Raw genomic sequence first — 57,671 nt, forward strand, 5'->3', positions numbered from 1 at the left:
CCAGCCATGGGCGATCGGCGCTCTGATGATATCAATACCCAAGAGAACGCGGCGCTTGCCAATCAAAGAGCGCTTAAGTTATCTGACTGGCGACACGCCCCAGATGCCATTGAAAAACTTGCGCTCAGCATTTTTGATCAAGCCCCTAGCAGCACCCTTGCGCCTGCGCTACAGCTGCTTGATGAACACGTGCATGATTCACTGTCAGGATTTTATTTGGCGGGCTACGTTACCAAAGAAGAAAAATCTGAGCGCCTGCTAGAAATGCAGAAAAAACCGCCCAAACCAGGCCACCCCTATGATGAAAAAGTTTACCAAAACACACAGGCAGATCCAGAAGTCAGCCAGCGATTAAAAGATAAGCAGGCCCTCAAAAAAGACAGCGAGCGCGTATTTACACCAGAAGAACAAGATAAGCTTAAAACGGATCAAATGTTCCCTGTATTAACCGATGCAAATGCCCCTGAATTACGCAATGGCATTATCACCACCCAATCTTGGACACGCAGAGAAGGCGGTGGCTATCTAAAAGAGCGGGTGATTTTTCCAGACTAGCGCTTGCCATTAAGCAAAAATACGCCGTCCACTCAAACACCCAAAGCACGAACATGCCTTTTGTGAAGAAATAGCCTTGGTGCGTCATATAGTGGCTAAAGATGTTTCAGCCAACGCCATAGCCTTAAGCCCTTAGCGCGGTGGCTGCGGTATTTTTACTCGCATCAATTTGCTTTTTTTAAGCTGAGTCACGGGATTCCCCGCCTCAGAAAACAAGAAAGAGTAATCGCTAGCCAGCGTGGCGTCCGTTCCTGCGATAGTCGCCCCCGTGTGGCAACTCAGGCAATTGATGTTCTGGTGATAGGTTTCCAAAACGGTATTCGCCACGGGTTGCTGAGCGACGGGTGGCTGGGCGTTTCCATCGTAGAGAGGTGCGGTCGCACCAGGATAAATGGGGGTGTTGTTATTGGGCCAAAGCACATTCACCAGTTGGTAATTTAAAAACACCGAGCTTGGATTAGCCGCTTTAATCGTGGCCCAAGTATTGCTATTGAGCGCGGCAATATTATTGGCGGTGGTGTTGCTGATGGGCGTGGTGCGCACCACCTGTACGGCCGCGCTATAAGGATCTTTACCCGCCACCGGCATTTTATTTTGCACGCATTGATAGTAATCGCTGGCCGGATTGCAGCTCAAATTGTAATAGGTATACCAAGGTAAGGGCGGGGCCGTTAGCTCGGTTTTGCTGGGTGCGTTATACACATGCTCAAACGTGCTCCACATAAACTGCTGGGCATTGGGGGTTTTACGAATAATGTGTAAGGCCACCAATCCCACCGTCACCTGCTTGGGAGGGGTATTGCCGCCGCCCGCCACTGGATAGCTCACCCATGCTTGGGATGTTTTAAACATTGGCCAGAGTGTGGGGTCATCCAGCTCTATCCATGCCGCTTTAATTTCAATCGCTCCCACCGTGCCATAAGTCGAGAAAGTTGCCGAGCCATCGGGTAAATTCAGCCCCTGTGTGGTGGCAAAAGCAGGCTGCTTATTGGCGATATACAGCTGGTTCTGATTGATATAGTTGTATTCATCCTGATTCAGCCGCTTTTCAAACAGGGTGAGATAATTATTCATTTTAGGCTGCGCGGTTAGCCACGCACCATTGGTACCCGCCTCGGCAATATCTTTTAAAGCAGGCACAGGGGCTGCGCCAAATTTAGACGTCAGATACAAACCTTTCACGCCAAAAGCTGATGTTGCCTTCAGCGTTTTGCTTTTCATCAGCGAACGCATCGCCAATGGCACCGCCTGCTTGGTTTGCCACGGCACCGGCGGTTTACCATCTGGGCGAAAAACCTCTGATGATTCTTTATAGCTTTCCCAAACCACTGGGCTGGCCGTGCCTGCCACGCCAAAAGCAGAGGCAGGCACGCTGGCATCTGGCTGCCCCGGTAGATTGGGGTCGGCTGCCCAGTTAAGAGTAATAAATTGCTGCCATGCCAAGTTGTTAAACGCGTTCTGATTAGTGCCCTGTGAATCGCAAGGAATAATAGGCTGCATAACGGGCACGCCCGACCAACTTGGGCAAGCCGCAGCGGCCGTCTTTGCCCCTAGCGCAAGGCAAGCAAGCAGCCAATCAGCACGATTTAATCTCAGCATGGCAAACCTCTCTTAGGCAGGGATAATATTAAGTAAGGCAGGCATAGCCGCTTGCACAGGATCACCATAATTAGTCAGCGTAAGGCCACGCAGCCCAAGCTCCGCATTGGCCCCAATACTCACTTGCAGATTGACTGAAGCGCATTGAGATGGATAGGAATTCCCCGGCACGGCGTAGTTAATGTTGTCGTTAAAGTTGCTAACAAGCACGGTTACATCGGGGCCAAAATCTGCCACGGGCAATTGCCCCTGCGGCCCCAATTGCGCTGAGCAAGTCAGCACCATGGGAATATTGCTTTGCCCAAGGCGAGCAATCGGCGCAATCAAGGTTGAATTGCTGACCAAGGGAATGGGCGTATTCATTGGATTGCTAACTGGGGTATTAAAGCTGGCATTCCAAATGGCAGCGTGGAATAGCTGTAGTGGCTGAGCGTAATCTGGTGGCACAGGTGTAGCCGGTGGTGTAACGCCAGCAGGTGGAGGCAAGACGCAAGCTTCACTGGCAGGTGCGGCCGAAACCGTTACTGGGCGCGCCCATAAGCCAATCGACATTTGCTGTGTTAGCTGGCCGCCCCACTGAATAGGCTCGCCCGATGCATCGGTAATATCGCCAATCGTAAACGACACCCCCGCCGCCACCCAAGACGCTGGCAGCTGAAACACCGCATGCAGCACAAAATTGCCGCCATTTTGTGGCGATGCTGTGGTGGCACCAAACAACATGCCGGTGACTGGATCGGTTAACGCTGCCGAGCCACGCACAATTTGCCAGCAATCCTGAGCCGAAGCATTTGCAGGTAGTTTTGGATCTGCCGGTAGGGTAAAGCCGCTTAAATCAGGCACTTGAATATACAAACCCGTTGGGTTAGCCAGCGCGGCTTTACACGGTGCCCCCGTTGCCTGCCCACCAATCACCTGGTTAACGGATTGCCCAATATGCGGATCACTATTGCGATAAGCCTGCCCGTATTGCGCGCAGCAAATCAGCGTTTGCGGCACGCTATTACCGCATACACGCTGAATAGTGGCACCACCTGCCAGCGCCATTTCTGTCTGCAAGGTGTTAGGCGTGCTGGTTAGATGCATTGCCCCGCCATAATTACTGCTGCTCCCCCGCACCGCAATCGGGCCGCTATTCCATTTATTAAGCGGATTATACGCAGGACGCCCCGTAGAAGGGTCGATCACAATGGCTTGAGTGGCTGGGTCGCGCAAATACAAATCGCTCACGGGCACAACAACTTGGCTCGAAGCAGGCGCGCCAAAGCTTAAGGTGGAGGAATACACATCGGCTACTTTTTGTGGGTCTATCATCCACAGCGTGTTCCAGTATTCTGGGTTTTCGCAGGTCATATCAATGCGGGTGATTTTGTCGCTCTGCGGATCGCGTACTACGCTCCACTCACAATACTCATCCTGCCAGCCACGCGGGCCGTAAGGGCCGTACATATGCAGCTCGCTATTCCATGTGGCTTGCGGGCAAAGCTGGGTGGGGATATTTTGAAAAGCAGGGATAGGCACCTCGGTAGTGCCATATTGATCGGCAATGGCAAACAATTGCTGTGCTGAATAATTATAAGGATTGGCAGGATAAGCACCTTTACCCAGATACTGGCCTAGGCGGTTTGGAAAAGCCGTCCAGTGAATTAAAGTAGCCGTGGCCGTGCTGGGAATCGTGGTGAAATTGGTGTCAAAATAAGAAGTCTGATTGTTGGCGTAAAGCAAATTCCACGGGTCGCCCAGAATCGCCTGAGCCGTAAACCCGCTGATATTGGTGTTCCACTGCAGGCTGGTCGCATTATCCTGAGCCGAATCCACTGGGAAATCATTAATAAAGGCAGGCGTGTTAAACACTACTTTCTGATAAGAATCGCATTGTGGCGCACTGCCATACCAAGGTTGACCAGAGAAAAAAGCCGCATCACCGGGGCTAAAGCTGCGGCCATTGGTAAGCACCATGCCTTGGCGGCAATAGAAAAAAAAACTGACCTCGGTATTAAGCTCGGCATATTCTCTAGCCACCTCCACGCTACCGCACGCTTTGGTGCCAATCCAGTTATCCCAACTAGCACCCTGAAACTGGGCAACATTGCTTGTTTCTATCCACGTATTTTGCATGACTCACTCCATTGACTCATCAAAAAGCAAACGTAGTCTTAGGCTTTAAAAACCCAACGACCATTGAAAAGCAGAGCAACTGAGCACTGGATACGGCACAAATCCCATACCGCCTCTGGCCCTTAGGTAAACTTACCAAACCCAAAAAATACTGACTAAAAAATTTCAAATAATAAAAACAGACTTACTCGAAAACCAATATAGATTTTAAGCAATACATTTCAATGAAATTATTAGTTATAAAAGAACGCCAAAGCAAAGAAATGAAAGTCTATAATAATATTCAAGAAAGCAAATGCAATACACAACCAATACTTCATTGGCTTCAAACACAAAAAAGCCCGCTAGCAATGAAGCTAACGGGCTTTTTATGCGCACAAAGCAAAGTGCGCTAAGACGAACGGAATTTAAATCATGGCTGAGCGGTAAATACTCAGTAAATCCAGCACATTCAAAGAGGCGCCCCCTACCAAGCCACCGTCAATATCCGGCATGGCAAATAGCGATGCGGCATTGTCTGCTTTTACGCTGCCACCATATAAAATGGTCACAGATTCACCCCATTCAGGCACAAACAGCGCCAACTGACGGCGCAAAAAAGCATGCACGTCTTGGGCCATCTCTGGCGTTGCCGCAAGCCCTGTGCCAATCGCCCAGACCGGCTCATAAGCCAGCACAAACACGGCTTTTTTTTGCATGAGTTGCAAAATAGCGTTGATCTGCTCGGCCAAGACCACCTCGGTTTTGCCGCCCTCTCGATCCTCCATCGTCTCACCGACACACACAATCGGGATCACCCCAGCAGCAATACACATGGCCGCTTTTACTGCCACGGTTTGGTTGCACTCGCGATGCCGATCACGGCGCTCGGAATGCCCCACAATCGCATAGCGGCAACCCAGCTCAGCCAGCATGGTGGCCGACCATTCACCCGTGCGTGCACCATGTGTGACCTCCGCCACATCTTGCGCGCCGTAATGCACGCCAGAGCGATTAGCCAGCCGCCCCACCTCGCCCAGATAAGGCGCAGGTGGGCATACTACTAGCTCAACTTTTGCATTCGCTGCGTCTGCAAGGCGTGGCAAGCTTTCCCTGCAGAGCGCAAGATTGCCAAACATCTTCCAATTAGCCACCACCATTCTTGCACGCGGTGCTGCTATATTCACTGGGCAGCTTACCGTTGCGTCTTGCATATCCATCGCTTGCATTATGTTTCCTTGATTAAACGAGCACCGCCGCACGGCTTGTTTGATGGGACAGCCATTGGTTTAATACTTCTTCAGCACCTAGCGGCAAATGCAGTTTCAATTTGGTTCTGCGCCACAGCATATCTTCGGCGCTTTTTGCCCATTCAAATTGCATTAAATAGCGCACTTCCGCCTCATAGAGCTGCGGCAAAATAGCCTCGCCTAAATCGGCCACGCATTTTTTACCCTTAAGCAATACCGCCGTGCGTGAGCCATAAGTACGAGCATAGCGCTGTAATAAATCACTAGGGAGCCATGCATATTCATGCGCTAAGCTTTGCATAAATGCTTCAAAAGTCCCATTTAGATCACCACCTGGCAAGGGTTTGCTGGCGCTCCATGACGGGTGCTGATTACCCAAATGGGGTGCAAGTAGATCAACAGCCTGCTCTGCCAGCTTACGATACGTTGTAATCTTGCCGCCAAAGACCGATAGCAAGCCTTGGCTAGCATCAAATTCCAAAGAGTAATCACGGGTCACGCTGGCGGCATTGCCAGAGGCATCATCCAATAAAGGGCGCACGCCAGAAAAGGTGGCCACCACATCCTTAGGGCTGATTTGCTGCTCAAAATAGCGATTACTCATCTGGCAAAGGTAGGCTATTTCGTCTTTATCAATACTTACTTTGGCAGGGTCGGCGTGGTATTCAACATCGGTTGTGCCAATTAAAGTGAAGTCTTTTTCGTAAGGAATAGCAAAAATAATGCGTTTATCAGGGTTCTGAAAAATATAGGCATCGGCATGATCAAATAATTTTCTCACCACAATATGGCTGCCTTTCACCAAACGCAGCGCATGTACTGATCTTTGCCCGACTACATTTTTAAGTACGGATTCCACCCAAGCCCCTGCTGCATTGACGACAGTGCGTGCTTTAACCGTCTGCGCCCCGCTGGCACCTTGTAAGGTGCAGTGCCATAAATCTTGTTCGCGCTTCGCCGCCACGCAAGCGGTTTGGGTGTACACCACGGCACCGCGCTCTACCGCATCCATGGCATTGAGCACCACCAAACGCGCATCTTGTACCCAGCCATCGGAGTAAGCAAAACCATGGGTATAGCCTGCTTTTAATGGCTGGCCCGAAGCATGGCGATCAAAACGGATGGTTTCTGTACCCTTTAAAACTTTTCGGCTAGCCAAATGATCATAAAGAAACAATCCTGTACGAATCAGCCACTTAGGACGGCCCTCTGGATCGTGCGGCATCACAAAACGCAGCGGCCAAATAATATGTGGGGCTAAATCCAGCAGCACTTCGCGCTCTTGCAGTGCTTTGCGCACCAAGCCAAATTCGTAATATTCCAAGTAGCGCAAGCCACCATGAATGAGCTTAGAACTGGCGGACGACGTATGCTGCGCCAGATCGTCTTTTTCGCACAGGCAAACAGAAAGCCCACGGCCAGCCGCGTCTCGCGCGATCCCGACCCCATTAATCCCCCCTCCAACTACCAGTACATCGTAAATTTTCTCTTCCACGTTTTGGCCCCAGATGCGGTGAACTTTATTGACTATTACCCAAAATAATACACAAACAAATACAAAACAACAAAATACTAACATTATACTTTCGTAAATGTTTGCTATGAAAAACCCCTACACAAAAAAACACTTTCTCATCGCGCAGCTTGCGTGGGCTTGATAAACTAATAAAAAGCAATTAATCCCCATTACCCACACTGCCCAGCCACTGAGAACCCCGCATGATTCTTAATTTACGCCAGCAAGAACTTTTGAAATGGGTGCAAAGAGAGGCTTATGTCAGCGTAGACAAGCTGGCCGAGCACTTTGATGTCACCCAGCAAACCATCCGCCGTGATATTCATCAGCTGGTTGAAAACAAGCTAGTACAAAAACTACATGGCGGTGTAAGCACACTATCTAGCGTCGAAAATGTGGCCTATGCCGCAAGGCAAGTGCTGCTGATCGAAGAAAAACAAAGAATTGCCGAGTTGGTAGCGGCGCATATTCCAAATAACGCCTCTTTATTTATTAATTTAGGCACCACCACCGAGGAAGTCGCCAAAGCGCTGCGCCACCATCATGGCCTACATGTAATTACCAACAATTTGAATGTAGCGGCAATGATGTGCACCTATCACGATTGTGAAGTGATTATTGCAGGCGGCATGGTGCGGGGGCGGGACCGAGGCATTACAGGCGAGGCCACCATCGACTTTATTAATCAATTTAAAGTGGATTACGGCATTATCGGCATCTCTAGCATTGAGGCCGATGGCACGCTGCGCGATTTTGACTTTAGAGAAGTACGCACCGCCGAGGCGATCATTAAGCAATCGCGGCACGTTTTTTTAGTGGCCGACCATTCCAAATTTGGCCGCCCCGCCTTGGCACGCCAAGGCCACCTCTCCCAAATCACCGCGCTATTTACCGACAAACCGGTTGATGCGGCGATGGAAAACGTTATCAAAGAATCAAAAACCCAACTCTACGTTGCATCAGCAGCGCCAAGTGCTGGCTAGCTTTTACTCATGCGTTTTTGTTGAGCGGGTAAAGAGATACCTGATTATGTCTCTTGCTCAATTTCATTATAAATATCGTCGGGCGGGTGAAACCCAATCCTATCAACTTAAGCAATATGCCATTCGTAGGGCGGGTGCAACCCGCGAGTAATGCTAAAAAACGCGGGCTTCACCCCATGTGCGCCAAGCAAAAAATAATGATATGAATCAGCTGGTTAAATCTTAAACCACAGAGAACACAAAGACCCACAGAGCTTCACAGAGAAAATAAAGCTCTGTTTTGAGCCTTTCTCTGTACCCTCTGTGCTCTTCTTTTACTCTGTGGTTCAAGGTTTAGCGCCATTTCATGCACAGCTCAGGCTCTATGTAACTTTAGTTAGAGCATATGGGGTTTCACCCGCCCCTGTATGCGCTAAGCAGAAATACTTGTGGCGTGCATGAGCTAAACCTTAAAACCGCAAAGTACATAGAGTTTCATAGGCCAGACGAAGTGGCATTTTGGGTATTCATCTGTGTTCTTTATGTTCTCATTATCTCTGTGGTTCAAGATTTGGCCCCTCATCACTCCCCGCTGAATTTCATGCTGGCTTTTAATTAGCAGAATACCCAGCACTTTTTTAGGGCAATTAGGCTTTGTATTGATCTAGAAATACAGCTCCTCCCTCTTCGCACCTTGGCTAAACATAGCATTAGCCCTTTTTCCGCCTATGCAAAAATATGATTTCAGCAGGAATTTTTATTTTATTTGTTCCATTTTGCATAAAAATGCAACAAACAAAAAAACACTTTTTTTGCTTACACCCCTTGGGAATGCTCGCCTTAGCGCTTTTGTAGTCGGAAAAGATCGATTACAAGCTGCGGCATTCCCTGATATAAATCATCGTTACAACGATTAAAATCAAAAATGATCAGAAAGTAACATTTACCGGCAACAGCCACCTTTCTAGTCTTATGGGCCACCCATCCGCCAGAGATACGGGGCCTTAAACACCAAATGCACACCAATTAACACATCGCTTGCCGCAAGATGCAAAGGGGATAAAAGTGAAAGAAAAATACATTTTGGCGCTTGACCAAGGAACAACCAGTTCACGCGCAATTTTGTTTAACCAGGCAGGCGACATCATCTCGATGGCGCAAAAAGAATTCAAACAAATCTACCCTCAGCCAGGCTGGGTTGAGCACGACGCACTCGAGATTTGGATTGGTCAATCTACCGTGGCACACGAAGCCATTACCCGCGCCAATATTGATAGCACCCAATTAGCGGGCATCGGCATTACCAATCAGCGCGAAACCACCGTGGTATGGAATCGCGAAACTGGCCTGCCGGTGTATAACGCCATTGTTTGGCAAGACCGCCGCACCGCGCAGTATTGCGATGAAATCAAGGCTCAGGGTTTAGAAGCATCCATCCGCGCCAAAACCGGCCTACCGGTCGATGCCTATTTCTCTGGCAGCAAAATCAAGTGGATTTTAGATAATGTAGCAGGCGCTCGTGAGCTGGCTAACGCAGGCAAACTAGCCTTTGGCACGATTGATAGCTGGCTTATCTGGAATTACACCCAGGGCGAAGTGCATGTCACCGATGTATCTAACGCGTCTCGCACCATGCTATTTAATATCCAAACCCTAAGCTGGGATAAAGACCTACTAGAGCTGATGGATATCCCCGCCAGCATGCTGCCGGAAGTGCGCTCATCCAGCGAAATTTATGGCTACACCCACGAAGCCACCCTAGGTAGCCGCGTGCCTTTATCTGGCATTGCAGGCGATCAACAAGCGGCGCTATTTGGCCAGCAATGCACCCGCCCCGGCATGGTTAAGAACACCTACGGCACGGGCTGCTTTATGATGATGAATACCGGTGTAACGCCGATCATCTCTAACAACAATCTCATCACCACCATCGCCTGGCAAATTGGCGATCGCGTGGAATACGCGCTGGAAGGCAGTATTTTTATTGGTGGTGCAGTGGTGCAATGGTTGCGTGACGGCCTTGGCATGATCAACAAATCATCCGAAGTGAATGAGCTAGCAGGCCAAGTCAGCGATAGCGACGGCGTTTATTTAGTACCTGCCTTTGCAGGACTTGGCGCACCACACTGGAATCAAGACGCACGTGGCTCTCTATTTGGCGCAACGCTAGGCACTAAATCAGCCCATATCGCTCGTGCAGCACTGGATAGCATTGCCTATCAAACCGCTGACGTTCTGAAGGCGATGGAAGCCGATGCCGGTATCAGTATTCCAGAGTTACGCGTCGATGGTGGCGCCAGCGTCAACCCACTCTTAATGCAATTTCAAGCCGACATTTTAAGCACAGATGTGATTCGCCCCAAAATCACCGAAACCACCGCACTCGGTGCGGCTTATCTAGCGGGCCTTGCCGTGGGCTACTGGAAAAGCATTGACGATGTGCAAAGCCAATGGCAATTAGATAAGCGCTTTAGCGCCGAAATGCCGGCAGAAACATCCCAGCAATACCTAAAAGGTTGGCATCGCGCGGTAGAAGCCACTAAGACATGGGCTAACCACGAAGCGGTTTGATTTTTTTATTAAAACCCTGCCAAGCTGGCAGGGCATTAAGGATCTACAAAATGACTCCATTAATTGCCGAGTTTATTGGCACCGCGCTCCTAGTCTTATTAGGCAATGGCGTGGTTGCCAATGTATTACTGAATAAAACCAAGGGGCAAAATAGCGGCTTAATTGTTATTGCCTTTGGTTGGGCAATGGCCGTGTTTGTGGGCGTATTTAGCGTGGCGGCCATTAGTGGTGCCCACCTTAACCCCGCCGTAACTATTGCCTTGGCTGTAGCAGGCAAATTTGTCTGGGGCAATGTGGCGGGTTATATCGTGGCACAAATGTTAGGCGGCATGGCCGGTGCCTTAGTGATGTGGTTAATGTATCGCAAGCACTTTGAAAGCACAGAAGACAGCGATCTAAAGCTGGCGGTTTTTTGCACTGGCCCAGCTATTCGCAGCCTACCAGGCAATTTGGTTTCTGAAATCGTCGCGACTTTTGTCTTGGTATTTGCGATCTTAAGCATGGTTTCACCAAAAATGTCACTCGGCGCGATGGATGCCCTGCCCGTTGCCTTATTGGTATTGGGGATTGGCGTATCACTAGGCGGCACAACCGGCTACGCCATGAGCCCAGCCCGAGATTTAGGCCCACGCATCATGCACGCCCTACTGCCTATTTCTGGCAAAAGAAACAGCGACTGGGGCTACGCATGGGTACCCGTGGTTGGCTCAATCATTGGCGCGGTACTTGCTGCACTGGCTCACGGTATTCACTAAATTTTTCAGCCAGTCACTTGATTGGCCCACTCCTCGCTTAACCAATGCGGCTTTTATGCCGCATGATAAGGAGCGCTCAGATGTTTAAATTTTTAAAGCCTGCACCCCATATCGCCCGTATGGACGAACAAAAAATCGACAGCAGCTATAAACGGCTGCGCTGGCAACTTTTCCTCGGCATTTTCTTGGGTTACGCCGGTTATTACCTCGTGCGTAAAAACTTCTCACTCGCCATGCCTTATTTGGTTGAGCAGGGTTTCTCACGTGGTGATTTAGGCGTTGCCATGTCCGGCGTAGCCATTGCTTATGGGATATCTAAATTTCTGATGGGGGCGGTTTCAGACCGCTCAAACCCCCGTGTCTTTTTATGCATGGGCTTACTCCTTTCTGCGGCTATTTTTCTGTTTATGGGCTTTGTTCCATGGGCCACGTCCAGCGTCACCATTATGTTTGTACTGCTGTTTCTGAATGGATGGGTGCAAGGCATGGGCTGGCCACCGTGTGGCCGCACTATGGTGCATTGGTGGAGTCAGAAAGAACGTGGCTCGGTCGTTTCGGTATGGAACTGCGCACATAATGTTGGCGGCGGCATGATAGGCCCGCTATTTATTTTAGGCATGGGTTGGTTCAACGATTGGCGTTCGGCATTTTATGTACCTGCGGCGGCGGCCATTGCCATTGCCGTATTGGTTTTTGTAGTAATGCGTGATACGCCGCAATCCTGCGGCCTGCCTCCGGTTGAAGAATATAAAAACGACTATCCAAAAGACTATAACGCTGAGCATGAAATTGAGCTGAGCGCCAAAGAAATATTTAAAAAATACATCCTGCCTAATAAACTGCTCTGGTATATCGCCTTTGCAAATGTATTTGTCTATTTACTCCGCTACGGCGTATTGGATTGGGCCCCAACTTACTTAAAAGAAGCCAAGCAGTTTTCAGTCGACAAATCATCATGGGCCTACTTTCTGTTTGAATGGGCCGGTATTCCAGGCACCCTACTTTGCGGCTGGATGTCAGACAAAGTATTTAAAGGCAACCGCGGCGCAACGGGTTTATTCTTTATGGGCTTAGTGACCATTGCCACGATCGTTTATTGGCTAAACCCAGCGGGCAACCCAACCGTTGATATGCTGGCACTGATTGCCATTGGCTTCTTTATCTACGGCCCAGTCATGCTCATTGGCCTACATGCTTTAGAACTAGCACCCAAAAAAGCCGCCGGAACCGCCGCCGGATTTACTGGGCTGTTCGGATACCTTGGTGGATCAGTAGCGGCCAGTGCCGTAGTTGGCTACACGGTGGATCATTTTGGTTGGGATGGTGGCTTTATGCTGCTGATCGGCTCATGTATCGCTGCCATGGCTTTACTGGCATTGACCATGCTAAACGACACCCCTGCCAACAAAACCAAACGTGAAGAGAAAATGCTTAAACCACAGCTAGCCAAAGCCAATAGCTAAAAAAGCTGTCATAAAAAAATGCCGCACTCTAACAAAAGTGCGGCATTTTTTATAAGGGCAAGCGCCACGGGATAGTGCTTTATTAAAACTATGCATTGAACGCCCTTATTTATTATTCCAAGCAACTTGATAAGACGGGGACGTCAGCGTAGAAACCTGAGCGTCTCTTATGCCTTCTTCATGCGCATTGACAATTGCCATATAGATTGCAATGTGCACCAAGGCCACAATAAACAAAACTAATAGATGTGAAGTGAACCGCATGATTTTGACTCCATTACGCCGTGTTGATCATTACACTGTAATAGGCAAAAACAGGGTTGAGTAGGTGTAAGCGACAAGGTGCAAAAGCTAAGTAATAAAGTGCAAAAAACGCGGGCTGAAGTGCTATATAGAAGGGAAAAGCCAAGCAAACCGCACGGCTTTTCCCTTGTTTGGGCGGCTTATTTTTGCAATAAAACCTCTACATAACGGCCCACACCTTCTGCTACTGTCAAGAAATCCTCATCGTAGCCAGATTCCCTTAGTAAAGTGGTATCCGCCTCAGTAAAGCTTTGATATTTACCCTTCAAAGCATCAGGAAACTCAATGTATTCCAGCACGCCCTGCGCCACCATTTCATCTAAAGTGAGCGCAGCTTTACCCTCATGGGCGCGGCAAGCATTAACCACCGCCAATGCCACATCATTAAAGGGCTGGGATTGGCCTGTGCCTAGATTATAAATGCCGCAAATTTCTGGGTTATCCATAAACCATAAATTGGCTTTAACCACATCTTCAACCGAAATAAAATCACGGGTGTGGCCGCCATTAGCGTAACCCGCGTATTCGCCAAATAATTTAACTTTGCCACTCTCTTTATATTGATTAAAGTGATGAAAAGCCACTGAAGCCATACGGCCTTTATGCTGCTCACGCGGGCCGTAAACATTAAAGTATCTAAAACCGACAGCCTGCGCGGTTAATTCATTCATGCGCTGGCGTAATACTTGATCGAAGAGCAATTTAGAATAACCATATACATTCAATGGCGCTTCGCAATCTGGCGTTTCAATAAAGCCATTATCGCCATTGCCATATGTTGCTGCGCTAGAAGCATATAAAAACTGCACTTCCTCGGCCTGACACCAGTCGAATAAGGCCAGCGTATATTGATAGTTATTATCCATCATATACTTGCCATTATGCTCCATAGTATCCGAGCACGCGCCTTGATGGAAAATAGCGGTGATTTCGCCGTCATAATGGCCATCACTGAGATCAGCAATAAAATCTTCTTTATCTGCATAGTGGCTAATCTGACAATCCACTAAGTTTTTAAATTGACCTGGCAGGCTTAAATCATCTACCGCAATAATATCGGTTTCGCCACGTGCATTCAGGCCCTTGATAATATTTGAGCCAATAAACCCTGCCGCTCCGGTGACCACGATTGCCATTTTTTATTCCTTATTTAAATGCAAATAGTGCCATTTGCATATTAACGCGTGGACACAAAAGCGTGCCCACCCTATATTTAACTTGGCGATGCCTCTTGTTCAATAACGCCGATGTAAATGCATTTTTTACAGCGAGCAATGCTCAATAAATACGCGGGTTTCACCTCAATCCTATCAACTTAAGCAATCTGCCATTCGTAGGGCGGGTGCAACCCGCGAGTAATGCTAAAAAAAGCGGGTTGCACCCGCCCTACGATGTTTCAATGCTGGCAATAAATAGATCTAAGTTGATCGCTTGAGGTTTAACGATCAACAATGTCCTTAAGTTGATAGGATTGGGCTCCATCCGCCCTAGACTATTGATGATGCGTTTGACCAAGAGACATCATCAGAACATTTAATCTTTGCCAATGCGTGTACTCAGCGCCAAGAATAGCCATGCCCCATGCGGCATCCATTGCTCTGTCCAGCGCCAACTATTTGCCATTGTGGCGATCTCTGATTTTTTAAAATCAATATCATTTTCATCATCCAAACCACTGGTAATGCCATTACATACGCCGCCTGGCGCGTTATAAAAGCCCACTTCGTAGCGTGGATTATTGCGCCCCCAGCCCTGCAACATGCAGGCATCAAATGGGTTTGCCCCCAAGATCCAATCTAGACAAGCTTGCTCGTACTGCGCCAATTGTGTGACTAGGGGCGCTTCTGTAGCAAAGATACGCTGCGCCCTTGCAGCAGCCGCCGCAATCGAGCCTAAACGGGCATTCTCACCCTGCCACCAATAACCCGTACCATTATCATGTGGAATAAAAAACTGCGCTTGACCAATATTCCCTTGTTTTACAAATTGCCGTGGATAGCCAAAAGGGTTATTTACGCTATTAAAGGTTATGGCGAACTCAAACTGGTAGGCCAAACGTAGTGTTTCTCTGATGCGCCCAGCCAAGGGTGAGGCGGGAACCACTTCGATAAAACGCATCAAGGCGATATAGGGCAGGCCCGCTTCGGCGGCATGGAAGTAGCTACGCTCGCCAAGGGCATCGGCGGTAAACCACCCCTCTGCCGTTTGTCGCTCCAACAGATTTAAAACTCGCCGTGCAGCTGCGTCTGCATAGCAAGCACTGCCGCTCACTGCCAGTAGCTCGCAAGCAGCGAGCAAGGCGCAGTAATCGTCAATAATGTTTTCTGTATTGTCACTTAAGTATTCAATATTGTGCTGCTCAAGATGGCTAAAGCCCAACTCGGCCGCCTGTAGATATTGCTCACGGGTAAATTCACCGTCACGGTGCAGTGTGGAGGCCCGCGCCAGCGCCGCAATCGCCATGCCGCCACCTTGGCGAAACGCCGCCTGATAGCTATCAAACTTTTCACCTTTTTGCGTTTTATACTCACAAATATCACGGCGGTTTTCGTCTTTAGACCACTGATCAAACACCGTCATATAGAAATAGCCAGCGGTATCTTGCATACGCAGTAGATAATCTGCGCCGTGCAGCGCTTCATCGGCAATTCTTTCATTAAACCATTTGGATTGCGGCGACAATTGCGCGTGGCCATCAATCAGATTCCACACCACTTGCGGCGTTTGCTGTGGATTCATAAAGTTAGCGTAAGACAAATGGCTTAAATACTTAGAGCAGTCTCCCGATGCGTCATACCAGCCACCATGCACATCACGGCGCTCTTCGCTACCCCACTTTGGGCGGCTTTTATCGGTCTGATCATACAGGCCCGTGCAGCGCTGGCCTTTGATGTAATGCACAATATCGGACAGAATCTGCTCAGAAAAAACCCGCTTTGCTACAGCAAAAGTGGCAGACACCAAGGGCGGGCTGATCTCATCCAGCAGCAAAAAATACTCACCCTCAACGGCCAGCGCAGAGAAATCGGCCACCCAATAATGCCAAGTTCCTGCACCCCAGTTATCCACCCCACCGCTTTTTTGTAATTCTCCAGCAAAAGCCAGCTCGCGCGATGCGGCGTGGTAGATGCTAAAACGGCGAGCTATTAAATCTGCAGGCGCATCAATAATGGCTTTTTTCTGCCCTGCCAATTCAAAACCAAGGTGATTTAAAAGTATTTTCATTTCTTATAGGCTCCCTTTTAGCGCTGAAACAGAATTGGAATTTAGCCAGTTGCGTACTGCCCCTAGCATCCCCGCATGATTGCCCGCCGAGGCTAATTCAATTTGCGTCATAGATTGAAAGTCTGGCAGTAGCTGCTGCGATACCGCTGCCCTAATATCTTGCAAAAATGGTGCGCCACGGCCAGCAATTCCACCACCTAAAATAATCTTTTCTGGATTAAAGGCATAAATTAAATTGGCGATGCCGGTGGCTAATAGGGCCAGCCAATCTGCCACCACCGCTTGCATCACCACATCCCCCGCGTCCACACGGGCAAACACCGCTTTTCCATCTAAGCCCAGCTCGCCGCTTGCGGCCACTGCCCGCCGTACCAAGCCCGACATCGAGGCTTGCGACTCCCAAACCTGCCCGCCGATATTCATATAGCCCCACTCGCCTGCGGCAGCGCGATGCCCACGATGTAAATGCCCTCCTAGTACAATGCCGCCACCAATACCCGTGCCAATCGCTAAAGCTAAATAATCTTGCACACCTTGCGCCGCCCCCGTCCAGCCTTCGGCCAAGGCCACACAATTCACATCATTTTCTGCCGTAACGGGCAGGCCAAACTCGGCTTCAAATACGGGGATCAGCGAAATGCCTGGGTACTGAGGTACGGCTTCCGCAGCGCCTAAAACGGTGCCGCGCTTTGGCTCAATCAGGCCAAGGCTACTGATAGCAATACCACAGGGTTGATATTGCGCCACCAAAGGGCGAGCCAATTCAAGCAACCGCACCAACAAGGCGGGGCCACCGTCACTAGCGCAAGTATTTTGACTATGCGCGGCGATCACTTCGCCGGTATTACTCACTATGCCGTACTTTATTTGCGTGCCGCCTATATCAAAGGCTAAGAGCTGGGGCATAACATTGTTCCATCAATGAATTAATTAACTAAATCTTTATTTCCCAATTAATTGCAGTTTTACCCCGTGCAATTAAATATTGATTGGCGGCCGAGAAATGTCCATTACCAATAAAACCACGATACACCGAGAGCGGCGATGGGTGGGCCGAGCATAAAATGCAATGCTGGCTGCTATCAATCAGTGCTTGTTTTTTTTGTGCGTAAGCGCCCCATAGCATAAATACCAAATGCGGGTAGCGCTCGGCCAGCGATTTGATCAAAACATCACTTAATCCTTCCCAGCCCTGCTTAGCGTGCGATGCGGCGCGATCCGCCTCCACCGTTAACACGCAGTTCAATAACAAAACCCCCTGCTGCGCCCAGCTTTCTAGATTGCCATGCTGTGGTGGGCTATGCCCCAAATCTCGGGCAATTTCTTTAAAAATATTAACTAAAGATGGCGGCGTTTTCACACCTATTGGCACCGAAAAGCTTAATCCGTGCGCCTCGCCAGCACCGTGATAAGGATCTTGCCCTAGGATCACTACTTTAACGTTTTCAGGCGCAACACTATTAAGTGCCGCAAACCAAAGGGGCTGTGACGGGTAGATAGTTTTACCGGCAGCAAGCTCAGCCGCTAAAAACGCATTGAGCTGCTGCCATTTTGCACTGACCAATACCTCGCCCGCTAAGGCTTGCCACGCTTCAGGCAAGCGCATCATGCCGCGGCTCCACGCTCGGCATGCACGATGCGGCGATGGTTTCTAAATACGGTGCGCTCAAACCAATCGCGTAAGGCTTCTTCTTTTAACTGCAAGCGAGCAGTGATGGCATAGCCTTGCCCACTCACTACACATGAAATAATTTCGGCAGGCAATTGCAAGGAAAAAGGCAGTATATGCGAAAGACTTAGCGTCAGCGCGCCATGAGCGCCCACCGGCAAAGCCGTAGCATCTAGCCAAGAGATCGTTTCTAAACTAATAACGGCCTCTTTGGCTGTAGGCAAATCTTGGCTTAGGTGCTTGGCAGTCCAAAGCAGCATCAAATCCAGCTTGGCATGCAAAGCCTCTTGGGCGTGATTGCGCTCATCGCTACTGGCTTCAAACTCAGCCAATACCGCCAGATAGCGAGTGGCTTCAAATGCGCTTTGCTGCAAAGTGGCATGCCAAGCAATCGGCAGGTGAGCAAAAAAATGTACGCCATCAGGAATAGGAAGCTGATTCATAAGATTTGAACCCAAATGTTGTTTTACAAATTATAACGCGGCAACCTTGCCATTTTGCTAGCAAATTTGCATCAAACGTCAACAGTTTCTTGCAAAAAGGCCTATAAAAACATGAGTAATATTGACTTGGACCTGATGTCATGCGCTACTTTGCACTGTTTTTGTGTTTAATGTTTGCTTTAGCTCGCGGCAATGAGCCTAGCCACGCGGCGGCCCCAAGCAAGGTGGAGAGTAAGCCTAGTCATGAGCCACCGGCTAGCCATGAAGCAGCAACTAAAGACGCGCCCAAGGCCAGTCATGAAGCACCCGCCAAAGCCGCGCCAAAGCCCAGTACTGCAGAGCCACCCGTCAGCGAAATACTCACCCCCCCTGTACATGCCGCGCCCCCACTGGGCAAGCATGGCATCCCCAATCCAAGCGTGAGCCATGCCCCAAAAAAACGACCAAGCCACGCCCCAGCGCATGGTGCGGCCCATGCACCATCAGGGCATGCCGCCCCTCATGAGGGCGGGCACTGGGCTTATGAAGGCAATACAGGACCAGAGAACTGGGGAGGAATGAGTCCTTCATTTGCTTTATGTAGAGAGGGCCGTGAGCAATCACCCATTAATATTACAACCAGCTACGCGCAAGAAATGGAGAAGATAAAATTTAACTACGGCATGACTAAGATTACCGTGGTTAACAATGGGCACACAATCCAACTGAATATTGACCCAGGCAGCTTTATTGAGGCGCTAGGTGCTAAATACCAGCTATTGCAGTTCCATTTTCACACCCCAAGTGAAGAAGCCATTGGCGGCATCCGCTACCCTATGGTGGCCCACTTGGTGCACAAAAGTGACGATGGCAAGCTGGCCGTAGTCGCCGCGCTCATTCAGCAAGGCGCGCAAGACAATCCTTTAATAGAAGCGCTATGGGACAAAATGCCAAGCGAGCATAATGAGACCCGCACCTTTGACAAGCTCACTTATAGCCCCGCCGCTCTACTCCCCCTTGATCAATCTTTTTATACTTTTATGGGCTCACTCACCACGCCGCCTTGCTCTGAAGGCGTGCGCTGGCTGGTAATGAAAAACCCTTTAAGTATTTCTGCCCGCCAAATTGCTCGTTTTAGAAAAGAATTCCCCATGAACGCCCGACCAATTCAAGCGATTAACGCTCGAAATGTGATGGAGGGGATGTAGTTACATCACAAATCATTGGCAACGAAACACACAAGAAATTACCTGATTATGAACAAGAGCCACATTACTGCCACTTAAACCAAGGCAGCTAGATATTTATTTTTCGTGTACTCAAGACTATTAAGCGCAACTCAGGCTCACTTGCCTTTGCCGCTCGTAGCAAAGGATCGCCGCAGCGGCGGCCACATTCAGCGATTCAATCTGCCCACCCATAGGAATCGTCAAGCGTAAGTTGGCTGCGGCTTGCATCGCTGCAGAAACCCCAGCGCCTTCTGAGCCAAGCACCAAGGCTAAATTTTGCGCAAGATCAACGGTGTAAGGCGGCACGGCCTGCTCTAGCACCGTTACCGCTACCGCGCCGTTAAAACCAGCGGCAAAAGCAGGCAAAGCCATATGCTCAAGCATATCTAAAACAAAATGCGCCCCCATGCCTGCACGCAATACTTTAGGTGACCAAATATCTGCACACTCATCGGCAAGCAACACTTGATCCACACCAAATGCCGCAGCGGTACGCAAGATGGTTCCTACATTACCAGGATCTTGCACGCCATCCAGCAGCAGGCAAAAGCCGTCTTTCCTTACGGCCTTTGCTGCGGGAATGGCGTACAGCCCCATAATGCCAGTGGTGCTGGGTAAATCGCTTAACTCGGTAAACAAAGCCTCATCCAAGACGATTTGCGGCACAGTAAACCGCAGCAATAAGGATTGCACTTCGGAGTTTTCTAAGGCGGCGGGGGTTAAAATAATTTTTTCAAGCAAGCCACCTACATCAGCCAATGCCAATAATAAATGTGTGCCATCTAACAGAGTTTGCCCTGTTTTGCGCCGCTCTTTACGGCTAGTTGCCAGCTTTAAAAGCGTTTTAAAAAAGGGATTCTGACGGGAAGAAATAAGCAGCATAGATAACCTAAGATATTACACACAACGACAATTTATCCACGAAAAACACTAAATACACGAAAAAACAAATGCAATGCGCATGATCTCTGCTCGAACAACTTTTCATTTTTCATCGGGATAACAAGATTTATTGATCGTATAAGTGGTTGATTTTAATTGTTTATTGTTAGGGGCAAACACAGAATGCAACTAATGCGATATCTATTGGTGATTTTGGGCATTTCGTGGATTACGCCTTTTTTAACCTTGCTGCGTAAGATCCGCAAACCAAGACAAAATCATCTTGACTGGGCAGGATGATGAGATAAAGCACGGCTAGTCAGCAAGCCAATTTGCTTAAAGTGCTGGTAATGTGTTTCAGCGAGGCTATCGCCCCCCTGCCTATCGGCATAAATAATTCCTACCGCTTTGTCACCAACAAAAATAGACATGGCGCAAAAATCATTATGCCCAACTTGCTCTCGAAAGCCGACGGGCAGCATTGGCTCTAGCGAAGCGGCGTTGCTAGGATTAAACCAAATACTCTGCTGCTTAAGCATGAGCCGCGTCAGCAAATGCGTCTCATCCAGCTTGATATGCAGCTGGCGAGCAGGATCCGCCGCATCTAGGCCATGGGCAAAGCGCGCTTTAATTGCATTTTCGCCCGCCACCAGCAACGCAAATAAAATCCGCTGCATACCCAGCCCTTCAGCCAAGGCCCGTACCGCTAAAGTCATAATTTGATTAGCCGGTGCACCTTGAGCACCCGCCAAATGTAAGGCCTGCATACGCTCAGCAAGAATATCTTTTTCAACTTTCACCTCCACAGGAGCAGCAAGCGCTGGGGCAGGTGCAACCGGCAAAGGCCACTCACCAGGCAGCATGGGTAACCAGCGAGCGGCAGGCCAGCCTTGTTTTTGTGGCTCATTTCTTGCGTAAAACAGCATCAAGCGATTAGTGCGCTGCCAAACATCATCCACACTGGTATTTAACACCTCCGCCATCTGCTGTAACAGCTTGGCCACCTCCGGCTGCCACCAGCCACGATCAAGCAGGGTAGCCAAGCGCAAAGTGGCGTGCTGTAGCACTTGCCGTGGCAAGGCATCCGCTTCTGGCTCTGCCAGTAAAACACTTAAGGCATGGGGCAAAGACCAAGCCGCGAACAAGGCATGGGCGTGGTCTCGCCCATGCGGAGCCGTTGCATCCGTATCATGTGCTAAAAGCTCCAACACCTCGGGTATGCGGCTTAGTAAGGCAGAGATAAAAATTTCATCTAAGTGCGCGTCATAGCGCTCCCCAGCAAATTCACGCGCCATTTTTGCCATAAAGCGGCTATCGCCAATCAGCTTATGGATTCGAGCAATGCTGCGCGGGTGGCCTTGTAATACATCCTCCAAAATAGGCATTTTTATAAAATGCTCAATAAATGGCGCAACGCCCATCAACATCACAATGCCATTAATGGTGGTGATATCCGCAGACAAACTGTTTTTTTGCCGCTGATTTATATAACGTAACGCTTGCGCAGTCAGCAAAGGATCTTTTAAAACAATATCAGCCAAATCTGACGGGTGGAGCCGATCTGCACGCCGCAAGGCCACCAGCAATTGCTCCTTACTGGATTGCAAAATAGGCAAGCCGCGACGTGCCCAATAGGCAAGCCATGCAACATTACTTTTTGCGGCGGTTTGAGCTAGATTTTCCATACTAAAAGTCGGCTGCCTTTCCAGTCTCCAATATTACAGACGCGCTCTGGAGGCACATTGGGAATATCAAAGCTATTGCTAATTAATAGGCTACCGGGGCGCATTTCTTTTTGCGCTTTTTCCCATAGCAAGCCCATTGGCTCGGGAGATAAATAAGCATAAACCACATCGTACTCTGCCAAATCGGCAGCAAAGGCATCGCCATGTTGCCAGCCCGCGGGGCTATTGGCTAAACGAATTCGGCCCAGCAACCAAGGCAGCCAAGCAAACTCAATACCATCGGCTTGCACATCCGGCCGATGGCGCACAAACCAAGCTAACACCGTACCCGTACCCGCACCAATATCCAACAAACGTGAGCCTTGCGGCACTTGCTCGGCCAGTTGCTCTAAGGCTTGGCTATTACTCAAGTACAGCGGCACGCGATTGCGTAACACGCCGCCAAAGATCATCCAGCACAATAAAAAAGCCGCCAAATACCAAAGCGGGTCAATTGAAAGACTAATCGCCAGCAATAACAAAAAGGGAAATGAAAAATGAATCAGGCTCCACCATTTTCTATCGTGCCAAGGTATTGCAGCAATAACAGAAAAAACACCTGCAAAAAGTGCCCAATAGAAGGCGGGCCATCGCAAAATAAACACGCATCCTGACGCTGCTAATATTGCACCTAATTGAATCAGCGCAAAACGAGCGGCCTGTGTCATTTACTCGGCTTTGGAATGGTGGCGATAGGCTCGGCTTTTTCTTCTTGACCTTTACCTGCCTGCTCACGAATATTGTTTTCTGCATCGTGATTCAAGACCACGATACTGATTCGGCGATTAATGGGGTTATAGATATTACCCGTGTCTAGCGGCACAACATCGCCATAGCCATTGACGCGCAATATTTTATTATCAGGCAGCCCCCCAGCCACTAATTCACGGCGCGACGAATTGGCGCGATCAGCAGAGAGTTCCCAATTGCTATAGCCATTATCGCCACCAGCAAATTTAGATGAATCAGTATGCCCAGATAAAGACACCGAATTAGGCACTTCATTCAAAAACTGGGCTATTTCTTGCAACATGCCGCGACTAAAAGATTCAAGCTCTGAGCTACCCGATTTAAACATGGGCCGATTTTGCTCATCCACAATTTGAATTCTTAAGCCTTCTGACACCATATCCATCTTTAATTGATCTTTAAACTTAGCCAAAGCAGAGTTTTCTTTGACTTTGCTGTCAATCAAAGCTTCAATTTTTTGTTTTAATTCAGAGAGGCGTTTTTTATCTTTAGTGGCTTCAGTAATCACATCGCCTTTCTTAACTTGCCCCGCTTGCTGGGTAAGATCATTGCCCCCCCCTTTAATCAAAGACGTAGCATCTCCTGCACCATCGCCCCCCGACATCGAGACTTTCAGCGGGTTGGCAAAGTAGCTGGTAATCCCTTTCATGGTTCCTTTGGATACCGAGCCTAGCAACCACATCAACAAGAAGAACGCCATCATTGCCGTTACAAAATCGGCGTAGGCAATTTTCCAAGCGCCACCATGATGGCCATGGCCACCTTTTTTGATGCGCTTTACGATTATGGGGCGTTGTGAATCATCGCTCATTTTGCACTCAACCTATCTGTGATTACTTACCCTTAGCACTCTTAACATGCTCTTCCAATTCTTTAAAACTAGGCCGCTCGTGAATGCTCAACGCTTTACGGCCAAATTCAACCGCAACTTGCGGCGCATAACCATTCAAACTTGCCAGCAAAGTCACTTTTACCGCCTGAAATGCAATACTCGTCGCCATACCCTGCTTCTCGAGTACCGTTGCCAATGGCCCAAAAAAGCCATAAGCCAACCAAATCCCCATAAAGGTCCCCACCAGTGCGGCACCAATCAACTCACCCAAGGCAGGAGGAGGTAGATGTAAGGAGCCCATCACGTGAACTACCCCCATCACCGCCGCCACAATACCGAAAGCGGGCAAACCATCAGCAAGCTTGGTCACCGCATCAACGGCCACGTGGGCATCGGCATGGTGCGCTTCTAGCTCTACATCCATTAAGTTTTCAATTTCCATTGAATTTAGATTACCCCCCACCATTAAGCGTAGGTAATCACATAGAAACTCAGTTAAATGATGATCGTGTGAAACAGAAGCATATTTGGAAATAATCGGGCTGGAATGCGGGTCTTCAATATCGGTTTCAATCGACATTAAGCCCTCTTTACGCACTTTTGAGAGAATCTCAAACATCATGGCAAAGAGGTCCATATAAAAAGGCTTGTTATATGGAGAGCTTTTAAACATCAGAGGCAAAGCAGCAATGGTGGATTTCATCCCTTTTGCGCCTTGCGCTGCAATCATTGCGCCGATCGCACCACCAAAAATAATAATCAACTCGGAAGGTTGCCAGAAAGTACCTAAGTGCCCGCCGTGTGCCGCGTAAGCGCCCAGAATACAAACGCACATGAAGATATAGCCAATAATGACGAACATGCGTCAGCTTCCCTGTGATGACTTAATAAAATAACTTACTTAAGATGCATATTAGAAGATTGATTAGAGTGCGACAACCAATCCGATGGATTAAAGCAAAATGATTGATGCTTTAATCTATTTTTACCAAAGTGCAGCTTGTGCACTGGCCTTTATAACAGGTCCAAAACTTTTTCTATGCACAGGGCAAGGTCCAAGGCGTTTTAGGGCCTCTAAATGCTGGGCGGTGGGATAACCTTTATGCTGGGCAAAGCCATAACCCGGATATAAAACCTCAAGGGTTTCAATATCACGATCGCGGCTGACTTTGGCTAGAATTGAGGCTGCCGAGATACACGCTTCCAATGCATCGCCCCCCACAATAGCGCGTCCTGCAACGGTTAAACCCTTAGGTACTCGATTGCCATCAATCAAGGCCTCAGTAGGCACAACAGATAGGCCAGCAACGGCGCGTTGCATGGCCAACATGGATGCATGCAGGATATTTAATTCATCGATTTCTTCGATTGAGGCCTGTGCCACCGACCATGCAATCGCGCAGGATTTAATGGCATCAAACAACACATCGCGGCGCTTCGCACTCAATTTTTTAGAGTCATTCAAGCCAGGTAAATCATAGTTTTCCGGCAGAATAACTGCTGCCGCATAAACCGCGCCAGCCAAAGGCCCCCGCCCCGCCTCATCTACACCACAAATTAACTTCAAACTTTCACCCCTAATACAGCGCAAACAGCATCGGCAGCCCGCTCGGCAGCATCGCAACGCAGGCTATGATGCAAATCAGCAAAACGATCACTTAATGCGTTCGATAAACGCTTATCATCGAATAGATTGGCCATTGCTTGTGCCAAGTTGTCAGGTGTGGCGTCGTCTTGTAGTAATTCTGGCACAATAAATTGCCCTGCCAATACATTAGGCAAGCTGACATAAGGTAGGCGTAATTTTCTTTTAACCATGCGATAGGTTAATGGTGATAGGCGATAAGTCACCACCATCGGGCGTCTTGCCAGCATCGCTTCCAAGGTTGCGGTTCCTGATGCCAATAAAATAACATCGGCAGCCTGCATAGCCTCGTGTGCGTGACCAAACATCAAGCGGAACGGCAGCTCTTGTGCGCCTTGCTTCCAGATTTCCCTCTCAAACAGCAAGCGGGTTTCGCGTGTCACAAAGGGCACTAAAAACAGCGCATTTGGATAGCGTTCAAGTAGTTTTTTTGCCGTTTCAACAAACAGCTTAGCCAGCATGTCTAATTCGCTTTGTCGGCTACCTGGCAATAAAGTAAATACCGCCCGCTGCTCGGGAATTTCTAATGCTTCACGCACGGCGAGCTGATTAGGCTCTGCTGGAAAAATCTCAGCCAGCGGATGCCCAACATAGCTGGCAGGAATACGCGCATCTCGATAAATTTTTTCTTCAAACGGGAACAGCAGCAGCATGTGTGAAACACATTGGCCAATTTTTTTAAGCCGCTCAGAGCGCCAAGCCCAAACAGAGGGCCCCACATAATGAATGGTGGGCACGCCTGCTTGCTTCAGTGCTTTTTCTAAAGAAAAATTAAAATCAGGCGCGTCAATACCAATAAATAAATCAGGTTTATTGGCCAATAATTGTTTTTTTAATTGCCGCCGAATTCTAAGTAATTCTGGCAAATGCCGAATGACTTCTAAGTAGCCGCGCACCGATAATTTTTCCATGGGCACAACGGTTACGCAGCCTGCGCTTTGCATTTTAGGGCCAGCAATACCAAAAAATTCAGCATGAGGTAGGCGTTTTTTAAGTGCCAAAATAAGCTGGCTGCCTAATAGATCGCCCGAGGCTTCTCCGGCCACCACCGCAATGCGCGGGCGGCCTTGAATATGGGATAGCTGCATATTAACGGATGATTCCGCGTGTAGATGCTGCAAAGAAATCGACAAAGGGCTGTAGCTCAGGTTGAGTCAAGCACTGCTCCTCAAGCATTTGACGTGCATCTACAAAAGGAATGCTTTTGCGATACAACGTTTTATAAGCGCGTTTAATATTAGTAATTTGCTCACTACTAAAACCACGGCGCTTTAATCCTTCGCTATTAATGCCATTAGGCACGGCGCGATTACCCGCAGCCAATACAAAGGGCGGTACATCTTGCGCCACTGCCGCCGTAAAGGCCGTCATTGCATGCGGAGCAATCTTACAGAATTGATGCACGGTGGTAAAACCACCCAAAATCACCCAATCGCCAATATCCACATGGCCTGCCAAGGTGGTGTTATTGGCAAAAATAGTGTGATTACCAATTTTGCAATCATGCGCAATATGCACATAGGCCATAATCCAATTGTCATTGCCAATTTGGGTTACGCCTTCATCCTGAGCCGTTCCAGTAGAAATGGTGACACTTTGGAAGATGGTATTGCCATCACCGATAAGCAGCTGAGTAGGCTCGCCAGCATATTTTTTATCTTGAGGATCGCAACCGATACTGGCAAAAGAATAGATGCGATTATTGCTACCAATGCGGGTATGCCCAGCAACCACAACATGGGCCTCTAAGCGAGTGCCCGAGCCAATAGAAACATGCTCGCCAATCACGCAATATGGGCCGATCTCTACATTATCAGCCAGCATTGCGCCATCATGAATAATGGCGGAAGGATGAATTTTAGACATTTTATTATTCTGCCAATTAGCGCTTAACATCGCGCTGAGCACACATCAAATCAGCCTCAGCAGCCAGCTCGTCCCCTACAAAGGCTTGTGCTTTATATTTCCAAATGCCGCGTTTATTGGCCGTAATTTGTACGCATAAAGTCAGTTGATCGCCAGGAACCACTTGGCGCTTAAACCGTGCATTATCAATACCCGCAAAGAAATACAGCGAATCTTCTGAAGGAGGTACTTCTAAGCTTTTATACGACAAAACACCCGCGGCTTGCGCCAGCGCTTCCAGAATCAACACACCAGGCATTACTGGGTAAGTTGGAAAATGGCCTTGAAAAAAAGGCTCATTAATGCTGACGTTTTTAATTGCTTTAATAGATACGCCTAGCTCCATTTCTACAACGCGATCAATTAATAAAAACGGATAGCGATGCGGTAAGCATTTAGCAATTTCTAAAACATCCATAATTTGACTCATTACTCTGATTCTCCAGCCGGCAACTGAGTGTGCCGTAGTTCTTTTTCAAGTTGCTTAATACGTTTAGCTAATTCATCTAAATGCCGCAAGTGCGCGGCATTATGTCGCCATTCATCGTGAGTTTGCATCGGGTAGGAGCCAGAATACACACCTGGCTCACGAATGGTTTTAGCCACCAAAGTGCCACCCAATACGGTAGTGCCATCGCAAATTTCTAGATGCCCTGAAATCATAACCGCGCCACCAATTTGGCAACGTGCGCCAATTTTAGTGGAGCCTGCAATCCCTACACAGGCCGCCATGGCGGTGTGTTCGCCAATTTCAACATTGTGTGCAACTTGGATCAAGTTATCAATGCGCGCGCCATTGCCAATCACCGTATCACTCAACGCACCCCGATCCACCGTAGTGCAAGAGCCAATTTCCACATCATTGCCAATTAAAACGCGGCCAAGTTGAGGGATTTTTTCCCAGTGATCTCCAGCCCACGCATTACCAAAACCATCCCCTGCAATCACGGCATTGCTATGCACAATCACCCGATCCCCCATAAAAGCACCGCAATGGATGCTGCTATTTGGGTAGATTAAACAATCCGCGCCAATCTCAACCTGCTCGCCAATATAGGCATTCGCCATTACGATGGTTCGCTCGCCAATATTTGCTCCAGCAGCAATCACAGCGCCTGGGCCAATCTGTGCGCTAGCCGCAACAATGGCTAATTCATCTACGACCGCACGCGGATGAATACCCGCTACAGCCACTGGCTGTGGATAGAGCAACTGAGCCACTTTAGCAAAATAAAGCTGGGGATCACGGGTGGTAATGTGCGGGCGATCAAGTGCCGCACTTTCGGTGGGGCGAACAATAAACGCCGCCGCCGAGCTGCTTTGCAGCTGAGCACGCAAACGAGGGTTAGCCAAAAAACTAATCTGCCCCTCGCCAGCTCGATCTAAAGAGGCCACACCAGAAATGACAACATCGGCACCATGGTGCTCACCACCTAGCAATTTAATCAAATAAGACAAAGAGAGCGCCATGCGTTTATTTATCCGCCAAAAGCTTTATCACCTTATCGGTAATATCAATTTTAGGATTAAACCAAGCTGCATCTTGTACGATTAAATCGTATTTTTCATTTTTAGCAATTTGTTCAATTGCGGTTCTTACGCGCTCTTGCAAACCCGAATACTCTTCATTACGACGCGTATTCATGTCTTCATTTAGCTCACGCGTCATACGCTGGTAATCTTGATTCATTTTGATTAGCTCGCGCTCTTTTACGCGACGATCAACTTCAGCAATGGCGCCTTTATCCATCAGTTGCTGCAATGCCTTGCCTTGAGTTGCAAGTCTTTGCACCTCAACTTTTCGGACGTCGAATTCTTTGTCAAGCTTTTTGCCTGCCCTTAAGCCAGGAGCTGATTCACGCAAGATGCGATCTGGCTCAACAAAGCCAATTCTTACTTCTGCAGCAAAGGTACTGGACACAAAGGCCAAACCCATTCCAAACAATAACGCACGTGGCCATTTCAACATATGTAGACACTCCTAAATCAGAATACTTGACCCAATTGGAACTGTAATCCGCGCTCAACGCGATCATTTGGTTGAGCATTAAATGGTGCTGCCCAGCTTAATTTGATCGGCCCGACTGGGGAGACCCAAGTGAATGCAACCCCTGCTGAATAACGCATTTCTTCAAGACGTGGGCGGCTACCTGCACCCCATACCGCGCCTGAATCAGCAAACACGCTTAAACGGGTTGAGCGATCATTTTTTAAGCCTGGAATAGGGAAGAAGAATTCAAAGTTATTAATAACACGCTTATCCCCCCCCATCCCATCGCCACGGCTATCAACAGGACCAACTGAGCCAGAACGGAAACCGCGAATTGAGCCTACGCCACCAGCATAAAAATTCTTATAAAATGGATACAGGCTATCACCATAAGAATGCCCATAGCCGCCTTCTACATTCCACATCAAGCTCATTTCTTTACCAAATGGGATAAAGTACTGGCTTCTAGTTGAAAGCTTGTAGTAATCGACATCAGAGAATGGTGCGGTCACTTCACCATTCAAGCTTAGTAGCCAACCGGAAGTTGGATAAGAGCCGCTATTACGTGTATCTCGACCCCAATTTACCGACACTGGGAAGGTTTTATTTCTGGCCCCTTGCGTACTTACAAAATCAAGCACGTGCTTCGGCGCGCTTGCATCCGCTTGAATTGCTAAGCTTTCAAAACCCAAACCAAAACCAACGCGATTGGTTTCAGTAAGTGGCAAGCTAAAGTTAGTGTTCAGCCCATAAGATGAGGTGGTGTACTGACCCAAATCTACGCGGGAAGGATCGGTATCACGGCGATAAATATTCCAGCCCACAGCCACACCATCGGGCGTGGCGTAAGGGTTAGTCACCGACAATGAGTAAACTTTATTCGATGAGCTGGAGTTGATTTCAGCCGCAAATTGCTTCCCACTACCCAAGAAATTGTTTTGCGATAGAGACAAGACTAAAACGACACCTTCACTTTGGCCGTAACCCGCTCCGATATTAAAGTTGCCCGATTTTTTTTCAGTAACGGACACATTCATATCCACTTGATCTGCCGTATCCGGCACCAAGGGAGTATCAACCACAACTTCACCGAAGTAATCCAATTGCTCTAGGCGCTGTTTTGAGCGCTTAATTTTAGAGCCATCGTAAGCTGCAGATTCTAATTGGCGCAATTCACGGCGCACAACCACATCGCGGGTCTGCGAGTTACCACTCACATTAATCCGTCGCACATAGGTTTTTTTGCCCGGATCAACGTAAAAAGTAAATGCAACTTTATTATTTTTTTGATCAATTTCAGGCACTGCATTCACATTGGCAAAGGCGTAACCCACATTGCCTAAAGCATCCGTGATTGCCGCCGTAGATTGATTAAGGCTTTCACGCGAGAAGGTTTCACCCGCATTTAAGGTGATCAACTTTTTTAAGACTTCAGGGTCAAGCACCGTATCGCCCAGAACTTTAACGTCACTCACCTCATACTGCTTACCTTCAGTGATGTTCAGAGTCAGGAAAATACCTTCCCTATCTTCTGAAATAGCCACTTGGGTGGATTCCACATTAAACTCAATATAACCACGATCCATATACCAAGAACGGAGCCGTTCTAGATCGGCAGATAGTTTTTGTTTGGAATATTGGTCAGCCTTGGTGTACCAAGTCATCCAGCCGCCGGTAGTTTGCGTCAACATATCAAGCAAATCGCCCTCTGAAAAGGCTTTGTTGCCAACAATATTAATTTGCTGAATACGTGCGACTTCGCCCTCAGAGATATCTAGCTGCACACCAACACGGTTGCGCTCTAATTTAGTGACTTCTGTTTTAACCACTACAGAGTAGCGGCCACGCGAATAGTATTGTTGTTTGATTTCTTGAACAGCCGCGTCTAAAACGCTCTGATCAAAAATACGCCCTTCAGCAAAATTTTGGCTTTTAAGCGCTGTTTTAATCTGGTCTTTTTCCAGCATTTTGGAGCCATTGACATTGATCTGGGCAATGGTTGGACGCTCATCCACAGTAACAATTAAAACTTGGCCATTCGCCTCAACCCGCACGTCATTAAAAAAACCCGTGGCAAACAAAGCCTTAATCGCTTCTTGGGCGCGATCATCATCGAAGCGATCCCCCACCTTTACCGGCAAGTAATTGAAAATCGTCCCCGCATCGGTACGCTGCAAGCCCTCAACGCGGATATCGCGAATCACGAATGGCTCAACCGCCCAACTAGGAAAGGCAACACCGGCAAGCGCCGCTGCTAACAACAAGTTTATCGATTTTAATTTCATTATTCTGAAGAGTCACTAATGAGTTAGCAGGCATGCCACAAGCTCAGCCCACACGACGTTAAAAAAATTAAAAACCCGATTTACAATTGTAAAACTTGGTTTCAATAGGACTTATCACTGCGATTTGCGAGGTGCTGTTAGCTGGGAAAAAGTCGATAGATGTCGTTGTAAAGCGCTAGGGACATTAAACCCAGTAATAACGCTATTCCGACGCGCTGGCCAAATTCTTCAGCCTGAAGCGGCAACCGCCGCCCCGTCAAAAATTCTACCGTATGATACATCAAATGCCCACCATCAAGCACCGGCAAGGGCAGTAGGTTTAAAACCCCCAAACTAATACTAATAATGCATAGATATTCAAGAAAAGCATTTAAACCCAAACGCGCACTATCACCTGCATAAGTTGCGATGGTAATTGGGCCACTCACTTGCTTAACCGAAACCAAACCGGTGAGCATTTTCCAGAACATAACCACCGTAAGCCGGCTACCCTGCCAGGTTTTATCTACCGCATATTGCAGGCCTTCAAACAGGCCAAATTGGCGCACTATTTTTTGGTTTTTCCACGCGGCCTCATCGGCCAAAGGGGCAAGCCCAAGCTTGCCAACGGTGTGGCCATTTTCAACGACCGCCTGAGGAAAGACTGTTTGTTCAAGTACTTGCCCATTGCGCTTCCAGCTCATCACCAAGGCTTGCTTGGCTGATGCCGACACTTTGGCCTGCACATCGCCCCACCCTCGTAACGGCACACCATTAATAGCTAGCAGTTCGTCCCCTACCTTAATACCCGCCTGATCTGCTGCGCTTTTAGCCATGACTTGAGCAATACGCAAGCTCAAAGGAACTGGAGATATACCAATGCGCGCCAAGAGCTGCTGATCAATTTCATCCTTACTTAAATGGCTTAAATCCAGTGCAATATCACGCGCTGATCCATCAATGGATCGAAGCTGCAAGGGTACTGTTACCGCGTTACCACTGTGTTCTAACAGCCCTAACTGCAACTCATCCCAGCTAAAAACGGGGGCGCCAGACAAAGAAATAACTTCATCGCCCTTGGTAAAGCCTGCTTTTTCAGCCATAGATGCAGGGCTAACAAAACCAATCACCGGCTTTAATGCCTCTACACCAGATAGAGATAGGCCCCAATAAAGCAAAATTGCGAGCAAAAAATTAGCCAGCGGGCCGGCAATGACAATCGCCATCTTGGCCAAAGGAGGACGACGATTAAACGCCCGATGCAGCTCAGCAGCGGCAATCGGCTCGCCTTCTCGCTCATCCAGCATGCTGACATAACCACCCAGTGGAAACATGCCAATTTTCCACAGCGTTTCACCACGCTGCCACTGCCAAAGCGTTTTGCCAAAACCAATAGAAAACACCAACACTTTTACACCGCAGCTTTTCGCAACGCGATAATGCCCGTACTCATGCACAGACACCAATAAGCCCATCGCAATCACAAAGGCCAGCAAAGTAATCAGCATGAATGCCCCTGTAGCCAAGCCCGAGCAGCCATCCGCGCCGCTTGATCCGCACCAAGCAAGGCCTCAAGCGATTCGGCAGAGCTAGTCGCAACGCACTGCCCCAATACCGATTCAATCAAAACGGGAATATCCGTAAAGCGTAGCGCTTTATTTAAAAAGCCATCCACAGCCACTTCATTTGCGGCATTTAAAATAGCGGGCGCAGCGCCTCCTACTGCCAAGGCATCAAAAGCCAATTGTAAACAGGGGAAACGAGTAAGATCTGGCGCCTCAAAATCTAGGCGACCAACACTAAAGAAATCGAGCGATGGAACCCCTGCCTCAATGCGCTCTGGATAAGCCAAACCATAGCTAATCGGTGTACGCATATCGGGGTTGCCTAATTGCGCTAATACCGAGCCATCCATGTATTCCACCATGGAATGCACCACACTTTGCGGGTGCACAATGACAGCGATATCATTTTTGTCGGGGGCATTGAATAACCAGCGGGCCTCAATCACCTCAAGGCCTTTATTCATCAGCGATGCAGAATCAACAGAAATCTTGCGCCCCATAGACCAATTAGGATGTTTACAGGCTTGCTCAGGGGTTACAAAAGCTAATTCTTGCGCTGCCATAGTGCGAAATGGCCCACCAGAAGCGGTGAGTAAAATGCGTTTCACCCCTACATTTTGCAAGCAATCTGCGTATGGATTTTCACGATAGGCCTGAGGTAGCACTTGGTAGATGGCATTATGTTCGCTATCAATCGGCAAGAGTTCTGCACCGGATTCGCGCACCGCATTCATAAACAAAGCACCCGCCAAGACCAAAGTTTCTTTATTGGCTAGCAAAACACGCTTACCTGCCTTGGCTGCATTCAGCGTTGGACGCATGCCTGCTGCACCAACGATGGCGGCCATAACGGAATCTACTTCGCTTGCAGTTGAAACATCACTGAGCGCCGCTTCGCCCCATAACACCTCGGTGACCGAGCCACGATCTTTAAGCATGGTGGCGAGCTGCTGGGCAGAAGAAGCATCTAAAACCACGGCATAGCGTGGTTTAAATTGCACACATTGTTGCGCAAGCTTTTCTAGCTGACTGGCCCCCGTTAGAGCAAAAACTTCATAACGCTCTGGATAGCGCGCCAGCACATCGAGGGTATTAACCCCGATGCTGCCTGTTGCGCCAAGAATAGTAATGATTTGTTTAGAGGGCATGATGATATGGCCTTGCGCTTTATTGGTCGGCTAAAAAAACCGACGCCATCTAAGACATAGACATAAGCTAACAAAACTTATTGACTAGGAAGCAATAATTTCCAGCAGACTAAACCGAAATTAAGTGTATCAAACACCTCGCCTCCAATTTTGCATGCTAGAAATAATGATCTAATGAATTAACAATAAGAAATGCTGCTCAGCATAGAGTGAATTCAATACGCCAAAACAATGTCAAATAAATATTGGTCATTCAAATGATTCCCCACAAAAAAAGGGCGCGAAGTTTGAATTTAGAACAAATAAAAAGCAAGGTAGATCGCTGCAGCTACCGGCAAGATGGCCAATAAACTATCAACTCTATCCATTACCCCACCGTGGCCCGGCAATAAATTACTACTGTCTTTTATGCCAATTTGCCGCTTAAATAGAGACTCTAATAAATCCCCCATCACGCTCACGGCAGTTAATACAGCAGCAATAAGCATCCAATATACTAAAGACAATGATTCACCATGCGTAAATATTTGCTTAGGTAAGAAATAAACATAAATCATTACGCCAACGACACCGCCAACCACCCCTTCCCAGCTTTTTCCTGGGCTAATTTTTGGTGCTAATTTATGCTTACCAAAAGCCTTGCCAGCAAAATAAGCGGCGGAATCTGCCACCCATGCAATGGCCAGTACGGCAAGTAAAGCCCAAGGGCCCGCGCCACGCAGTACGATCATTGCCAAACCAGCGGGCAATAATAAGGCCCAGCCCAATAAAGCATTTAAATTACCCGCGGCAGCCAATGGCCATTTTTTATTTAACCATACAGGATTAATAAACAACCAAAAGAAACTAGAGCCCAGCATTAAGCCAAGCAATAGTGAAGGGGAATAAATAAGGCGGCAAAGCACAGCAAACAACAAGCCCGTTAATAATGGGTATATTTTAGCGATAAGACCTTGCATGCCCGACAAGCGCTGCCATTCCCAACTGGCCGTAACCATAATCAGCCCGCAAAATGCAATCCACGCTAAATAACCAATTGATCCTGCTTGAGGCAAATAGAAAATAGCCGCCAACAATAATGGCAGCAGCAATAAGGCAGTAATAACGCGTGTTTTTAACATGGGGACTGAAGTTGTTCGCTAATACGACCAAAGCGGCGTTCACGGCCATGATACCAATCAATAGCGACAGTTAATGCCTGACGATCAAAATCAGGCCATAGCATATCGCTGAAATATAATTCGGTATAGGCTAACTGCCAGAGCAGGAAATTACTAATTCGTTGCTCGCCACCGGTGCGGATAAATAAATCTGGCTCTGGCGCATAGGCCATTGCCAAATAAGGAGATAAATCTTCTTCAGTAAAGGTCGTGGCTAAATCAGGACGATCGGCCAATAGACGATGCGTGGCATGCATCACATCCCATCGCCCGCCATAATCTGCGGCAATGGATAGCGTTAAGCCAGTGTTATCTGCCGTTTTTATTTCTGCAGCGTCAATCAAAGCAATTAATTCAGGACTAAAGTGCTCCCGATTGCCAATGATTTTTAAGCGGATATTATTATCGTGCATGCGGGTGATTTCACCACTTAGCACTTTAAGGAAAAGCCCCATTAAGAATGAAACTTCATCCTGAGGGCGACGCCAGTTTTCATTACTAAATGCAAATACGGTTAAATAACCTACACCCAAAGCATCACAGGCACGTACGGTTTCACGTAACGCTTCAACGCCACGCTTGTGCCCAAAAATACGCGGCATCATGCGTTTTTTAGCCCAGCGGCCATTGCCATCCATAATCACAGCAATATGACGCGGGACCGCGGCAATTTCTTGCGGTATTTCTTTTGTTGAACTACTGAATATGGCCACACCCAACCCCTTGCGTTTATTGGCCAATGCAAAAATTACATTGGCCAATAAATGATTACATCGTCATGAGTTCTTTTTCTTTTTCTGCCAACAAACGATCTATTTCAATAACATAGCGGTCAGTCAGTTTTTGCACCTCATCCGTACCACGACGCTCATCGTCTTCAGAGATATCTTTATCTTTAACCAAACGCTTTAATTGCTCGTTAGCATCGCGGCGTACATTGCGAACGGCCACTTTGGCATCATCTGCCTCATTACGCACAATTTTGGTTAAATCTTTACGGCGCTCTTCCGTGAGCGCAGGCATTGGCACGCGAATTACATCACCATTCGTGGATGGATTTAAACCCAAATCACCATCACGAATCGCCTTTTCAATCTTGGAAATCATGGTTTTTTCCCAAGCTTGAACACCAATCGTGCGCGAATCAATCAATGTTACATTGGCAACCTGATTAATCGCAGTAGGTGAGCCATAGTAATCAACATTAATATGATCCAACAAACCAACGTGCGCACGGCCAGTACGAACCTTTGCTAAATTCACGCGCAAAGCTTCTACCGACTTTTGCATCTTCGTCTCGGTATTATTTTTAATATCTGCAATCATAATGCATCCCTTATTTGCTCAAACGACGAGCATTTACTCGTCTTTTTAACTCATACTATTAATGGTGCAGCAGCTACTTTTAAGCCACTTTGACATAAAAGCTCAAACGTAGATGCCTAACAACCTATTAAACCTAAGCCTAATGGCCGCCACTTACTTAGAAGGCTTAGCAGTGTACCAGCGTACCTTCGTCTTCCCCAAGAACTACGCGCTTTAATGCGCCTGCTTTGAAGATACTAAAGACACTTAAATTCATATTTTGATCACGACACAGCGCAAAGGCGGTAGCGTCCATCACCTTTAGATTGCGGCCAATAGCCTCATCAAAGGTCAGTGTTTGATAACGTACGGCATCTGGGTTTTTCTTTGGATCATCGGTATAAACACCATCCACCTTGGTGGCTTTCAGCACAATATCCGCCCCCATTTCCATGCCGCGCAATGCAGCAGCAGTGTCGGTGGTAAAGAATGGGTTACCTGTACCCGCGCCAAAAATGACCACTTTGTTTTCTTCAAGATAGCGAATCGCTTTACCACGAACATAGGGCTCAGCAACTTGTTGGATTGTCAGTGCGGATTGAACACGGCTGACAATACCAGCGCGCTTCATGGCATCTTGCAAGGCCAGCGCATTCATCACCGTTGCCAGCATTCCCATGTAATCAGCAGTAGCGCGATCCATACCTGCAGCGGCAGGCGCTACGCCACGGAAAATATTACCACCACCGATAACGACACCAACTTGAACACCAAGATCTAATACCGCTTTAATTTCACCGACAATACGATCAATTGTAACGCGATTAATACCGTAGCTATCCTCACCCATGAGGGCTTCGCCGGAGAGTTTCAGCAAAATGCGTTTATATTTGGGTGCTTGGCTCATACGAGGATTCCTTATCCATGGAGGGGCGACTTGTGGAAACGCCGCACGTTACCGTGCGGCGCATAATACAACTTATATTGCAACTTACCCAACCCTGGGCAAGCCAAGCAAGATAAGTGTAATACTTTTAATACTTAAATCTTTGCAGCAGCAGCCACTTCAGCAGCATAATCAACGACTGCTTTTTCAATGCCTTCGCCAACTACAAACAGATTAAATGCTTTTACTGTTGCAGAGTTGGTTTTAAGTAATTGTTCGATGGTTACTTTGTCATCCATTACAAATGGCTGGCTCAGCAGAACAACATCTTTCAGGTACTTTTGAACCGTACCTTCAACGATTTTTTCTAGCATGGCTTCTGGCTTGCCTGCTTCTTTAGCACGCTCAGTTGCAACACGACGCTCAGTTTCGATCAACTCAGCAGGTACGCCACTTGCATCGAGTGACTTAGGCTTAGTTGCCGCAATGTGCATAGCAATTTGCTTGCCCAATTGCTCATCACCACCGATAAGATCCAGCATCACGCCTAACTTATTGCCGTGCAAGTAAACTGCAACTTGACCTTCAGTTTCAAAACGCGCAAAGCGGCGCAATGTAACGTTTTCACCCAGTTTAGCCACAGCATCTTTGCGAATTTCTTCAACAGTTTTGCCGCCAACCACTACTTGAGACAAGGCATCCACATCGCTTGGATTTGCATCTGCAACGGCTTGAGCTGCCAGCTTAGCAAAAGCGATAAAGCCTTCGTCTTTAGCCAAGAAGTCTGTTTCACAGTTTACTTCAAGTACCGCGCCGATTTTTTTATCCGCAGAGATGAACGAGGCAATAATACCTTCAGCAGCAGTACGGCCCGCTAATTTGGACGCCTTATTGCCGGATTTGATTCGCATTACTTCTTCAGCTTTTTTGATGTCACCATCAGCTTCAACTAAAGCTTTTTTGCATTCCATCATGCCAAGGCCAGTCAGCTCGCGCAGCTGGGCAACCATCTTCGCGGTAATTTCCGCCATGATTATTTCTCCTGAAACTGAGTAAGAAGTAGCACGGTTTTCTTATTTTTCCCTAGTAAATAGGAACGTTTTTAAGAATAAAGCCGAGCTACTTATCTATCATTTACAAAAAAGGGGCTAAACGCCCCTTTTTTGCATATTAACTTTACGAATTACTCTGCAACGGCTGCAGCAGCTGCTTCGACAAGTTCTTGTGCTGATTGGTTTTTACCTTCAAGCACAGCATCAGCCATACCTTGAGCGTACAAACGAATTGCGCGGCTTGAGTCATCGTTACCAGGAATAACGAAATCAATACCTTCTGGGTTGTTGTTGGTATCAACTACACCGATAACTGGGATACCCAGTTTCTTAGCTTCAACCAAAGTACCCTTCTGGTAGCCCGTGTCGATTACGAAAATCGCGTCTGGCAGACCCTTCATATCCTTGATACCGCCCAGGCTACGATTGAGTTTTTCAACTTCACGATTCATATCCAGCAATTCTTTCTTACCGTAGCCGCTGTTTTCATTAGCAACGATAACTTGTAGCTCTTCCAGACGTTTGATCGACTGCTTAACTGTTTTGTAGTTAGTCAGCATACCGCCTAACCAGCGGTGATCAACGAAAGGCATGCCGCAACGCGCCGCTTCTTCAGCAACGATTTCACGAGCTTGACGCTTTGTACCTACGAACAGAACAGTACCCTTGTTTGCAGCGATACGACGAGCGTATTTAACCGCTTCTTCAAACAATGGCAGTGTTTTTTCGAGGTTGATAATATGAATCTTGTTACGTGCGCCAAAAATATATTGACCCATTTTTGGGTGCCAGTAACGAGTTTGGTGACCGAAGTGGACACCGGCTTCAAGCATATCGCGCATGCTAACGGACATAGTAAAACTCCAAGCTAAGGGTTACATCTAGCACTCACACGACACTCAAAATCAATGACTAAGAGCACCCTTAACGGGGTGAGCACCAAAATTATCTACAGGCACCATGCCCACAGAACGCAAGATTATAGCCGCTTCATGACTATTTATTCAAGGCAAAGTCTACGGCCCACGCATAAAACATATTTACACCCTCAAATTTGGGCACACGCCCCCCCTAAAAACAAAGCGCTTCACCCCGCCTGCATCGCATGCAAATGCGCATAATAACCGCCCTCTTTAAGCAGCAGCTCTTTATGAGAACCAATCTCTACAATCTGCCCACGATCCATCGCAACAATTCGGTTTGCATCCCGCACAGATGACAAGCGGTGCGCAATAATCAATACCTAACACCAAAGCCACAAGTTTTTGACTCATTTAATATAGGAAAAAGAGTAAGCCAGTCATTATTCCCTAAAAAAATCGTAAAAACCCAAAAAATCCAAACTATTAAAAAAATGGAACTTCAAAATATTTCCTACAAAAAAGTATAAAATTACACATAAAATCCCGATAACAAATTAAATTGCAGAGGTAACTTCTCTTTTTTGGTAATTTTGGCAAATTCGCTAGCATTAGCCCCTAATGCCATCTGTGACAAAGCAGGATTATGTACTGCCATTACTTTTAACAAACCCATTAAGCCTAATGCAAAATTAACACTACCAGCAACATTTACATCACTTACGTTAGCCTGAAAAATTTTTAACTGATAAATATACTATTCCGTATGATACATTGATTATCACTCATTTACTTTCATCCTTTTTACATTCGTCAATCAAAATTTTAATCCTTATAAAAACCAACAAAGCCAACAAAAAAAACAAATAAAAATTATCTATAAAAAAACCAAACCTAAAACTACCATCTTTATAAAAAATAACAGCAGCAACGCAAAAAAAAACACCACAATTTCTATGAAACTTAATTCCATTCAATATAATAATATTTTTTTCATCGCTAATAGATCTATGAAATTTACTCCGTACTTTTCCCATGAAAAATGATAACAATAAAAAAATAAAAGAAATATATAAACTTATCAATGAATTATCCATAAATTACTCCAAAAACAAGTACACATCCATTTAAAAAAATCCAACAAATTCATGGTATAAATTAAACAAAACAACGAGCTAACAACTCACCTCTCCCGAGCACTCTCCGAAACATGTGTAATCAATGGCGATAAGAAATACTCAATAATCTTACGTTGCCCTGTTTTAATTTCTACCGTTACCGCCATACCTGGTGCCAACCTTAGCCATTTACCATCGATATTCATTTTATTTTTTTGTAATTTAATTATAGCCTGATAAATTAATCCTAACTTTCATCTGGCACGGCATCAAAAGAGACGTTTCTTACTTGCCCGTTAATCAAGCCGTCTTTGGTGTAATTAAAGGTTTCGATTTTGATCGCAGCGACCTGCTCGGCATTCACAAAGCCGATGTCTTTATTCTCTAGCACCACTTCAGCCTCTATTTGTTCATCACTGGGCACGATCACCATTAAAGCCTGCGCTGGCGTGACCACGCCACCAATCGTGTGGGTGGCCAGCTACTGCACAATGCCATCTACTGGGGCGATTAAGCGAGTTTGCTTTTGCATCTGCGTGGATTTCACTACGTCTTGCGTGAGGGAGCGCGCTTGCTCGCTGGCCTAGCTGAGCAAATCGTGCGGCATTCCGCTGGCTGACGTTGCCACGAATGGCGGCGTCCAGCTCGGCTTGTTATTTGCGAGTAAATAATTGTAATTTGTAAACATCCTTACAAATAAATGCATAAGCTACATTCAGATAAAAGTCGCGGTCCTTTGTAAGCAAATAAGCGAATTTACTTACGAAATACAATAGTTTTGGGTATTTTTACATCACTAAACTTGCACTCACCCCCGCATAAAAATTTCTATCAATCGCCCCCATAGGCATTTTTGATTAGAACGCATGGCTTGAAAGACGTAAACTCTGCCCAATTTACTTTTTACCCTATTCGCCCATCCACACTAGGAAGCTCCACAATGGCTACTCAACACGCTCGTTTACTGATTCTTGGCTCTGGTCCTGCTGGTTATACTGCTGCGGTTTATGCGGCGCGTGCCAATTTAAACCCAGTGATGATTACGGGTCTGGCGCAGGGTGGCCAGCTGATGACTACGACCGATGTAGACAACTGGCCGGCTGATCCAGATGGCGTACAAGGCCCAGAATTGATGGCGCGCTTTCAAAAGCATGCCGAGCGTTTTGGCACAGAAATGATTTTTGATCATATTCACACCACTTACCTAAATGAAAAACCGATTCGCTTAGTGGGCGATTCGGGTGAATATACTTGTGATGCCTTGATTATCTCGACCGGTGCATCGGCGCAATATATTGGCTTACCAAGCGAAGAAACCTTTGCTGGTCGTGGCGTTTCAGCCTGCGCAACTTGCGATGGTTTTTTCTACCGCGGCCAAAAAGTAGCCGTAGTGGGTGGCGGCAATACCGCGGTTGAAGAAGCGCTTTACCTGTCTAATATTGCTTCTCACGTCACTTTGGTGCACCGCCGCGATACTTTCCGTTCAGAAAAAATCCTGATTAATCATCTAATGGAAAAAGTAGCAGCGGGCAAAATCACCCTTGCATTAAACAGCACCTTGGATGAAGTGCTAGGCGATGCCACGGGCGTAACCGGCGCACGCCTTAAATCAACGGAAGATGGTACAACGCGTGATTTAGAGTTAACTGGGGTGTTTATTGCAATTGGCCACAAGCCAAACACTGACATCTTTAAAGGCCAGCTAGAAATGGATGCTACAGGCTATATCATCACCAAGGGTGGTCGTGATGGCGGTGCAACCGGCACTAGCATTGCTGGCGTATTTGCTGCTGGCGATGTACAAGATCATATTTATCGCCAAGCCGTAACCTCGGCGGCTTCTGGCTGCCAAGCGGCACTGGATGCGGATAAGTATTTGGATTCGCTGCGTTAAGACTTTGAATTAATCATCTGTTTTTAAAAAGGGCGCACAGCGCCCTTTTTTATTCCTTAGGTAAGTACGATGGATAAGCTCCGCCAACTGCGAAAAGCACTCAAAAATCAAATACCGCAAGCGAGCAAACCCGCCAGTCATCCTGCCGCAGAGACACTCGACGATCACACGCTGTTTATGCGGGCAGTAAAAGGCACTAAGCCACTTAAAACCCAGCAATACATCCACCCCAGCCCGGTTGTTAGCCCTTGGCCACGTAAGCAACAGGCCGAGCATCTCAGCCCGCTGGACGATATGACTGATTTTTGGCCGTGGGACGAGCTAGCTCCTGGCGAAGAGCTGTTGTACAGCAAGCCAGGGCAAAAGCTCGACACGCTTAAACGCCTACGCAAAGGCCAGTGGCCCACGATGGGGCATTTAGATTTGCACGGCCTAAGCAGCGATGAGGCACGGATCAGCGTGACCCGTTTCTTACAAAGCGCCAACACAGCAGGCCTACGCTGCGTGCGCATCGTGCATGGCAAAGGCATGGGTTCCAAAAATGGCGAACCTATCCTCAAGCAAAAACTTAAAAACTGGCTGGCGCAAAGAGATGAAGTACTGGCCTTTTGCCAAGCGCCACAGCATGAAGGTGGTGGCGGCGCGGTGCTGGTGTTAATCCGCACTCAGCGGATGTAGAGTGGATAGGCAAATTACGTGTAAACACAGAATCGTGCCCACGCTACAATTCTATACACCGCAGCGTTTCACCCATCCATGCGGCTTAAGGTACAATGCCGCACCGCTCAATCCCAATGAAAATTCATGAATAGTCTGATTAATCGCCCTGCCGCCAAGTGGCTGGTGCTTCTCCTCTTGGCCGTCCTCTGGTTTGGCACCTTAGGTTACCGCAAACTCATTACGCCTGATGAAGGCCGCTACGCTGAAATTGCCCGCGAAATGGTGGCCAGTGGCGATTGGAATACCCCTCGCCTTAATGGCATTAAATACTTTGAGAAACCGGCGCTGCAATACTGGGCCACGGCGGCCAGCTTTGAGATTCTTGGCGAATCAGACTTTGCCGCGCGCATCTGGCCAGGTATTACCGGCTTTTTAGGCCTATTAGCGGTATTTTTCACTAGCCGTAAGCTTTGGGGCGAAGCCACGGCTTGGCTGGCAGGCGGCATTTTGGCCAGTAGTGCATGGTGGATAGGCAATGGTCACTTTTTAACCCTAGATATGGGGGTCAGCGCCTTTTTAACCTTTAGCCTCTGCGGTTTTTTACTGGCCCAAAGAGATGGCGCTAGCGCTAAAGAGAATCGAAACGGCATGCTGATTGCGTGGGCGTCGATTGGCTGCGCGGTATTATCTAAAGGCTTAATTGGCTTAGTTTTACCTGGCATTGCCATTGTGGCGTATTCAATTATTTGCCGTGATGCTCGGCTATGGCTCAAATTGCATTTATTTAAAGGCTTGGCACTGGCCTTATTGATTACCGTGCCTTGGTTTATTTCTGTATCCAAAGCCAACCCAGAATTCGCCCATTTCTTTTTTATTCATGAGCACTTCGAGCGGTTTTTAAGCACCGAGCATCGACGTGAAGGCCCGCTGTGGTACTTCTTCCCTATTCTGGCCGTTGGCCTTTTGCCGTGGACCAGCCTCTTGCCACAAGCGCTTAAAAAAGGCTGGAAAAGCGATGGTAATTTCAAAATTAACCGCTTTATTTTGATTTGGGCGGTGTTTATTTTTGCCTTTTTCTCAAAATCAGGCTCAAAACTGCCCTCTTATATTTTGCCGATTTTCCCTGCGCTGGCGATGTTAATGGCGCAAACATTAAGCGAACTCAGCAGCAAAGCTTTGCGCTGGCATCTTGGCTGGATTGCGATTCCGGGTTTGATTTTAATTGGCGCGTATCCTTATGTTAGCGAAATGAATAGCGAGCACACGCCACAAATCTATAACGCAGCCTATGCAGGCTGGCTAGTTGCCGCAGGCGCCGTTTTAGCCGCAGGTGCCATCGCCAGCTTTATTCTGGCGGGCAAGGGCAAAAAAGAAGCAGCCATTGCCACAATGGCACTGGCAGGCTTGGTGGGTGGGCAATTGCCGATGGTGGGGCACGAGTCTTACGCCTATACCAACTCTAGCTATCATTTAGTTGAAGCGATTAAACCGCACTTAACCGCCAATAGTAGCCTTTATGCCGTGCGTTATTACGATCAATCGCTGCCGTTCTATTTAAAGCGCACCTTGCAGTTTGTTGATTATATTGACGAATTTGAAATGGGCCAAAAGTCTGAAGCCGACAAGCGCATTACGCTGGATGATTTTATTATCCGCTGGAATAGCGACGCTCAGCCTATTGCCATTTTGCAAACAGATACATTTAATGAATTACAAAAACGCGGATTAAGCATGAAAACGATTGCAAGCGACGCACGTAGAATGGTGATTGCCAAACCATGAAAGCCCTTGAATTTGGATTGATTTTATTCGGCGTATTGCTCAATGCCGGTGCGCAGCTTTTGCTTAAAGCGGGCACACGTACCATTGGGCAATTTGATTTCTCAATGGCAAATGCTTGGCCCATCGGCTTAAAAGTCGCCAGTAATCCGCATATTATTGGCGGCCTATCTTGTTATGTCATCAGCGTAGTGGTCTGGATTTTGGCGCTATCGCGCGTTGAAGTCAGCATTGCCTATCCAATGTTATCCATCGGCTATGTGGTGAATGCGGGCCTTGCTTGGTGGCTATTTGGCGAAGCGGTAACGCCAATGCGCCTCGTTGGGATTGGCATTATTATGCTGGGCGTATTGTTGGTAGCAAAAAGCTAATGCTGCGTATTTATTTTGCACGCCTTGCTTGGGTCTATGTGGCCTTTATCTGGATCATGTCCTTGATTCCGATGAGTATGCCTGACGTGCCAAATAGCGATAAAATCGGCCACTTTCTGGCCTATGGCGTGTTAGCGCTGTGGTTTGGGCTGGTGCGCCAACAGAAACTAGGGCAGATTTTCTTGCTAGCCAGCCTGATGGGCGTTGCGGTTGAATTTGCCCAAGCCTTAACGCCCTATCGCAGCTTTGATACCCATGACATGCTGGCCAATGCCTGTGGTGCGCTACTGGGCACGTTGCTGGCGGCGGCACTACTGCGATTTTTGCCTCCTATTTTAAGAATACAAACGGACAAAACATGAGCGATTTTCTCCCCTTTACCCGCCCAAGCATTGACGAAGAAACCATTAACGACGTAGCCAATGTACTGCGCTCTGGCTGGATTACCAGCGGCCCCAAAGTTAAAGCCTTTGAAGCTGCGCTATCCGCCTATTTTGGCGGCCGCCCAGTGCGCGTGGTGAATTCCGCAACCGGCGGCCAAGAAATCGCCCTCCGTTTAATTGATATACAGCCGGGTGATGAAGTCATCACCACCCCAATGACTTGGGTTTCTACCACCAATGTGGTGCTCAATACCGGCGGCAAGCTGGTATTGGTGGATGTAGACCCGCTCACCCGCAATATTGATTTAGATTTAGTTGAAGCCGCCATCACCCCGCGCACCAAGGCGATTATCCCCATTGACCTGGCTGGCCTGCCAGTTGATCGGGATCGCCTTTACGCCATTGCCAATAAACACGGCTTACGCGTTATTGAAGATGCAGCCCAAGCGCAGGGTGCAACATGGAAAAGCAAAAAAGTAGGCAGCTTTGGTGATCTTTGCTCGATTTCTTTTCATGCCAATAAAAACATGACCACCACCGAAGGCGGTGCGCTGGTTATGAATAATGAAGCCGAAGCGGTGCTGTTTGAAAAATGGCGCCTACAAGGCGTCACGCGCTTTCCTGACGGCAGCATGGATGTAGATCTACCAGGCGGAAAATTCAATATGACTGACGTAGCCGCAGCCATTGGTCTAGGGCAACTAAAGCAGCTCGATGGCTTTAATGCCAAGCGAAAAGAGCTTGCTCAAGCTTATTTCCGTTTGCTAGACACAGAATTAGGCTTAGAATTGCCGCCCGCTAACTTTGAAGACAGTAACTGGCATATGTTCCAGCCGCTGCTGCCCTTAGCAAAAATGAACATCAGCCGTGGTGAGTTTATCGCGCAAATGAAAGAAAAAGGCATCGGCATTGGTGTGCATTACCCTGTGCTGCATTTATTTACTTATTATCGCAAGCTGGGTTACACAGAAGGCATGTATCCGCACGCGGAGCATATTGGCGCAAGCACCATTACACTACCGCTCTTCCCAGCCATGGAAGTGGCCGACGTAGAACGTGTTTGCATCGCTTTACGTGAAGTGATTGCCGCTAGCCTTAAATAACTGGGAAGGGGCATACCCCAATCCTATCAATTTAAGCGAACTGTTATTTGTAGAGCGGGTGCAACCCGCTAGCAATGCCGAAAAGCACCCGGCTTGCACCCGCCCTACGCGTCAGGTTTTACAAAAAGAGAGTTCAATGAATCCCATCGTTTCTGTTGTCGTACCGGTTTATAACGAAGAAGACGGCTTACAAGCGCTGTTTGATCGCATTTATCCAGCGCTAGATGCCTTAAACACGCCTTACGAAATTCTGTTTATTAATGATGGTAGCCGTGATCGCTCGGCAGGCATCTTAAGCGCCCAGTACGACAAACGCCCTGATGTGACCCGCGTGATTATGTTTAATGGCAATTTTGGCCAGCATCGCGCCATTCTGGCTGGCTTTGAGCATTCACGCGGCGAGCGCATTGTGACGCTGGATGCCGACCTACAAAACCCACCCGAGGACATTGGCACTTTGCTGGTAGAAATGGATAAGGGCCACGACTATGTTGGCTCGATCCGCCGTCAGCGCAACGACAGCTGGTGGCGGCATGTAGCCAGCCGCAGCATGAACAATCTGCGCGAAAAACTGACTAAGATCAAAATGACCGATCAAGGCTGCATGCTGCGTGCCTATAGCCGCCGTATTATCGACACCATTAATCAGTGTCAGGAAATGCATACCTTTATCCCTGCGCTGGCTTACTCTTTCTCGCAAAACCCAACTGAAGTAGTGGTTGGGCATGAAGAGCGCTTTGCGGGTGAATCTAAGTACTCCCTGTACAGCTTGATTCGTCTTAATTTTGATTTGATGACCGGCTTCTCGATTCTGCCCTTGCAATTATTTTCTATGCTAGGGATTTTTGTATCGCTGGGCTCGGGCGCGCTGTTCTTATTACTGGTATTACGCCGTATTTTTATGGGGCCAGAAGTGGGCGGGCTGTTTACTTTATTCGCCATTGCCTTCTTCTTAATTGGCATCGCCTTATTTGGCATTGGCCTGCTTGGCGAATATATCGGCCGTATTTATCATGAAGTGCGCCAGCGCCCACGCTATTTGATCGCCAATATTTTACAGTCTGATCCAGATCAAGCTAAAAAGGATGGCGCGTGAAATCAGCCGTTGTTTTTGCCTACCATAATGTCGGCGTGCGCTGCATCAAGGCGCTGCTGGCCGCAGGCATCGAGATCAAGCTCATTGTGACGCATCAAGACAACCCAAACGAGAACATCTGGTTTGGCTCGGTGGCGCAATTAGCGGCAGACTACGCCATTCCCTGCATCACACCGGACGACCCAAACACGGCAGAAGTTGAAGCGCAGATTGCGGCATTAAACGTTGATTTTTTATTCTCGTTTTATTATCGCAACATGTTAAAAGCAGCTTTACTGGCCGCGCCAAAAAGCGGTGCATTTAATATGCACGGCTCCTTATTGCCGCAATACCGTGGCCGCGTGCCGATTAACTGGGCGATTATCAATGGCGAAACCCAGACCGGTGCAACGCTGCATGTAATGAATATCAAGCCAGATAACGGCCCCATTGTGGCGCAGCAAGCCGTACCCATTTTTCCTGATGATACGGCGCAAGAAGTATTTGAAAAAGTCACCGTGGCTGCAGAAATTTGCCTAAGCCACGCTTTGCCAGGGCTTATTGCTGGAAAAACTGATTTTAAGCAGCAAGATTTAAGTCAGGGCGCTTATTATGGTGGCCGCACAGCCAAAGACGGCCAGATAAACTGGCAAAAAAACGCAAAAGACATCCATAATTTGGTACGTGCTGTAACCGTACCTTATCCGGGCGCATTTAGTGACATTGATGGCAAAAAGCTAATTGTTTGGCGTACGCGGCAAATATTCACAAGCCAAACGACAGAGATCGAACCGATTACGCCGCTCATGTATGCTGATGGCAAACAAATCATCCTGCTTTGCAGCGATGGTGCCGCACTGTTAGTGCTGCATGCAGAATTCGCAGGGGAAACGCTGACGGGTGAGAATTTCATTCATCACTTTGGCGCATCTTCAATAGATTTACATTAGTGACCACGAAAATATAGATTTTCAAGGTCTCCATTAATACCTCCGGGAAAACACAATGAAAAAAGTCCTCATCCTTGGCGTAAATGGCTTTATTGGCCATCACTTATCCAAACACATCCTTGAAAATACCGACTGGGAAATTTTCGGTATGGATATGTACAGCGATAAAGTTTCTGAATTTATGGATAACAAACGCTTTCATTTCTTTGAAGGCGATATCACCATTAATCAAGAATGGATTGAATACCACGTTAAAAAATGTGATGTGGTTCTGCCATTAGTTGCCATTGCAACACCAGCTACCTATGTACAAGCGCCACTACGCGTATTTGAATTAGATTTTGAAGCCAATCTACCGATTATCAAATGGTGCGTAAAGTATAAAAAACGCGTGGTATTCCCTTCTACATCCGAAGTTTACGGTATGTGTGAAGATGAAGCGTTTGATCCAGAAGAATCCAATATGGTGTATGGCCCAATCAACAAGCCACGCTGGATCTATGCTTGCTCTAAGCAGCTGATGGATCGCGTGATTGCTGCTTACGGGCAACAAGAAGGCTTGGATTACACCCTATTCCGCCCATTTAACTGGATTGGTGCTGGCTTAGATAGCATCCACACCCCAAAAGAAGGCTCTAGCCGTGTGATCACCCAGTTCTTGGGGCATATTGTTCGTGGCGAGCCGATCAAGCTGGTGGATGGCGGCGCGCAAAAACGTGCGTTTACCTATATTACGGACGGTATCGAAGCACTGGTTAAGATTATTGACAATAAAGATGGCAAAGCCACTCGCCAAATTTACAATATCGGCAACCCAGTCAACAACTACTCGGTACGTGAGCTTTCAACCATGATGCTGGATCTGGCTAAAACCTATCCTGAATATGCAGAAATGGCAGCCAAAGTCACTGTTCTGGAAACCACTTCCGGCGAATACTATGGCAAGGGCTACCAAGACGTACAAAACCGCGTACCAAAAATCGACAACACCAAGGCCGATCTAAACTGGGCACCAAGCACCACGATGGAAGACTCGCTACGTGGCATTTTTGATGCTTACAAAGATCAAGTTGCTGCAGCACGCGAACTGGTTAATTAAGTTTTACCAAACGCATAAAAAGCCGCATGCTGCGGCTTTTTATGCGCTGAATGATTGTGCTAGCCCCAGCACCTGCTGTCGTTCAAACGGCTTGTTGAGTATTTTAATCAAATTTGCATGGCCCAAGCGCTGAGTGATTTCTTCCCAATTATAGTCACTGTAAGCACTGCAAATCACCACCGGCAAATCTGGATCGTGCTGCCATAAATGGCCAATAGTCTCTAAGCCACTCCAACCGCCGGGCATACGCATATCCACAAAGGCCAAATCATAGGTATCCCCTTTGCTGTACGCATCCTGCAAATGCTGGCAAGCTACCTCCCCGCTGGATTCCAGATCAAGAATAAAAGTAAGTTCATCCCCAGTTATTACTTTACGATTAAATAATAAAAACTCAAGAGCATTGAGCTCCGCACTAGCTACCGCTGTTTCAGGAGCCAGAATATCTCGGTAAAGCGCAAGATTTTCTAAATTATCATCGATCACTAAAATCCGTTTTTTAACCATGAGTCGCCCCCTCCTTTAAACATGCAGGCAACTCCAGCGTAAAGCAGGCCCCTAGACCAAGACCTGCACTTTCAGCACGCAGCTTGCCGCCCATTTCCACTGCCCAATTTGCCGAACAATGCAAGCCAAGCCCGTGCCCCTCTCCTCGGGTACTGCTTCCTTGGTTAAACAGGCTAGCCAGTTGATCAGCCCCCATTCCTACTCCGTTATCTTGCACGCAGAGGCTAATGCGTCCACATTCCTCCCTTATTCGTAATACAATTTGCTTTCTTAATGGCTCAGTTTCTGCCAGCGCTTGTGTGGCGTTATGTAATAAATTAACAAGTAGCTGTAATAGTTTGTGCCGATCAGCCAGTACCGCCACATCCCTCTCGTAATCCCGCTGAATGGTAACGTCTCTTAAATTGCAAAGTGAATCAGAGAGCACAATGGCCTGCTCCAGCATCGTATCTAGTGGGATCAGCTCACGAACGGTATTTGCAGGCTTAGCCGTGACCTCTCTTTGCCGAGCAATCACCTCGCCAGCATGATTGGCACTGCGCAATAACAGAGTCAGTTTATGCATTACATGCTGATGCTCGGTGGCCAACTGTTGAGCCAGCAAGCCAACAAAAGCGGGAATGGTTTTACCCCTTTCATCATGCAATAGAAACTCCGACATATCGCCACGATGTTCATTAAGCAGCTCTGCCAGCTGTGCTAAAGATGGGCTCCGAGATTGAGCGACATAGTCTTGCAGCCCGCTGGTGGTGACGGTCACGCCATTCAGAGCATTGCCTAAATCATGCAGCATGCCCGATGCCTGCATCCTCACCCCACCATCGTAAGCGGCCTGCTGTAATTGTTGCTGCATATGGCAAACCCGCAGCGCCAGCCGCACCCTAGCCCGCAGTTCTTCTGCGACAAAAGGCTTAGCAATATAATCATCGGCACCACTTGCCAAACCAGAAATACGGGCCTCGGCGCCTCCCCTTGCCGTCAGCAAAATCACAGGTAAATGCGCCAGCGCTGGGGTATTTTTAATCTTGGCTAATAAAGAAATTCCATCCAGCTCTGGCATCATCACATCCGACAACACCAAATCTACTGCTTGCCGCTGTAAAATACCCCAAGCCTGCTTACCATTAGCCGCGATTAACACCGTGCAATCCTTACACAGCAAGTCTGCGATATAGGCACACATATCAGGGTTATCATCGATCACTAACACGCGCTCTGGCATGGCGTGCAAGATCGCACTTTCAGCCGCCACAATAGGAACTTGAAAGCGGGCCTGTTGTAAGGCTTTTGCAGAATCAAGGGGTACAGAGGCCGTGCTTGTGGCTACCGCATTTCTGGGCAGGCAAACACTAAAACACGCGCCATGCCCCTGCTCGCTTTGCACGGCAACACTCCCCCCCATTTGCACGCTCAGCTCTTTGACTAGGGCCAGCCCGATACCCGTACCATGATAACGGCGTATTTCACCCTGATCCAATTGTGAGAAGCGCTGAAATAACAGTTGCTGCTGCTCTGCGGCAATCCCGACCCCCTTATCAATCACTTGTAATTGAAACCGGCGCTCATCAATGACATCGCCTTTCATCATAATGACCCCGCCATTAGGCGAGAATTTAAGTGCATTACTCAGCAAATTTAGCATTATTTTTTCTAATGCATTTCGATCCAACACAATGGTTTCCAGTGAAGGATCAAGGGCAAGGCGAATCGTGCATGCCCTGCTATTAGCCAGCTCAGTTGCTGAATCGATAATATTGAGCAACACCTCACGCACATTAATTTTTTCTAACTGCGGAATAAAAGCCCCCGCCTCCAGCCTTGAGTAATCCAGTACATCATTAACCCGATTCATCAGGAGCAAGGCGTTACGTTTAACCCGCTCGCACTGACCGCGCCTAGCGGGAGGCAGGACACTAAGTAATTCATCCAGCGGAGCCAAGATTAAGGTCAGCGGGGTGCGTAACTCATGACTCACATTGGCCAGAAAATGGCTCTTTGCCTCATTGGCCACTTCGGCCTGCGACAGTGCTTGTTGTAATGCATGATTAAGCCGAGTGTTGGCCCTTAAGGTGATAATTTGCCGCACAACAACCAGCAGCGTTACGATCGCCGTTCCCCAGCGCACGTCACTGGCCAGCGCACCATTTTGCAAAAGCAAAACATAGCAGGCGAGTACAGCCAGATAGGGAAGCATATTTTTAAGCGGTGCAGCTAGGGCAAGAGGCTTTTGCCATACGATGCGCTCTTCCAAACTAGCGTAACAAGAGGCCGCCAGCATGCAATTAAAGCCAATAAAAAACAAATTACCCCAAGAAAGTGTGACATCTCCCCCTGTTACCACCATATAAGACAGACTGACATCCCCTAAAACAACCATCACCACCGCTCCTATTAGCAGCAGCATATCTAAGGTATAGGGTGATTTTTGCACCAGTAAACAGCGTATCAATAAGGTAATAAAAATCAAATCTAATATGGGGTAAGCCAGAGAAACCCAAAGCGCCAGCGAGTATTCCCCAAATGATGCGTAAATTGGATGCAAAATAAAATGAAAGGAATAGGTTACTACTGCGGCAATCACAATTCCCACATCCAGCATCAGCTGAGGAGAATTTTGTCTGCTTTGCTGCGGCAACCTAGCAATAGCAACAATCAATACCCCACTACTCATTAAATAAAAGATATCGGCAAAAGAAGGGAATGGTTTGTTGTGCTGGATGATTTCGATGTAATCCCAAATCATGCTCGCCAGCAGATAAAGACTAACCACCAGTGCCAGATACAAGAACGTGCGCTGCCTTGGCCGTAATACAACCGTATACCAGCATGCAATACAGGCGGGAATCAAAGGCAAGGTAAACAATACATCGGCAATTTCTTTATGCTGCTCAATAGGCCCCCAGCGGCCAAACATCCAGGCAAAAAACACTAGATAAAAAAATGCACTGGCCTGCAACATCCAAACCGCCATCTTTTTAATGCGCTGCTCAGAACTCATGATTGCTACTCCAGCCAACTACACTTGAGCAAACGCTAATATGAGCAAAAAAACAAGCGACTTACGCCCTAAGGGATGACAAAGGGTGATGGCCTGCTGTCAAGATAAAACGCTCTCTATTAAGGCTAAAACACATCCACAACACCGGCCCGTAAAATCATTTGTCATGCACAAGTAAGCTGATAGAATCGCCCTCCCCCTACAACACCGGAGCACGCCGCATGTCTTTCTCCTTAGCTCACAAATGGCATGGTTTGGGTCCTGCTTTTTCATTTCTGTTATTAAACGATATTTTGGCTGTGCTCTCTTTAACCACGGGCAATGTGGCCATCAGCTGGTGGATTGTGACCACGGGCGGTGCCGCTGATTTATCTATTTTTGGAATTAGCGCTGCACTGACTATGCTACTGGCTCTACCTTTATTATCTGCACACGGAGATCGCTTTCCCAAATCACGCATTATGGCTTGGGGCCTACTCGCCGCCGCAATCACTGCGCTGGGGCTGGCCTTGATGGCCAGTCTTGGGTATTACCGGATCTGGCCTATTATTTTGGTTTACTCGATTGATGTAATTGCTTTCTCTATGGTGTTACCTGCAGTAAGCAGCATTGCTGCCGATTTAACTCCGCCGGATCGTCTATCTGACGCGTTAAGCTTACAAAAAAGCGCGCAGTCTTTAGGCCGTTTAGCTGGGCCAGTGGTGGGCGGTGCAATAGTTGCGCTCAGCAATGTAGCCTTTGCGCTATGGGTTTATACCGCTCTGCTATTCATTGCCGCCCTTTCTGCCTTTGCCATTGCACCGATTAAACCCGCCAGCAAGCAAAGCGGCCATTGGAGCGCAGAAGTGCGTGCAGGTCTCACCGCCAAATGGAAAATCCCCATTGATCGCAACTGGACGATTTATGCATTTTTTTGCATGGCATTTCTTTCCCCCGCACTGGGGATGCTGCTCCCGCTAAAGGTTCATTCCCTACATTTGGGCGCTAACTGGCTAGGCGCAACCGAGGCAGCTTTAGGCCTAGGGATGTTGCTCGGGGCATTTTGGGGTGCAGCAAAAGTAATCCACTGGCAAGGACGCTTTAAAGCGTCTTTACTCGCCATTAGCACGGTTGCGCTCTGCCTGATTGGCGTTGCATTAAGCCAACAAGGCTGGATGTTAACCCTAGGGTTTGGCATTACCGGTTTTGTGATGTCGATTAGCCAACTGGTTGGACAAACCCACCGCCAACTGGCCGTTCCGGATCATTTTCGCTCGCGGTTTTCTTCAGTCAATTTCATGGTAATGAATCTTTCCGCCATGCTGGGGCCAGCCATTGCAGGAGCTGCCTTGGGTGTTTTCGAGGTAAGCACCGTCTACGCCGCTTTTGGCTTTGCTTTGCTCTTGGTTTCCATCTCTTTTCCACTCGTTCCTGGGATTCAGCATTTTTTATCCCTAGACCATAACGAAGTAAAAGGCTGGTATGGCAAACAACACCCTGAGCTATTTGGCTTAGCGCCACAAAAACAACAGGAGACAAGCTAGGTATTTTGCAATAAATCTTCTAACCTTACGCAAACCAGAGTCATCATTCCCGCGTTCGAGCCTGCCCCTGAAGGCTTTAGTCAGGCGCGGCAATCCAGTGGCACTGCTGGATTACCGACAAAAGCACTCGGGGATGAGGCTTTTTTAGCCAGCCTAAAATGCAATAGAATATTTGGTTTGCTACTTAGTTACATAAAATGGCTTTTCCCACGAAACATACAAAAATCACGAGTATGTAAAAGTGATACCACTAAAACTAGCGGGCAAGATAAACCTCGACACGTCCCTGCTTGGCGGCCTTTTGGGTGTCATTCGAGCTTTTTGTGGGTAAAAAATCGTTTCTACTCTATTCATTTTCTGTGTGATTTTTGTTGATATAGATATAGCCGCTTAAATTTAGGCTTTTTCTTGATTGGCGATAGGGCCAGAGAAGCGGATAATGCCGACTCTGCCATATATGCCGTTCTGGATTCGTAAAAACATGTCTATTCGATTCATTTCCCGAATCAATCAACTATTGCACACCGCCCGTTTGATCTGGCTTTGCCCTGCTTTTATCTTAATTGTATTGCTTGGGTTTAATCGTCATATCGGCTTGGCCGCTTGGCTTTGCGCTTTTTTTGCTTTAGAACGCACTTGGCAGCCCCAAAAACTATTTAGCATTGAATATCTAGGATTTGCAATTACGCTTTGCACCTTGGCTGCAGGCCAAAGCTTGCTAAACTATTCAGCCATCCTTTCTGCCCTGCTTTTTTCGCTGGGCTTGGGCGTTGGCGTTCCACTTTGGCGGCAAAAACCATGGAGCGATATTCTTGAGCACACAGGGCTAGCGATAGAGCAAGGTTGGCACGCCATAGCAACTGGAATTAAAGCGCAATTTGAACCGCTGCCTGAGCAAGAAGAATCTGAAGAGGCCAACCATGCCAATGAATGGGATGCTTTCGACGACGAAGAAGAACTCGGTGAAAAAACACTGCCGGCTAGCCATCGGGAAACAAGCACGCCACCAGCCGTAAAAGAAGCCATTGTAAGGCCAGCCACTGCGCCAGCGCCCCAGTCTTTGGCCGTTGGCCCTACTATCACAGTGAGCCTTAGCAGCCAACCGCCGATTAAAAGCACTGAATTGTTTCAGCACTTTCGTGCGCCTGCCCAAGCCATAGCACCGGTCACTCAGGCCGCAGCGCTGGAGCCGCACTTTACCCCTACTGCCAGCCATTTTACTGCGCCGTCGCTCGCGGCCATGCCCAAGGCCGCCAGCTTGCCTTTAATCGATTTATCCCAAATAAGGCAGCATCTACAAAACGATCATCGGGTAAAAAGCCATAACGATCGCCCAAGACAAGTAGAGCCAAGCGCACTGCCTTTAATTGAGGCAACCGAGATTCGTCAGCGCTTATCCGCAATTCATGGCAAACCCGCTGAACCAGCGCCGCTACCTAGCCGCAGCCCCAAAGCAGCAGCCCCGCTGAGTAGCAGCCCGCGCTTATTTCAGCTAGAGCCTAAAACGCCTCCCCCTGCGAGCCCAAACCCGCCGATCAGAATTGAGCCTACGCTAGATGAGGCACTACTTAGCCCAATCGGCCTAGATTCCCCCCTCGCCACCGAGGCGGTTATAAGCGATAGCACTGTCGCCACCGTAGCGGATTGGGAGCCAAGCGAAACCATTACACTGCAACCCATCGTTGAGACCGCTACTGCGCCCACCCCTGATCCAGAGTCACGCGCCTTGGCGGCGTTTCTCACCCAAGCGATGACTGAACCCCTTGCCGTGACAAGTACGCCTGCTACTCCTACAGAGCAAACGCCAGTAGCTGAGTTATCGGTCCCGACAGTTAAGCTGGCAGAAGCTATGTTAGCTATTCCTCCAGAAACTCAATTGACAGCGCCAAAGCTAGCCATTAGTCCAGAGTATGAATTGGCCACGCACAAGTTGATGGCAGCAGCAGAGCCAGAAACTACAGCGCACAACGTAGTGCTCACACCAAAACTTGAGCTACCGGCAGCCGTATTAGCCCTTACACCAGAATCTGAATTCAGCGCTTCTTCGTTAAGGATTGCGGCAGAATCTGAATTAACAACGTCTAAGTTTGTAACTACGCCAGAGCATGAATTAGCAGTGCCTAAGTTTGCAACTGCACCAGAGCATGACTTAACAGCAACTAAATTTGCGACTGCACCAGAGCATGAACTCACTTGGTCCAAGCCGCCCACCCCTCAACCGCTCCCCCCTGCCGAGCCCATGCACTACAGCGATGACTTTATGCCATCGCTCAGCTTACTGCATCCGCCAGACCCTGAGATTGAAACCATCAGCCAAGACGATCTCCTAGACCGTGGCATTTTGATTGAAGAAAAACTAGCAGAATTCCGCGTAAAAGCATCGGTACTCGATGCCTACGCGGGCCCCGTCATTACCCGTTACGAGATTGAGCCAGCGATTGGCGTACGCGGCGCGCAAATTGTTAATTTGATGAAAGACTTGGCGCGGGCGCTGGGACTGGTTTCTATCCGCGTAGTGGAAACCATCCCTGGCAAGACCTGCATGGGGCTGGAGCTGCCTAACCCAACACGGCAAATGATCCGCCTTTCCGAGATTCTATCCTCGGATGTTTACCAGCAAAATCAAA

The 57,671-nt window shown here is 48.0% G+C and carries 52 protein-coding genes and 1 pseudogene (2 of these 53 running past the window's edge); 18 read left to right on the forward strand and 35 right to left on the reverse strand.

The window, feature by feature from the left end; translation table 11 throughout:
• On the forward strand, positions 1 to 555 hold the end of the coding sequence (locus R6242_RS11020; protein ID WP_318426704.1) for a DUF2235 domain-containing protein. 1,275 nt of this gene lie to the left of the window's left edge; the window shows 555 of its 1,830 coding nt (coding positions 1,276-1,830); its start codon lies off the left edge, out of view; the stop codon is at positions 553 to 555.
• A gap of 132 nt (positions 556 to 687) precedes the next feature.
• On the opposite strand, the gene R6242_RS11025 is transcribed toward R6242_RS11020, so the two are convergent.
• Positions 688 to 2,154: a hypothetical protein gene (locus tag R6242_RS11025; RefSeq protein WP_318426706.1), complete on the reverse strand. Its 1,467-nt coding sequence runs from the start codon at positions 2,152 to 2,154 to the stop codon at positions 688 to 690.
• Between the two features lie 12 nt (positions 2,155 to 2,166).
• Positions 2,167 to 4,272, reverse strand: a complete 2,106-nt coding sequence (locus R6242_RS11030; RefSeq protein ID WP_318426708.1) for a hypothetical protein — start codon at positions 4,270 to 4,272, stop codon at positions 2,167 to 2,169.
• A 224-nt stretch (positions 4,273 to 4,496) separates the two neighbouring features.
• Here R6242_RS11030 and R6242_RS11035 point away from each other — a divergent pair, with 224 nt between their 5' ends.
• Positions 4,497 to 4,667: a hypothetical protein gene (locus R6242_RS11035; RefSeq protein WP_318426710.1), complete on the forward strand. Its 171-nt coding sequence runs from the start codon at positions 4,497 to 4,499 to the stop codon at positions 4,665 to 4,667.
• Positions 4,668 to 4,679: 12 nt separating this feature from the next.
• On the opposite strand, the gene tpiA is transcribed toward R6242_RS11035, so the two are convergent.
• A complete protein-coding gene (tpiA, locus tag R6242_RS11040; protein WP_318426712.1) occupies positions 4,680 to 5,480 on the reverse strand; it encodes a triose-phosphate isomerase in 801 nt (266 codons plus the stop codon).
• A gap of 13 nt (positions 5,481 to 5,493) precedes the next feature.
• A complete protein-coding gene (gene glpD, locus R6242_RS11045) occupies positions 5,494 to 6,996 on the reverse strand; it encodes a glycerol-3-phosphate dehydrogenase (protein WP_318426714.1) in 1,503 nt (500 codons plus the stop codon).
• A 224-nt stretch (positions 6,997 to 7,220) separates the two neighbouring features.
• Between glpD and R6242_RS11050 the strand changes: the two genes are divergently transcribed.
• From R6242_RS11050 to glpT, 4 genes are all read left to right on the forward strand, one after another.
• Complete coding sequence (locus R6242_RS11050) at positions 7,221 to 8,000, forward strand: DeoR/GlpR family DNA-binding transcription regulator (RefSeq protein ID WP_293933334.1); 780 nt, start codon at positions 7,221 to 7,223, stop codon at positions 7,998 to 8,000.
• A 1,044-nt stretch (positions 8,001 to 9,044) separates the two neighbouring features.
• The gene (gene glpK / locus R6242_RS11055) at positions 9,045 to 10,550 is read left to right on the forward strand and encodes a glycerol kinase GlpK (protein ID WP_318426718.1); all 1,506 of its coding nucleotides are present in this window, start codon (positions 9,045 to 9,047) and stop codon (positions 10,548 to 10,550) included.
• Positions 10,551 to 10,600: 50 nt separating this feature from the next.
• Complete coding sequence (locus R6242_RS11060) at positions 10,601 to 11,305, forward strand: MIP/aquaporin family protein (protein WP_318426721.1); 705 nt, start codon at positions 10,601 to 10,603, stop codon at positions 11,303 to 11,305.
• Positions 11,306 to 11,385: 80 nt separating this feature from the next.
• A complete protein-coding gene (gene glpT / locus R6242_RS11065) occupies positions 11,386 to 12,768 on the forward strand; it encodes a glycerol-3-phosphate transporter (protein ID WP_318426723.1) in 1,383 nt (460 codons plus the stop codon).
• Between the two features lie 105 nt (positions 12,769 to 12,873).
• Here the strand turns inward: glpT and R6242_RS11070 are convergent, their stop codons facing one another.
• The 6 genes from R6242_RS11070 to R6242_RS11095 all read right to left on the reverse strand — a co-directional run bounded on the left by R6242_RS11070 (position 12,874) and on the right by R6242_RS11095 (position 18,408).
• Positions 12,874 to 13,032 (reverse strand): hypothetical protein, encoded by a 159-nt coding sequence (locus tag R6242_RS11070; RefSeq protein ID WP_318426725.1) that lies wholly within the window; start codon positions 13,030 to 13,032, stop codon positions 12,874 to 12,876.
• Positions 13,033 to 13,211: 179 nt separating this feature from the next.
• A complete protein-coding gene (gene rfaD, locus R6242_RS11075; protein WP_318426727.1) occupies positions 13,212 to 14,207 on the reverse strand; it encodes an ADP-glyceromanno-heptose 6-epimerase in 996 nt (331 codons plus the stop codon).
• A 397-nt stretch (positions 14,208 to 14,604) separates the two neighbouring features.
• Positions 14,605 to 16,296, reverse strand: coding sequence for a glycoside hydrolase family 9 protein (locus tag R6242_RS11080; RefSeq protein ID WP_318426729.1), 1,692 nt, complete (start codon positions 16,294 to 16,296; stop codon positions 14,605 to 14,607).
• A 3-nt stretch (positions 16,297 to 16,299) separates the two neighbouring features.
• A complete protein-coding gene (locus R6242_RS11085) occupies positions 16,300 to 17,202 on the reverse strand; it encodes an ROK family protein (RefSeq protein ID WP_318426731.1) in 903 nt (300 codons plus the stop codon).
• 28 nt (positions 17,203 to 17,230) lie between these two features.
• Positions 17,231 to 17,905 (reverse strand): uracil-DNA glycosylase, encoded by a 675-nt coding sequence (ung, locus tag R6242_RS11090; protein ID WP_412100000.1) that lies wholly within the window; start codon positions 17,903 to 17,905, stop codon positions 17,231 to 17,233.
• Positions 17,902 to 18,408 (reverse strand): PilZ domain-containing protein, encoded by a 507-nt coding sequence (locus R6242_RS11095; RefSeq protein WP_318426734.1) that lies wholly within the window; start codon positions 18,406 to 18,408, stop codon positions 17,902 to 17,904. Before R6242_RS11095 ends, ung begins: the two co-directional genes overlap by 4 nt.
• 140 nt (positions 18,409 to 18,548) lie before the next feature.
• Here R6242_RS11095 and R6242_RS11100 point away from each other — a divergent pair, with 140 nt between their 5' ends.
• Positions 18,549 to 19,595 (forward strand): carbonic anhydrase family protein, encoded by a 1,047-nt coding sequence (locus R6242_RS11100; protein WP_318426737.1) that lies wholly within the window; start codon positions 18,549 to 18,551, stop codon positions 19,593 to 19,595.
• A gap of 120 nt (positions 19,596 to 19,715) precedes the next feature.
• On the opposite strand, the gene R6242_RS11105 is transcribed toward R6242_RS11100, so the two are convergent.
• The 23 genes and pseudogenes from R6242_RS11105 to R6242_RS11215 form a co-directional block, all read right to left on the reverse strand.
• Positions 19,716 to 20,498 carry an RNA methyltransferase gene (locus tag R6242_RS11105; protein ID WP_318426741.1) on the reverse strand — a complete coding sequence of 261 codons (783 nt, stop codon included), beginning with the start codon at positions 20,496 to 20,498 and terminating at the stop codon, positions 19,716 to 19,718.
• Positions 20,499 to 20,776: 278 nt separating this feature from the next.
• Positions 20,777 to 22,183 carry an HDOD domain-containing protein gene (locus tag R6242_RS11110; RefSeq protein ID WP_318426744.1) on the reverse strand — a complete coding sequence of 469 codons (1,407 nt, stop codon included), beginning with the start codon at positions 22,181 to 22,183 and terminating at the stop codon, positions 20,777 to 20,779.
• Positions 22,171 to 22,890 carry a class I SAM-dependent methyltransferase gene (locus R6242_RS11115; protein ID WP_318426747.1) on the reverse strand — a complete coding sequence of 240 codons (720 nt, stop codon included), beginning with the start codon at positions 22,888 to 22,890 and terminating at the stop codon, positions 22,171 to 22,173. Before R6242_RS11115 ends, R6242_RS11110 begins: the two co-directional genes overlap by 13 nt.
• On the reverse strand, positions 22,887 to 23,783 hold the full coding sequence (gene motB, locus R6242_RS11120) for a flagellar motor protein MotB (RefSeq protein ID WP_318426749.1): 897 nt from the start codon (positions 23,781 to 23,783) through the stop codon (positions 22,887 to 22,889). The genes R6242_RS11115 and motB overlap by 4 nt, the downstream gene beginning before the upstream one ends.
• A 22-nt stretch (positions 23,784 to 23,805) precedes the next feature.
• A complete protein-coding gene (gene motA / locus R6242_RS11125; protein WP_318426752.1) occupies positions 23,806 to 24,666 on the reverse strand; it encodes a flagellar motor stator protein MotA in 861 nt (286 codons plus the stop codon).
• Between the two features lie 123 nt (positions 24,667 to 24,789).
• Positions 24,790 to 25,371, reverse strand: a complete 582-nt coding sequence (rnhB, locus tag R6242_RS11130) for a ribonuclease HII (RefSeq protein ID WP_318426754.1) — start codon at positions 25,369 to 25,371, stop codon at positions 24,790 to 24,792.
• The gene (gene lpxB, locus R6242_RS11135; RefSeq protein WP_318426757.1) at positions 25,368 to 26,537 is read right to left on the reverse strand and encodes a lipid-A-disaccharide synthase; all 1,170 of its coding nucleotides are present in this window, start codon (positions 26,535 to 26,537) and stop codon (positions 25,368 to 25,370) included. The genes rnhB and lpxB overlap by 4 nt, the downstream gene beginning before the upstream one ends.
• Position 26,538: 1 nt before the next feature.
• The gene (gene lpxA, locus R6242_RS11140; RefSeq protein WP_318426759.1) at positions 26,539 to 27,315 is read right to left on the reverse strand and encodes an acyl-ACP--UDP-N-acetylglucosamine O-acyltransferase; all 777 of its coding nucleotides are present in this window, start codon (positions 27,313 to 27,315) and stop codon (positions 26,539 to 26,541) included.
• Between the two features lie 16 nt (positions 27,316 to 27,331).
• Entirely contained in the window at positions 27,332 to 27,784 is a 453-nt protein-coding gene (fabZ, locus tag R6242_RS11145) for a 3-hydroxyacyl-ACP dehydratase FabZ (protein WP_318426762.1), read from the reverse strand.
• Positions 27,784 to 28,812 (reverse strand): UDP-3-O-(3-hydroxymyristoyl)glucosamine N-acyltransferase, encoded by a 1,029-nt coding sequence (gene lpxD, locus R6242_RS11150; RefSeq protein WP_318426765.1) that lies wholly within the window; start codon positions 28,810 to 28,812, stop codon positions 27,784 to 27,786. The genes fabZ and lpxD overlap by 1 nt, the downstream gene beginning before the upstream one ends.
• A gap of 16 nt (positions 28,813 to 28,828) precedes the next feature.
• Positions 28,829 to 29,323: an OmpH family outer membrane protein gene (locus tag R6242_RS11155; protein WP_318426767.1), complete on the reverse strand. Its 495-nt coding sequence runs from the start codon at positions 29,321 to 29,323 to the stop codon at positions 28,829 to 28,831.
• A gap of 17 nt (positions 29,324 to 29,340) precedes the next feature.
• Positions 29,341 to 31,608 carry an outer membrane protein assembly factor BamA gene (gene bamA, locus R6242_RS11160; RefSeq protein ID WP_318426770.1) on the reverse strand — a complete coding sequence of 756 codons (2,268 nt, stop codon included), beginning with the start codon at positions 31,606 to 31,608 and terminating at the stop codon, positions 29,341 to 29,343.
• Between the two features lie 158 nt (positions 31,609 to 31,766).
• Positions 31,767 to 33,116, reverse strand: a complete 1,350-nt coding sequence (gene rseP / locus R6242_RS11165) for an RIP metalloprotease RseP (RefSeq protein ID WP_318426772.1) — start codon at positions 33,114 to 33,116, stop codon at positions 31,767 to 31,769.
• Positions 33,110 to 34,321, reverse strand: coding sequence for a 1-deoxy-D-xylulose-5-phosphate reductoisomerase (gene ispC, locus R6242_RS11170; protein ID WP_318426775.1), 1,212 nt, complete (start codon positions 34,319 to 34,321; stop codon positions 33,110 to 33,112). Before ispC ends, rseP begins: the two co-directional genes overlap by 7 nt.
• Positions 34,322 to 34,614: 293 nt before the next feature.
• Positions 34,615 to 35,442, reverse strand: a complete 828-nt coding sequence (locus R6242_RS11175) for a phosphatidate cytidylyltransferase (RefSeq protein WP_318426779.1) — start codon at positions 35,440 to 35,442, stop codon at positions 34,615 to 34,617.
• Complete coding sequence (uppS, locus tag R6242_RS11180) at positions 35,436 to 36,188, reverse strand: polyprenyl diphosphate synthase (protein WP_318426829.1); 753 nt, start codon at positions 36,186 to 36,188, stop codon at positions 35,436 to 35,438. Before uppS ends, R6242_RS11175 begins: the two co-directional genes overlap by 7 nt.
• A gap of 61 nt (positions 36,189 to 36,249) precedes the next feature.
• A complete protein-coding gene (gene frr / locus R6242_RS11185) occupies positions 36,250 to 36,807 on the reverse strand; it encodes a ribosome recycling factor (protein WP_374759862.1) in 558 nt (185 codons plus the stop codon).
• A 166-nt stretch (positions 36,808 to 36,973) separates the two neighbouring features.
• Positions 36,974 to 37,693, reverse strand: a complete 720-nt coding sequence (gene pyrH / locus R6242_RS11190) for a UMP kinase (protein ID WP_125972516.1) — start codon at positions 37,691 to 37,693, stop codon at positions 36,974 to 36,976.
• A 134-nt stretch (positions 37,694 to 37,827) separates the two neighbouring features.
• On the reverse strand, positions 37,828 to 38,703 hold the full coding sequence (tsf, locus tag R6242_RS11195; RefSeq protein WP_318426786.1) for a translation elongation factor Ts: 876 nt from the start codon (positions 38,701 to 38,703) through the stop codon (positions 37,828 to 37,830).
• A 152-nt stretch (positions 38,704 to 38,855) separates the two neighbouring features.
• Entirely contained in the window at positions 38,856 to 39,578 is a 723-nt protein-coding gene (rpsB, locus tag R6242_RS11200; RefSeq protein ID WP_293934131.1) for a 30S ribosomal protein S2, read from the reverse strand.
• Between the two features lie 233 nt (positions 39,579 to 39,811).
• A pseudogene (locus R6242_RS11205) lies at positions 39,812 to 39,967 on the reverse strand (ABC transporter ATP-binding protein); the annotation flags it as partial.
• A 402-nt stretch (positions 39,968 to 40,369) separates the two neighbouring features.
• Positions 40,370 to 40,681 carry a hypothetical protein gene (locus R6242_RS11210; protein ID WP_318426790.1) on the reverse strand — a complete coding sequence of 104 codons (312 nt, stop codon included), beginning with the start codon at positions 40,679 to 40,681 and terminating at the stop codon, positions 40,370 to 40,372.
• A gap of 268 nt (positions 40,682 to 40,949) precedes the next feature.
• A complete protein-coding gene (locus R6242_RS11215; RefSeq protein WP_318426792.1) occupies positions 40,950 to 41,159 on the reverse strand; it encodes an HlyD family efflux transporter periplasmic adaptor subunit in 210 nt (69 codons plus the stop codon).
• 483 nt (positions 41,160 to 41,642) lie between these two features.
• Here R6242_RS11215 and trxB point away from each other — a divergent pair, with 483 nt between their 5' ends.
• The 9 genes from trxB (at position 41,643) to R6242_RS11260 (ending at position 50,016) form a co-directional block, all read left to right on the forward strand.
• Positions 41,643 to 42,596 carry a thioredoxin-disulfide reductase gene (gene trxB, locus R6242_RS11220; RefSeq protein WP_318426794.1) on the forward strand — a complete coding sequence of 318 codons (954 nt, stop codon included), beginning with the start codon at positions 41,643 to 41,645 and terminating at the stop codon, positions 42,594 to 42,596.
• Between the two features lie 69 nt (positions 42,597 to 42,665).
• Complete coding sequence (locus tag R6242_RS11225; RefSeq protein ID WP_318426796.1) at positions 42,666 to 43,274, forward strand: Smr/MutS family protein; 609 nt, start codon at positions 42,666 to 42,668, stop codon at positions 43,272 to 43,274.
• Between the two features lie 126 nt (positions 43,275 to 43,400).
• Positions 43,401 to 45,038: a phospholipid carrier-dependent glycosyltransferase gene (locus tag R6242_RS11230; protein ID WP_318426798.1), complete on the forward strand. Its 1,638-nt coding sequence runs from the start codon at positions 43,401 to 43,403 to the stop codon at positions 45,036 to 45,038.
• Complete coding sequence (locus tag R6242_RS11235; protein WP_115227496.1) at positions 45,035 to 45,406, forward strand: SMR family transporter; 372 nt, start codon at positions 45,035 to 45,037, stop codon at positions 45,404 to 45,406. The genes R6242_RS11230 and R6242_RS11235 overlap by 4 nt, the downstream gene beginning before the upstream one ends.
• Positions 45,406 to 45,768 (forward strand): VanZ family protein, encoded by a 363-nt coding sequence (locus R6242_RS11240; RefSeq protein WP_318426803.1) that lies wholly within the window; start codon positions 45,406 to 45,408, stop codon positions 45,766 to 45,768. Before R6242_RS11235 ends, R6242_RS11240 begins: the two co-directional genes overlap by 1 nt.
• Positions 45,765 to 46,892: a DegT/DnrJ/EryC1/StrS aminotransferase family protein gene (locus R6242_RS11245; RefSeq protein ID WP_318426805.1), complete on the forward strand. Its 1,128-nt coding sequence runs from the start codon at positions 45,765 to 45,767 to the stop codon at positions 46,890 to 46,892. The genes R6242_RS11240 and R6242_RS11245 overlap by 4 nt, the downstream gene beginning before the upstream one ends.
• Before the next feature lie 136 nt (positions 46,893 to 47,028).
• Positions 47,029 to 47,988 (forward strand): glycosyltransferase, encoded by a 960-nt coding sequence (locus R6242_RS11250; RefSeq protein WP_293934153.1) that lies wholly within the window; start codon positions 47,029 to 47,031, stop codon positions 47,986 to 47,988.
• Positions 47,985 to 48,917: a formyltransferase gene (locus R6242_RS11255; RefSeq protein ID WP_318426809.1), complete on the forward strand. Its 933-nt coding sequence runs from the start codon at positions 47,985 to 47,987 to the stop codon at positions 48,915 to 48,917. Before R6242_RS11250 ends, R6242_RS11255 begins: the two co-directional genes overlap by 4 nt.
• Before the next feature lie 55 nt (positions 48,918 to 48,972).
• Positions 48,973 to 50,016: a bifunctional UDP-4-keto-pentose/UDP-xylose synthase gene (locus R6242_RS11260; RefSeq protein WP_293934158.1), complete on the forward strand. Its 1,044-nt coding sequence runs from the start codon at positions 48,973 to 48,975 to the stop codon at positions 50,014 to 50,016.
• 39 nt (positions 50,017 to 50,055) lie between these two features.
• Here R6242_RS11260 and R6242_RS11265 read toward each other — a convergent pair whose 3' ends face one another.
• Together R6242_RS11265 and R6242_RS11270 are read right to left on the reverse strand one after the other, a co-directional pair.
• On the reverse strand, positions 50,056 to 50,523 hold the full coding sequence (locus tag R6242_RS11265) for a response regulator (RefSeq protein ID WP_318426811.1): 468 nt from the start codon (positions 50,521 to 50,523) through the stop codon (positions 50,056 to 50,058).
• Positions 50,516 to 53,521: an ATP-binding protein gene (locus tag R6242_RS11270; RefSeq protein WP_318426813.1), complete on the reverse strand. Its 3,006-nt coding sequence runs from the start codon at positions 53,519 to 53,521 to the stop codon at positions 50,516 to 50,518. Before R6242_RS11270 ends, R6242_RS11265 begins: the two co-directional genes overlap by 8 nt.
• Before the next feature lie 221 nt (positions 53,522 to 53,742).
• On the opposite strand from R6242_RS11270, the gene R6242_RS11275 reads away from it, so the two are divergent.
• Positions 53,743 to 55,044 (forward strand): MFS transporter, encoded by a 1,302-nt coding sequence (locus R6242_RS11275; protein ID WP_318426815.1) that lies wholly within the window; start codon positions 53,743 to 53,745, stop codon positions 55,042 to 55,044.
• Between the two features lie 481 nt (positions 55,045 to 55,525).
• Positions 55,526 to 57,671, forward strand: the 5' portion of a protein-coding gene (locus tag R6242_RS11280) for a DNA translocase FtsK (RefSeq protein WP_318426817.1). It continues 1,109 nt past the right edge of the window; 2,146 of the gene's 3,255 nt are visible here — the first part of the coding sequence; its start codon is at positions 55,526 to 55,528; its stop codon lies off the right edge, out of view.

Source organism: Iodobacter sp. CM08 (assembly GCF_033446605.1).
Lineage (GTDB): Bacteria > Pseudomonadota > Gammaproteobacteria > Burkholderiales > Chitinibacteraceae > Iodobacter.

Bases quoted from the DNA above. Each gene is read 5' to 3' on its own strand.
- R6242_RS11025 (WP_318426706.1), bottom strand. From the start codon at position 2,154: ATGCTGAGATTAAATCGTGCTGATTGGCTGCTTGCTTGCCTTGCGCTA.
- R6242_RS11030 (WP_318426708.1), bottom strand. From the start codon at position 4,272: ATGCAAAATACGTGGATAGAAACAAGCAATGTTGCCCAGTTTCAGGGT.
- R6242_RS11035 (WP_318426710.1), top strand. From the start codon at position 4,497: ATGAAATTATTAGTTATAAAAGAACGCCAAAGCAAAGAAATGAAAGTC.
- tpiA (WP_318426712.1), bottom strand. From the start codon at position 5,480: ATGCAAGCGATGGATATGCAAGACGCAACGGTAAGCTGCCCAGTGAAT.
- R6242_RS11050 (WP_293933334.1), top strand. From the start codon at position 7,221: ATGATTCTTAATTTACGCCAGCAAGAACTTTTGAAATGGGTGCAAAGA.
- R6242_RS11060 (WP_318426721.1), top strand. From the start codon at position 10,601: ATGACTCCATTAATTGCCGAGTTTATTGGCACCGCGCTCCTAGTCTTA.
- glpT (WP_318426723.1), top strand. From the start codon at position 11,386: ATGTTTAAATTTTTAAAGCCTGCACCCCATATCGCCCGTATGGACGAA.
- R6242_RS11070 (WP_318426725.1), bottom strand. From the start codon at position 13,032: ATGCGGTTCACTTCACATCTATTAGTTTTGTTTATTGTGGCCTTGGTG.
- rfaD (WP_318426727.1), bottom strand. From the start codon at position 14,207: ATGGCAATCGTGGTCACCGGAGCGGCAGGGTTTATTGGCTCAAATATT.
- R6242_RS11080 (WP_318426729.1), bottom strand. From the start codon at position 16,296: ATGAAAATACTTTTAAATCACCTTGGTTTTGAATTGGCAGGGCAGAAA.
- R6242_RS11085 (WP_318426731.1), bottom strand. From the start codon at position 17,202: ATGCCCCAGCTCTTAGCCTTTGATATAGGCGGCACGCAAATAAAGTAC.
- ung (WP_412100000.1), bottom strand. From the start codon at position 17,905: ATGATGCGCTTGCCTGAAGCGTGGCAAGCCTTAGCGGGCGAGGTATTG.
- R6242_RS11095 (WP_318426734.1), bottom strand. From the start codon at position 18,408: ATGAATCAGCTTCCTATTCCTGATGGCGTACATTTTTTTGCTCACCTG.
- R6242_RS11100 (WP_318426737.1), top strand. From the start codon at position 18,549: ATGCGCTACTTTGCACTGTTTTTGTGTTTAATGTTTGCTTTAGCTCGC.
- R6242_RS11105 (WP_318426741.1), bottom strand. From the start codon at position 20,498: ATGCTGCTTATTTCTTCCCGTCAGAATCCCTTTTTTAAAACGCTTTTA.
- R6242_RS11110 (WP_318426744.1), bottom strand. From the start codon at position 22,183: ATGGAAAATCTAGCTCAAACCGCCGCAAAAAGTAATGTTGCATGGCTT.
- R6242_RS11115 (WP_318426747.1), bottom strand. From the start codon at position 22,890: ATGACACAGGCCGCTCGTTTTGCGCTGATTCAATTAGGTGCAATATTA.
- motB (WP_318426749.1), bottom strand. From the start codon at position 23,783: ATGAGCGATGATTCACAACGCCCCATAATCGTAAAGCGCATCAAAAAA.
- motA (WP_318426752.1), bottom strand. From the start codon at position 24,666: ATGTTCGTCATTATTGGCTATATCTTCATGTGCGTTTGTATTCTGGGC.
- lpxB (WP_318426757.1), bottom strand. From the start codon at position 26,537: ATGCAGCTATCCCATATTCAAGGCCGCCCGCGCATTGCGGTGGTGGCC.
- lpxA (WP_318426759.1), bottom strand. From the start codon at position 27,315: ATGTCTAAAATTCATCCTTCCGCCATTATTCATGATGGCGCAATGCTG.
- fabZ (WP_318426762.1), bottom strand. From the start codon at position 27,784: ATGAGTCAAATTATGGATGTTTTAGAAATTGCTAAATGCTTACCGCAT.
- R6242_RS11155 (WP_318426767.1), bottom strand. From the start codon at position 29,323: ATGTTGAAATGGCCACGTGCGTTATTGTTTGGAATGGGTTTGGCCTTT.
- rseP (WP_318426772.1), bottom strand. From the start codon at position 33,116: ATGCTGATTACTTTGCTGGCCTTTGTGATTGCGATGGGCTTATTGGTG.
- ispC (WP_318426775.1), bottom strand. From the start codon at position 34,321: ATGCCCTCTAAACAAATCATTACTATTCTTGGCGCAACAGGCAGCATC.
- R6242_RS11175 (WP_318426779.1), bottom strand. From the start codon at position 35,442: ATGTTAAAAACACGCGTTATTACTGCCTTATTGCTGCTGCCATTATTG.
- frr (WP_374759862.1), bottom strand. From the start codon at position 36,807: ATGATTGCAGATATTAAAAATAATACCGAGACGAAGATGCAAAAGTCG.
- pyrH (WP_125972516.1), bottom strand. From the start codon at position 37,693: ATGAGCCAAGCACCCAAATATAAACGCATTTTGCTGAAACTCTCCGGC.
- tsf (WP_318426786.1), bottom strand. From the start codon at position 38,703: ATGGCGGAAATTACCGCGAAGATGGTTGCCCAGCTGCGCGAGCTGACT.
- rpsB (WP_293934131.1), bottom strand. From the start codon at position 39,578: ATGTCCGTTAGCATGCGCGATATGCTTGAAGCCGGTGTCCACTTCGGT.
- R6242_RS11210 (WP_318426790.1), bottom strand. From the start codon at position 40,681: ATGGATAATTCATTGATAAGTTTATATATTTCTTTTATTTTTTTATTG.
- trxB (WP_318426794.1), top strand. From the start codon at position 41,643: ATGGCTACTCAACACGCTCGTTTACTGATTCTTGGCTCTGGTCCTGCT.
- R6242_RS11225 (WP_318426796.1), top strand. From the start codon at position 42,666: ATGGATAAGCTCCGCCAACTGCGAAAAGCACTCAAAAATCAAATACCG.
- R6242_RS11230 (WP_318426798.1), top strand. From the start codon at position 43,401: ATGAATAGTCTGATTAATCGCCCTGCCGCCAAGTGGCTGGTGCTTCTC.
- R6242_RS11235 (WP_115227496.1), top strand. From the start codon at position 45,035: ATGAAAGCCCTTGAATTTGGATTGATTTTATTCGGCGTATTGCTCAAT.
- R6242_RS11240 (WP_318426803.1), top strand. From the start codon at position 45,406: ATGCTGCGTATTTATTTTGCACGCCTTGCTTGGGTCTATGTGGCCTTT.
- R6242_RS11245 (WP_318426805.1), top strand. From the start codon at position 45,765: ATGAGCGATTTTCTCCCCTTTACCCGCCCAAGCATTGACGAAGAAACC.
- R6242_RS11250 (WP_293934153.1), top strand. From the start codon at position 47,029: ATGAATCCCATCGTTTCTGTTGTCGTACCGGTTTATAACGAAGAAGAC.
- R6242_RS11260 (WP_293934158.1), top strand. From the start codon at position 48,973: ATGAAAAAAGTCCTCATCCTTGGCGTAAATGGCTTTATTGGCCATCAC.
- R6242_RS11265 (WP_318426811.1), bottom strand. From the start codon at position 50,523: ATGGTTAAAAAACGGATTTTAGTGATCGATGATAATTTAGAAAATCTT.
- R6242_RS11270 (WP_318426813.1), bottom strand. From the start codon at position 53,521: ATGAGTTCTGAGCAGCGCATTAAAAAGATGGCGGTTTGGATGTTGCAG.
- R6242_RS11275 (WP_318426815.1), top strand. From the start codon at position 53,743: ATGTCTTTCTCCTTAGCTCACAAATGGCATGGTTTGGGTCCTGCTTTT.